At 40.6% G+C, this 57,671-nt stretch carries 44 protein-coding genes and 1 pseudogene (1 of these 45 running past the window's edge); 9 read left to right on the top strand and 36 right to left on the bottom strand.

Features of this window, described 5'->3' with window-relative positions:
* A protein-coding gene (locus H5158_RS11905; RefSeq protein WP_182740085.1) for an ABC transporter substrate-binding protein crosses the window boundary here: on the top strand, positions 1-671 show its 3' portion. Its footprint begins 382 nt before the window's first position; the window shows 671 of its 1,053 coding nt (coding positions 383-1,053); its start codon lies off the left edge, out of view; its stop codon occupies positions 669-671.
* A gap of 28 nt (positions 672-699) precedes the next feature.
* Here the strand turns inward: H5158_RS11905 and H5158_RS11900 are convergent, their stop codons facing one another.
* The 5 genes from H5158_RS11900 to upp form a co-directional block, all read right to left on the bottom strand.
* A complete protein-coding gene (locus H5158_RS11900) occupies positions 700-2,472 on the bottom strand; it encodes a sugar phosphorylase (RefSeq protein WP_182718727.1) in 1,773 nt (590 codons plus the stop codon).
* A gap of 68 nt (positions 2,473-2,540) precedes the next feature.
* Complete coding sequence (locus tag H5158_RS11895) at positions 2,541-3,761, bottom strand: glycosyl transferase (protein WP_149980138.1); 1,221 nt, start codon at positions 3,759-3,761, stop codon at positions 2,541-2,543.
* Positions 3,754-5,496, bottom strand: a complete 1,743-nt coding sequence (locus tag H5158_RS11890) for an HAD-IIB family hydrolase (protein ID WP_182740084.1) — start codon at positions 5,494-5,496, stop codon at positions 3,754-3,756. The genes H5158_RS11895 and H5158_RS11890 overlap by 8 nt, the downstream gene beginning before the upstream one ends.
* Before the next feature lie 149 nt (positions 5,497-5,645).
* A complete protein-coding gene (locus H5158_RS11885) occupies positions 5,646-6,878 on the bottom strand; it encodes a uracil-xanthine permease family protein (protein ID WP_182718725.1) in 1,233 nt (410 codons plus the stop codon).
* Positions 6,879-6,880: 2 nt separating this feature from the next.
* A complete protein-coding gene (upp, locus tag H5158_RS11880; RefSeq protein ID WP_145236059.1) occupies positions 6,881-7,510 on the bottom strand; it encodes a uracil phosphoribosyltransferase in 630 nt (209 codons plus the stop codon).
* Between the two features lie 201 nt (positions 7,511-7,711).
* On the opposite strand from upp, the gene H5158_RS11875 reads away from it, so the two are divergent.
* The gene (locus tag H5158_RS11875; protein ID WP_182718724.1) at positions 7,712-8,554 is read left to right on the top strand and encodes an ABC transporter substrate-binding protein; all 843 of its coding nucleotides are present in this window, start codon (positions 7,712-7,714) and stop codon (positions 8,552-8,554) included.
* A gap of 1 nt (position 8,555) precedes the next feature.
* On the opposite strand, the gene H5158_RS11870 is transcribed toward H5158_RS11875, so the two are convergent.
* Positions 8,556-9,527 carry a Gfo/Idh/MocA family protein gene (locus H5158_RS11870; RefSeq protein WP_182718723.1) on the bottom strand — a complete coding sequence of 324 codons (972 nt, stop codon included), beginning with the start codon at positions 9,525-9,527 and terminating at the stop codon, positions 8,556-8,558.
* A 1-nt stretch (position 9,528) separates the two neighbouring features.
* Positions 9,529-10,479, bottom strand: coding sequence for an oxidoreductase family protein (locus H5158_RS11865; protein ID WP_182740083.1), 951 nt, complete (start codon positions 10,477-10,479; stop codon positions 9,529-9,531).
* 193 nt (positions 10,480-10,672) lie between these two features.
* Between H5158_RS11865 and H5158_RS11860 the strand changes: the two genes are divergently transcribed.
* Positions 10,673-10,849: a DUF6435 family protein gene (locus H5158_RS11860; protein WP_182718721.1), complete on the top strand. Its 177-nt coding sequence runs from the start codon at positions 10,673-10,675 to the stop codon at positions 10,847-10,849.
* Positions 10,850-11,439: 590 nt separating this feature from the next.
* Here H5158_RS11860 and H5158_RS11855 read toward each other — a convergent pair.
* The 9 genes and pseudogenes from H5158_RS11855 to dnaK all read right to left on the bottom strand — a co-directional run bounded on the left by H5158_RS11855 (position 11,440) and on the right by dnaK (position 26,864).
* A complete protein-coding gene (locus tag H5158_RS11855; RefSeq protein ID WP_182740082.1) occupies positions 11,440-13,152 on the bottom strand; it encodes a thiamine pyrophosphate-dependent enzyme in 1,713 nt (570 codons plus the stop codon).
* Between the two features lie 302 nt (positions 13,153-13,454).
* Positions 13,455-14,420, bottom strand: a pseudogene (locus tag H5158_RS23125) (glutamate synthase-related protein).
* Between the two features lie 870 nt (positions 14,421-15,290).
* Positions 15,291-17,393 carry a TonB-dependent siderophore receptor gene (locus H5158_RS11845; protein ID WP_182740081.1) on the bottom strand — a complete coding sequence of 701 codons (2,103 nt, stop codon included), beginning with the start codon at positions 17,391-17,393 and terminating at the stop codon, positions 15,291-15,293.
* A 223-nt stretch (positions 17,394-17,616) separates the two neighbouring features.
* Positions 17,617-19,872, bottom strand: coding sequence for an acyl-CoA dehydrogenase (locus H5158_RS11840; RefSeq protein ID WP_182740080.1), 2,256 nt, complete (start codon positions 19,870-19,872; stop codon positions 17,617-17,619).
* 309 nt (positions 19,873-20,181) lie between these two features.
* Entirely contained in the window at positions 20,182-20,643 is a 462-nt protein-coding gene (gene ybaK, locus H5158_RS11835) for a Cys-tRNA(Pro) deacylase (protein ID WP_145236081.1), read from the bottom strand.
* A gap of 85 nt (positions 20,644-20,728) precedes the next feature.
* On the bottom strand, positions 20,729-23,050 hold the full coding sequence (feoB, locus tag H5158_RS11830) for a Fe(2+) transporter permease subunit FeoB (RefSeq protein WP_182740079.1): 2,322 nt from the start codon (positions 23,048-23,050) through the stop codon (positions 20,729-20,731).
* On the bottom strand, positions 23,047-23,280 hold the full coding sequence (locus H5158_RS11825) for a FeoA family protein (protein ID WP_149980124.1): 234 nt from the start codon (positions 23,278-23,280) through the stop codon (positions 23,047-23,049). Before H5158_RS11825 ends, feoB begins: the two co-directional genes overlap by 4 nt.
* 337 nt (positions 23,281-23,617) lie before the next feature.
* Positions 23,618-24,760, bottom strand: coding sequence for a molecular chaperone DnaJ (gene dnaJ, locus H5158_RS11820; RefSeq protein ID WP_145236090.1), 1,143 nt, complete (start codon positions 24,758-24,760; stop codon positions 23,618-23,620).
* Between the two features lie 187 nt (positions 24,761-24,947).
* Positions 24,948-26,864, bottom strand: a complete 1,917-nt coding sequence (gene dnaK / locus H5158_RS11815) for a molecular chaperone DnaK (RefSeq protein ID WP_149980123.1) — start codon at positions 26,862-26,864, stop codon at positions 24,948-24,950.
* A 244-nt stretch (positions 26,865-27,108) separates the two neighbouring features.
* Here dnaK and H5158_RS11810 point away from each other — a divergent pair, with 244 nt between their 5' ends.
* The gene (locus H5158_RS11810) at positions 27,109-27,924 is read left to right on the top strand and encodes an acyl-CoA thioesterase II (RefSeq protein WP_149980122.1); all 816 of its coding nucleotides are present in this window, start codon (positions 27,109-27,111) and stop codon (positions 27,922-27,924) included.
* On the opposite strand, the gene H5158_RS11805 is transcribed toward H5158_RS11810, so the two are convergent.
* A complete protein-coding gene (locus tag H5158_RS11805) occupies positions 27,913-28,674 on the bottom strand; it encodes a transporter substrate-binding domain-containing protein (RefSeq protein ID WP_310736702.1) in 762 nt (253 codons plus the stop codon). The genes H5158_RS11810 and H5158_RS11805 overlap by 12 nt on opposite strands.
* A gap of 164 nt (positions 28,675-28,838) precedes the next feature.
* Between H5158_RS11805 and H5158_RS11800 the strand changes: the two genes are divergently transcribed.
* Genes H5158_RS11800 through H5158_RS11790 form a run of 3 tightly spaced genes read left to right on the top strand, consistent with a single transcriptional unit; the run spans position 28,839 to position 32,353 of the window.
* Complete coding sequence (locus tag H5158_RS11800) at positions 28,839-30,065, top strand: paraquat-inducible protein A (protein WP_149980384.1); 1,227 nt, start codon at positions 28,839-28,841, stop codon at positions 30,063-30,065.
* 9 nt (positions 30,066-30,074) lie between these two features.
* Complete coding sequence (gene pqiB, locus H5158_RS11795) at positions 30,075-31,730, top strand: intermembrane transport protein PqiB (RefSeq protein ID WP_182740077.1); 1,656 nt, start codon at positions 30,075-30,077, stop codon at positions 31,728-31,730.
* The gene (locus H5158_RS11790; RefSeq protein WP_182740076.1) at positions 31,730-32,353 is read left to right on the top strand and encodes a membrane integrity-associated transporter subunit PqiC; all 624 of its coding nucleotides are present in this window, start codon (positions 31,730-31,732) and stop codon (positions 32,351-32,353) included. Before pqiB ends, H5158_RS11790 begins: the two co-directional genes overlap by 1 nt.
* Here H5158_RS11790 and H5158_RS11785 read toward each other — a convergent pair.
* The 6 genes from H5158_RS11785 to H5158_RS11760 all read right to left on the bottom strand — a co-directional run bounded on the left by H5158_RS11785 (position 32,331) and on the right by H5158_RS11760 (position 40,099).
* Positions 32,331-32,828 (bottom strand): GNAT family N-acetyltransferase, encoded by a 498-nt coding sequence (locus H5158_RS11785; RefSeq protein WP_182718713.1) that lies wholly within the window; start codon positions 32,826-32,828, stop codon positions 32,331-32,333. The two genes, H5158_RS11790 and H5158_RS11785, sit on opposite strands and share 23 nt — an antisense overlap.
* Positions 32,829-32,869: 41 nt before the next feature.
* Positions 32,870-33,274 carry an NUDIX hydrolase gene (locus H5158_RS11780; protein ID WP_182718712.1) on the bottom strand — a complete coding sequence of 135 codons (405 nt, stop codon included), beginning with the start codon at positions 33,272-33,274 and terminating at the stop codon, positions 32,870-32,872.
* An 82-nt stretch (positions 33,275-33,356) separates the two neighbouring features.
* On the bottom strand, positions 33,357-34,382 hold the full coding sequence (locus tag H5158_RS11775; protein ID WP_182740075.1) for a zinc-binding dehydrogenase: 1,026 nt from the start codon (positions 34,380-34,382) through the stop codon (positions 33,357-33,359).
* A 17-nt stretch (positions 34,383-34,399) separates the two neighbouring features.
* Positions 34,400-35,776 carry a TolC family protein gene (locus tag H5158_RS11770; protein ID WP_182740074.1) on the bottom strand — a complete coding sequence of 459 codons (1,377 nt, stop codon included), beginning with the start codon at positions 35,774-35,776 and terminating at the stop codon, positions 34,400-34,402.
* The gene (locus tag H5158_RS11765; RefSeq protein WP_145236125.1) at positions 35,769-38,924 is read right to left on the bottom strand and encodes an efflux RND transporter permease subunit; all 3,156 of its coding nucleotides are present in this window, start codon (positions 38,922-38,924) and stop codon (positions 35,769-35,771) included. The genes H5158_RS11770 and H5158_RS11765 overlap by 8 nt, the downstream gene beginning before the upstream one ends.
* Before the next feature lie 8 nt (positions 38,925-38,932).
* Positions 38,933-40,099, bottom strand: a complete 1,167-nt coding sequence (locus H5158_RS11760) for an efflux RND transporter periplasmic adaptor subunit (protein WP_149980115.1) — start codon at positions 40,097-40,099, stop codon at positions 38,933-38,935.
* Between the two features lie 118 nt (positions 40,100-40,217).
* Here H5158_RS11760 and H5158_RS11755 point away from each other — a divergent pair, with 118 nt between their 5' ends.
* Positions 40,218-41,162 carry a LysR family transcriptional regulator gene (locus H5158_RS11755; RefSeq protein ID WP_182718707.1) on the top strand — a complete coding sequence of 315 codons (945 nt, stop codon included), beginning with the start codon at positions 40,218-40,220 and terminating at the stop codon, positions 41,160-41,162.
* Here H5158_RS11755 and H5158_RS11750 read toward each other — a convergent pair.
* Complete coding sequence (locus H5158_RS11750; RefSeq protein ID WP_182740073.1) at positions 41,159-42,196, bottom strand: GGDEF domain-containing protein; 1,038 nt, start codon at positions 42,194-42,196, stop codon at positions 41,159-41,161. The genes H5158_RS11755 and H5158_RS11750 overlap by 4 nt on opposite strands.
* Before the next feature lie 129 nt (positions 42,197-42,325).
* The gene (locus tag H5158_RS11745) at positions 42,326-43,192 is read right to left on the bottom strand and encodes a DUF6279 family lipoprotein (protein WP_182718705.1); all 867 of its coding nucleotides are present in this window, start codon (positions 43,190-43,192) and stop codon (positions 42,326-42,328) included.
* A gap of 533 nt (positions 43,193-43,725) precedes the next feature.
* Here H5158_RS11745 and H5158_RS11740 point away from each other — a divergent pair.
* On the top strand, positions 43,726-44,451 hold the full coding sequence (locus H5158_RS11740; RefSeq protein WP_145236141.1) for a tetratricopeptide repeat protein: 726 nt from the start codon (positions 43,726-43,728) through the stop codon (positions 44,449-44,451).
* Positions 44,452-44,491: 40 nt separating this feature from the next.
* Here the strand turns inward: H5158_RS11740 and H5158_RS11735 are convergent, their stop codons facing one another.
* The 11 genes from H5158_RS11735 to H5158_RS11685 form a co-directional block, all read right to left on the bottom strand.
* Positions 44,492-45,922: a coniferyl aldehyde dehydrogenase gene (locus tag H5158_RS11735; protein ID WP_259399441.1), complete on the bottom strand. Its 1,431-nt coding sequence runs from the start codon at positions 45,920-45,922 to the stop codon at positions 44,492-44,494.
* Positions 45,923-46,032: 110 nt separating this feature from the next.
* Positions 46,033-47,508 carry a DASS family sodium-coupled anion symporter gene (locus H5158_RS11730; RefSeq protein WP_149980112.1) on the bottom strand — a complete coding sequence of 492 codons (1,476 nt, stop codon included), beginning with the start codon at positions 47,506-47,508 and terminating at the stop codon, positions 46,033-46,035.
* A gap of 11 nt (positions 47,509-47,519) precedes the next feature.
* The gene (locus H5158_RS11725; RefSeq protein WP_145236151.1) at positions 47,520-48,482 is read right to left on the bottom strand and encodes a porin; all 963 of its coding nucleotides are present in this window, start codon (positions 48,480-48,482) and stop codon (positions 47,520-47,522) included.
* 228 nt (positions 48,483-48,710) lie between these two features.
* Positions 48,711-50,078 (bottom strand): sigma-54 dependent transcriptional regulator, encoded by a 1,368-nt coding sequence (locus H5158_RS11720; RefSeq protein WP_145236154.1) that lies wholly within the window; start codon positions 50,076-50,078, stop codon positions 48,711-48,713.
* Positions 50,075-51,811 carry a cache domain-containing protein gene (locus H5158_RS11715; RefSeq protein WP_182718702.1) on the bottom strand — a complete coding sequence of 579 codons (1,737 nt, stop codon included), beginning with the start codon at positions 51,809-51,811 and terminating at the stop codon, positions 50,075-50,077. The genes H5158_RS11720 and H5158_RS11715 overlap by 4 nt, the downstream gene beginning before the upstream one ends.
* A gap of 36 nt (positions 51,812-51,847) precedes the next feature.
* Positions 51,848-53,824 carry a TonB-dependent receptor gene (locus H5158_RS11710; protein ID WP_182718701.1) on the bottom strand — a complete coding sequence of 659 codons (1,977 nt, stop codon included), beginning with the start codon at positions 53,822-53,824 and terminating at the stop codon, positions 51,848-51,850.
* Positions 53,825-53,942: 118 nt separating this feature from the next.
* On the bottom strand, positions 53,943-54,206 hold the full coding sequence (locus H5158_RS11705; protein WP_145236163.1) for a CBU_0592 family membrane protein: 264 nt from the start codon (positions 54,204-54,206) through the stop codon (positions 53,943-53,945).
* A 194-nt stretch (positions 54,207-54,400) separates the two neighbouring features.
* Entirely contained in the window at positions 54,401-54,637 is a 237-nt protein-coding gene (locus H5158_RS11700) for a hypothetical protein (RefSeq protein ID WP_182718700.1), read from the bottom strand.
* The gene (locus H5158_RS11695; RefSeq protein ID WP_182740071.1) at positions 54,624-55,595 is read right to left on the bottom strand and encodes a PoNe immunity protein domain-containing protein; all 972 of its coding nucleotides are present in this window, start codon (positions 55,593-55,595) and stop codon (positions 54,624-54,626) included. The genes H5158_RS11700 and H5158_RS11695 overlap by 14 nt, the downstream gene beginning before the upstream one ends.
* 203 nt (positions 55,596-55,798) lie before the next feature.
* A complete protein-coding gene (locus H5158_RS11690; protein WP_182740070.1) occupies positions 55,799-56,632 on the bottom strand; it encodes an ADP-ribosylglycohydrolase family protein in 834 nt (277 codons plus the stop codon).
* Positions 56,633-56,732: 100 nt separating this feature from the next.
* The gene (locus tag H5158_RS11685) at positions 56,733-57,479 is read right to left on the bottom strand and encodes a hypothetical protein (RefSeq protein ID WP_182718697.1); all 747 of its coding nucleotides are present in this window, start codon (positions 57,477-57,479) and stop codon (positions 56,733-56,735) included.
* Positions 57,480-57,671 lie beyond the last annotated feature (192 nt).

Genomic DNA, 57,671 nt, shown 5'->3' with positions numbered 1-57,671 from the left:
TTATATCATTAAAACGAGCTGGCGTTAATATTATTGGCAGCGTCATACCGGATAATTATGCTGCAGGGGAAGCTCTTGCACAACAGTTACTTATAAAACACACAACCACATCAACTCAACCTGCTAATATACTCGCTCTGATGGGTGATTATACAACGCCTGCATCGGTAGAACGTGTTGCAGGCCTAACTGAATTTGTTGAGCAACATGAAGATGTTAACTTTATTGGAAAAGAGGTTGCCAATTGGTCTGAACAGGAAAGCTATATAAAAACGTTAGCGTTTATGGAGTTTGCTCCTGAGATCAATATTATTTGGTGCGCAAATGATGCTATAGGATTTGGTGCAAAACGGGCATTACAAGCGCTCAATAGTGCACATAAGGTAGTTGTTGGTGGGATGAATTGGGATTCTGTGCCACAAGGTATCGAAGCATTAGACATAACATTGGGTGGTCATGTGCTATTAGGTGCCTATGCACTTATTAATATAGTTGATCATCATAATGAAAATACTCGAGTTCCCCTAAATCATTCATATTTATCCATATTCAGTAACCTTACTACTGAAACCATACCTCTTGTAAAGCACATAAATGAAACTGATTTAGCCGACATTGATTTTGCTCAATTTAGTAAAACTGTAAAGGGGATTTACAGCCCTTTACAGTAACTCTGCCGTTTTCCAGTAAAATAGCTAACTATTGTCGATTCGATAGCCATAGCGGCTGATAAGGCGCAAGTTCAATACTTTGTTGCCCCTGCTCTATTGCCTGAGCAGAAATAAGTTCAAACCACTGCTCAGTATCAATTAAGTTCAGATCAGCTAATAGCAGAGTCTGAGGCTCATCGCTAATGTTATAAACACAAAAAACACTTTGCCTACGGTCTATACTTTGACGCCAAAAACCAAATAAAGCACCGGTTAAATGTAAGGTAAATTGCGTCGCATTAGGGTGAAAAGCATCTTGCTGCTTACGAATAGCCAGTAAATTATTGATTTGAGTAAACACGTGATAATGATGACTTGATTGATCGGCAAGCTTTTCAAGTAGTGCCGACTCTTGCCAACGATGACGGTTAATACAGCGGTTATGCTGGCTATTTTCAAAGCGTTCATAATCATTGGTGGTACCAAGTAAACTATGAATATAAAGCCCAGGAATGCCTTCGAGGGCAAACATAATAGCATGAGCACAGGTAAAACGTTGTAAGCCCCACTTATCCACGCCTTTATGAGTGCCTTGTAAGGCATCAAATAACGCAATATTAAGTTCATAGGGTGAGCTGGTGCCATTATTCGCTGTGCGCATTGACACCTTTGCGCCAAAGCGACTAACCGTATTGACCATTTGCCCTAGTTCATCCTCGTCAAGCAACCCTTCGACAGGACGTAAGCCAATTCCATCGTGAGAAGCTATAAAATTAAAGTAGGCAGTACCATTTTGCGCTGGCGGCATGCTCATCATCCAATGTTTGAGCGCTTTACTGTCACCACTGAGCAAGGTATGTAATAACAAAGGCGGCAATGAAAAGTTATAAATACAATGTGCCTCATTGGCATTACCAAAGTAAGATAAATTTTCACGATTAGGAATGTTTGTTTCAGTGATTATAACTGCACTTGGCTCCACATGCTCTATTAGCGTTCGCAGTAATCTGATCACTTCATGTGTTTGCGGTAAATTAATGCAAGAAGTATTAAGTTCTTTCCATAAAAAAGCCACAGCATCAAGGCGAAATATCTTTATACCATTATCCAAGTAATGGCGAATAATACCTACAAATTCATTAAGCACTAATGGATTAGCAAAATCTAAGTCAACTTGATCTGGGCTAAATGTGCACCAAACATGGCGCTCCCCTAGTGCCGTTTGCACTGTATTAAGTAGCGGTGATGTTCTTGGTCGCACAACGTCAGATAGATCGTCATTTAAGCTAGCTGTTTTAAAGTAGCTTAACCCCGGCTCTTTGCCCTGAATAAAGTTTTCAAACCAACGACTGCGACTAGAGCAGTGGTTGATCACTAAATCAGCCATTAGCTTTACATCTTGAGCTATTCCTTGAATATCATCCCAACTACCAAGAGATTCATTCACTTGTACATAGTTCATTACCGAAAAGCCCTCATCAGAGCTATAAGGATAAAAAGGTAATATATGCAACGCGTTAATCGTTCCCGCACACTGGTTTTTCATAAACCGATGAAGGGTATGTAACGGTGGTTCACTCGGTACCGCAACTGCTTGATCTGCATCGCGATAACGCATAATTGAATCGCCATAAGCAATCAAAATTACATCTTGCTGATCCCAGCGGTTTTTATGCGGCGTAGGGTCTCGAACCGGGTCGTCTCTTAACATGGTAGTGATCAACATGCTTGCAAGCGCATCAATACTCATACATAAGTCAACACCCTCATATATACTCGTCAGGTGCTGTTCAACCCGTTGTTCAAATAACGCTTTACTCATTACCCTACCCCGTTGTTTATACTAATTTTTAATTATTTATCTGTAATTACTTCTCTGCTTAAGTATTATTATGAAAACTCTTTATTATCAAGCTCTACTGCTTCTTCTAAACGCGCAAACACATCTGGCATTGCTGAAGCAACTCGGTTCCAGCTTGGCACAAATGGCGCTTCCATTGGATACTGTAAAAAATGCTCACCTGCGTTCATAATGTTTTGCGCAAACATTTCTACTGCTTTTTCTTCTTGATGAATATCGAGTTTTAAGCCGTTCATCATGGCATCGTTATGATAAGTTTCAATAAAATCCAGTGCGATACGATAATAAGTTGCTTTAAGTGACCGAATGGTTTCCGTGGTAAATGTCACTCCTTGCGTGGCTAACTTACGAAACAGCGCTTTGGTGATATCTATCGACATTTTTGATAAGCCAGCCGCTTGATTATCCAGTGACAGCGCTTGGTGTTTATGATCATAGTTATCTGCAATATCTACTTGGCACAAGCGATTGTGTGAGTAGTTACGGTACATTTCAGACAGTACGCCAATCTCTAAGCCCCAATCGCTAGGAATACGAATATCGTTGAGCACATCACGGCGAAACGAAAATTCCCCCGCCAGCGGATAACGAAATGAATCCATATATTCAAGGTAGTCAGTGCTGCCTAAAATGGTTTTAAATGAACGCAATAAAGGAGTAACGAGTAAACGCGATACACGGCCATTGATCTTGCCATCAGCAGTACGAGGGTAAAAGCCTTTACAAAATTCATAGTTAAAGCGCGGGTGAGCAACTGGATAAATTAATCGCGCTAATAAACTACGGTCATAAGTTAAAATATCACAATCATGCAGTGCTATTGACTCAACTTTTGCCGTTGCCAATTTATAACCCATGCAGTACCACACATTACGGCCTTTGCCGAGTTCACGCGGCGCGACGCCTAACGCTTGCAACTCTTTATCGAGTGCTTGCAAACGTGGCCCTTCGTTCCAAAGCACGCGGTGATGTTGGTCAAGCTCTGCAAAAAATTGTAATGCATGACGATACTGACTCTCATCGGCCCTGTCTAAGCCAATCGTAATTTGCGACAAATAAGGAACATGTTTCAATTCTTGCACAATATTTTGTAATGCAGAGCCCTCAAGTTCACTGTACAAGGAGGGTAAAATCAAGCCCATTGGCCGTTGTTTTGAAAAGCTAACGAGTTCAGCTTCTAGATCAGCCAGCGGACGGTCGGCAATATTATGTAATGTTGTTATGATGCCATTTTGGTAAAAATCAGCCATGTGATTGCTCCTGATTAGACGCTAATTGCGCTTTGATAACACTTAGATCTGCTACTTCATCGAGCCAACCTTGTGGGGCTGGGTGTTCACTAACACGCCATGGTTTGTGGGATAATTTTGCCTTGGCTTTACTGGCAGGATTATTAATTAAAATCGCGATATCTGCGGCATCCAACATCGCCATATCATTTTGGCTATCACCCAGTGCAATAGTGGTGAAAGCATGACGACAATGTTTTTTAAATTGCTCTACTAACCAGTTTTGCGCTTTACCTTTATTGGTACTGCGATTTAAATGAATAAAACGCCCGCCTATTAACACTTCATAACCAAGCGGTTTTATTGCTTCTAAAAAGTCAAGTAGCTGTTGCTCTGTGCCTTGCCAAAAAAGCGGATCTGAATATTCACGAATACGGGCAAGTTCGCTTTGTGCTAGGCTCAAGTCTGTTATCTGACTGACTTCTTGCGCTGATAATTGACTGAACAAACGGTAATAAGCACTAAACTCGCTACCGTATTCAAGTAATTCACTGTACAACTGTTTATTGGTTGGCGACAGCGCATAACGCCAGTGTTCATCCAGCTCTTCGCAGCCAATTGGTTTTAATGAAAAATAATTTTTTGGAATATATACAGCCCCGCCATTTTCAATAATAAACGGCTGGTTTAACCCAAGTGATTTTTGCAGTGCGATTACCTCTGCAAACGTTTTGCTGGTATTGAATACTACAGCAATACCTGCGTGGCTCAATTGGCTTAAAAACGGAGCAATCTCAGTACATTGGTAATCGTTATGATCAAGTAACGTACCGTCTAAATCAGTGAAAATAAGTGGCATTGCAACATCATCAGCGCGAAGCTTCATGGCACTAATATCACGTACTTTATCTAGGCTCAGTAATGCATCGACTTGCTCTGGTAACTGAGTTAAATTTTCTCGCGTAATACGTTCAAAATGAGAAATAAATCGCACTAATTGTTGCTCATCGAACGTTCCTTGGCCTCGTCCTTTATGCGACAGTAATTTTTGCTCTTGCTCTAATCGCCACCCATATACGTCGGCAAATGACGGTGCTTTTAGCATCACGGTATAATCAATCATTGCAAAAATATCTTGGTATTCATTCGCTAAACAACTGTTTACACAGCGTCGCCAAATACCTTCAGGATCCTCGTATTGTTCTAATTGATTAACTGATTGATGTAATTGATAAGGTTGTTGCGCTATGCTACCAACACACCAACCTTCAAAAAAAATGATATCAACAGGCTGTTTATTAGTAGGCCATAACGCTTGCGTAACTGGATCATCGGTTTGTTTATCAAACTGTGGCAAAGGCACCCCTACTTCACCTGCAAGTAACGCGGTAAAAGTCTGCTGCATAAGTGCTGTATCATGGGTACCTGGCACACCACGCGTTGCAAATAACGGATGTACATCTTTACTTAATTGTTGACGATGCGCGTGGCTGTGATAAAAATCATCAATCGACATCGCAATACTATTAAACGCTGTATTACAGTTGATCCAAGTAACTAAAAAATCTGCTAATGTCGTTTTACCTGAGCCTTGGCAACCATTGATTGCCACCAGCATTGGACCATCAGTTGGTTTGCTGTGGAGAATATCTTCAGCGAGTGGGACGAAATACTGTTCACTCAAATACTGATATTTGAGTGGCAGCTGATGTTTTGCTAAAAATGGGGTGATATCCACAATATTTGTCTCTTGCATTAAACGCTCCTGATCAGTATGACACTGTTAATGAGGTAAATGCAGTTACTAGACCAGTTTTATAACTTTATATTTTTTAGTTAGTTAAAAAAATAGCGCATATTAAATGCGCTATTTTGGTGCAAATCATTAGCTGAATGTGCAAAATATTACGTTGGCTTATCAGCCTTTGGTAACACTAAATTAAGCACTATGCCTAAAATAGCGCATAGGCTCACGCCTTGTAAGCTAAATTCGTTGCCACCGATATGCATACCACCAATGCCACACACTAAAATGAGTGCCACAATACTGAGGTTACGTGGAGCCGTTAAGTCTTCTCCACTTTTCACTAACGAATTTAAACCCACCACAGCAATTGAGCCAAACAGCAAAATCATGATCCCCCCCATCACAGGTACTGGTATGGTTTGCAAACCAGCGCCCATTTTAGCCACAAACGCTAAAATAATGGCGATAATGGCAGTCCACATCATCACTTTAGGATTAAAGTTACGCGTAAGCATCACTGCACCGGTGACCTCTGAATAGGTGGTATTAGGTGGCCCGCCGAATATAGACGCTGCAGTAGTAGCTAATCCATCACCAAACAAGGTGCGATGTAAGCCCGGTTTTTTCAAATAGTCTTTATTGGTGACTTGGCTAATCGCCATCATATCGCCAATATGTTCAATAGCGGGGGCTATTGCCACCGGCACCATAAATAACACCGCTTGCCATTTAAACTCAGGCCAAGTAAAAGCTGGCATTGCAAACCACGGTGCATTAGTAACAGCATCAAATTGCACGATCCCTAAATATAGCGATAAACTGTAACCTGCGATGACTCCAGCTAAGATAGGGATCAGCTTAAATACACCTTTGCCCCATACCGCGAAAATTAGCGTCACTAACAACGAAAATGCCGCCACCCAAATGGCTTGCTCGTACGCAATCAACTGAATTGAACCATCGCCGCTTTTACCCATTGCCATATTAACTGCAACAGGTGCCAGTGCTAAACCAATTACCATGATCACCGGACCGACCACAACTGGTGGTAATATTTTATGCAGGGTAGCTACACCTTTTAATTTCACTAATAGACTTAACAACATATAAGCCCCGCCTGCAGCCATTAAGCCCCCCATTGTGGCAGGCACACCCCATAGCTGCACGCAGGCAATAATAGGGGCGATAAACGCAAATGATGAAGCTAAAAATATCGGCACCTGACCTTTAGTTACCAAATGGAACAGCAAGGTACCAATACCAGCCGTAAAAAGTGCCACATTTGGATCAAGCCCCGTTAATAAAGGAACTAACACCAAGGCACCAAAGGCGACAAATAACATTTGCGCCCCAGTTAAAATTGTTTTGATTGAAAAGGTAGAGTTATCCACTGTTAGACAGTACCAAAAATTTTATCGCCAGCATCACCAAGACCAGGAATTATATAGCCTTTCTCATTTAAGTGGCTGTCTAATGATGCGGTAAAAATCTCTACATCAGGATGAGCTGCAAGGGTTTTTTCAACCCCTTCAGGTGCGGCAACCAATACAATCACTTTAATTTCTTTACAACCCGCTTTTTTCAGCATATCGATAGTCGCAATCATCGAGCCCCCAGTTGCGAGCATTGGATCAATAACGAGGCTCAAGCGCTCATCAATTTTGCCTACTAACTTTTCAAAGTAAGGAATTGGTTCTAATGTTTCTTCATTACGTTGCAGGCCCACAACACTGACTTTTGCAGCAGGCAGTAACTGCATAACACCATCCATCATGCCAAGGCCAGCACGTAAAATTGGCACAACAGTAATTTTTTTACCTTTGATGTGTTCAACATCTAATTGATTACCATCCCAACTGGTAATTGTTACTTTTTCCAGTGGCAGGTTTTTAGTCGCTTCATAGGTTAATAATGTACCCACTTCAGACGAAAGCTCACGGAAACTCTTAGTACTAATGCCATATTCTCGCATAAGGCCAAGTTTATGTTGAACAAGTGGGTGGTTAATTACATGAATAGTCATAATAGCGCCTAAAAGAAAAATAAATTGCGCTTATTTTAGCTTAAAAAATTCCATCAGACTTTAAAAAAGCATGATCAGTGCAATAAAAAAATTATTTTATGTTCCTAATACAGCGCTTTATCTCATTTAATCCGATAATTGTCATTTTCAACGCAACTACACTATAATAATAGCTATGAATAATTTGCTCACATAGGTTTTATGTCAAAGTTTGTTATTGGGCTCTTGATTGGTATTTTAGCAATAATGCCTTCATTAGCGATGGCTAAAAAACCATTAAAGGTGCAAATGATGACCGACTTTGCATCACAGGAAAATGATGATCCATTTAACATAGCCACTCAATTTTTGCTCGATATTGAAAAGCAGCTCAATGGTGCAATCGCGTTAAACTTTATCACAGCGAGTAGATTAAGGGAGTGGCAACAATTGCATGCAATGAAAGATGTGTGTTTGTACAATAAAGTCAAAACACCTGATCGCCTTGAAAATGCATTATTTAGTACCTCCCCAATTATGGCTTTTCCGGCCAACCGCTTAGTGGTGTATAATCATCCAGAATTGCCTGAAAATATTAGTTTAAATGATGCGGTAAATAAATATAATCTCACCATCGGCATTGCTTCAGGGCGTTCATATGGTCACGAAATAGATAATTATATTACCAAGCATCCTAAATCATTTATGAGCTTAGGCGGCACAACAGGTGCTTATCGCCTTAGTCAAATGCTATTTCAAAATAAGTTCGATGCCGTTATTGAATACAGATCGGTGTTTACTTCTCGTCACGGTACAGATCCAAGCACAGAAAATATCCGCTATCTCAGCCTAGACGACACGAATCAAACAGTGTTTGGCTATATTGCATGCTCGCAGTCAGAACAAGGAAAGCAAGTGATTGCATTATTTGATCAAGCATTACAAACGCCTGAAATCCAGAAAATAATCATTAGTAGTCACACACAAATATTTGCACCGCCGGAGCAGGCGCTGATATTACACGCATTACAAGATGCTTTTAACGTAGCAATACCTGCACGCTGATTTAGTTGTTTAAAATTTGCTCCATCACCCAACTAGTATGTGCGGCCGAATGACCTGTTGACGGATGTGTAATATTTTCAAATAATGACGAGGCCATATTTTGCACATGATATTGTTGAACATGAGGCGGGTTTTCAATGCTCAGTTGTTGCTGACCACTTTCGTTAATAACCGTAATTGCTTGCTCATCAAATACGCTAAAGCTGATCTCGCCCTTTTCACCGTATAAAGTAACAACATCAAAACGAGAAAAACCACCAAAGTTCCAACTTCCTGAGCCGGTAATACCGTTTTTATGCTGCCAACACGCAGTGATTGCATCAAAAGCGCCATATAAGTTTTGCTGGTTTGTCGCCAGTCCTTTCACTTGTTCATAATCACCAAATAAGTAACCAAATAAATCGAGACCATGGCTGGCTAAATCATCAAAATAACCTCCTGGTGCGATAGTTTTATCGGTACGCCAATTGTAAACACCTGATCTATCTTGCTCGCTGGAGGCTTTACTTAAGTGCCAATTAATATGTCGCACCTGGCCGATTTCGCCCGTGTCAATCAGGCTTTTTACTTTATTAAAGCGCGGTAAAGAACGTCGATAATACGCGACGAACAAGGGAACATTTTTACTGCTGAAAGCTTCAAGAATAACTTCACTGTGAGCCAATGTAGGCGCCAGTGGTTTTTCAATACAACATGGTTTGCCCGCAGCAGCAACTTTTAGCGCAAGCTCCATATGGCTATCTGGAGGCGTTGCGATATACACGGCATCAATATCAGAACTTACGATCAATTCATCGGCCGTTTTAAATACCATAGGCACGTTATGGCGTTTTGCGTAATCTTCAGCGAGTGCGGTATCTCGTCGAGTAACGCCTTGCAACACAAAACCTTTCGTATTTTTATACGCAGGGCCACTTTTCACCTCGGTTACAGCGCCACAGCCAATCATTCCCCAACGGATCTGTTTCGTCATTCTACGTTACCCCAAAATTTGTTTTTGTAATTTGATATTGCATATAAGCATTAATTTTTACGTGTTCTGGACTCCAGCCCATTAAAAATCGGTAAAAGTCAGCCCATACAACTGGCCATAAGGTTTGCCATTCGTTAATAGCAGCATGGCTATATGCGCTTTTATCAAATATGTGCATGGCGTTGGCAAAATATTTAAAGTAATCGGCTAAGTAATCATCAGCTCTTTGTTGTAATTGCTGTTCATTTAAACAACTACCCAAAAAGTACATAACGTCAATAACACCTACTCCAGCGCCAACATATTGAAAGTCATATCCTAAAACTTCCATAGTCGAACTATTAACAGCGAAGTTCGCAAGTTTTGCATCACCATGAATAAGCGTTTGATACTGACATGCCCGAATAGTTTGATCGATGCTGTGTGCTTGTTGCTTGATAGCACAATCTGCCATTTTTTCATACTCGTCTGGCCGAGTGGCTAAATGCCAATAACTCCCCTGCGGCCATAAGCCATCAGCTTTGACTTGAAAATGAAAAGCATGAAAATACGCCAACCACTTAATAATGGCTGTAACATGTGTATGGATTGGTTTTGCGTTTACAAAGCCACACTCTGTAAAATCAGCAAACACTAAGACTTTGTGCTGCTCATGTTCTATGGCATTAAAACACCTTAAAGCACCTGCTCTAGATGGTAATCGCGTCGCATAATGCTGATACCAATAAAATTCGACTTCATAAGAGTGACGCTTTCGGTTAATTGCAAACTCAGTTTGCGAAATTCGCGGATGATTTATGTGATCGGGCACACTAATCGCTTTAATGACGCAGGCTTTACCGTCTAAACGACAACGCACTATTTCACCACAGCCACTCCATAAAGCAGTGATTGTTTCAGTGATTTTAATATTTTTATAATGAAGACCAATTAATGGCAGACAAAAAGACATACGCACCAATATTCATAAAACACCTAGTATGACATAAACATTTTAAGATTAAAGCGCTTACAGGCAACACAGCTCACTACTTAACTACATGTTAGCAATCATTATCTTTTGCCAGCTTACTATTTCAACATAATGTAAACCAATGCATTGATTGAAACGTATCAATCTGCACCAGTTATTAAACGAGTAATATATGTTTTCATTCTTTAAGAAAGACCCAACTAAAAAGTTACATAAGCAGCTTTCTATAAAACTAGAACAAGCAATGCATGCCCAACGTAATGGCGATATACGCAAATACTCAGAACTTTCCTTTGAAGCAGATCAAATAGACAAACAAATAATAGAGATAGAAAAACAAAACAAGTAAATATAATATTTAGCCTGCAGTCTAAAATTATTAAATGGGGCTTTTTATTGAGCCCCGTGAATCGTGGTTGAGTCAATTCATACAAATCAGCCCTTTACACAAACTCATCCACACTATTTCAACTACTTATCCTGACACCTAATGGTGCTGGGCTAGATTAAATGGAATGCACGCAAAGAAAATCCAAGCGCTTGGTAGTTATGGAATTTTATTTACATCGCGAGAAAAGTTGAGACACAGAGCAGCTCCTGCGTCATTATGACTTATTAACCATCTAAACAGCAGCGCATTATTTTACCTCAACCACTCCAAAGCGCCGTGACTTTTCCTATAATTTTGATATTTTGATAACGAAGACTAATTAAAAGTAGATAAAAAGACATACACACTAACGTTCATTTAACCAGCACCTAGTATGGCATAAACATTTTAAGATTAGAGCATCAAGAGCTTAGCTGACTCTATATATCAAAAATGTTAGCCATGATAGCGACGAATAGCCCAATATAAACGCTAGAAAGTATTTAAATTTCTACTGAGATGAGTAAAAACCGGAGGTATCGTAATACCTCCTATTTTAAAAGGTGTTGTTACTTAATAAAGTTATCTCGGATTAATGAAATCACTTCATCTGAGCGACCATTAAGAACGGCTTTTACTCCAAATAAGGCAGTAGAAGCAACTTGGTTAGCCTCTATTTTAGGAGGCATTACTAATTCCATGCGATTAACTTTAACTTCTAATAATGCAGGTCCTTTATGATCTAACCAAGCTTGCATCGTATCTGGGAGTCGCTCTGGAGTATCGACTTGCCACCCCTGCAGACCAATTTGTTCAGCTAATGAAGCAAAATTTGGGTTATGCAGACTCGTATAGTTATCTAGTAGACCTTCAACCCGTTGTTCCATTTCAACAAATCCAAGGGATTCGTTATTGAAAACCAATAATTTCACTGGGATTTGCTCTTGTACTAGTGTCAGCAAATCCCCCATTAACATTGTTAAACCACCATCACCACACATCGCAATCACTTGCCGATGTGGGTATGCATTTGCAATACCTAGCGCTTGGGGATACGCATTTGCCACTGTTCCATGCAGTAGGCTTGTTAAGAATCGACGCTCGCCTGTAGCCTCTAAATGGCGTAGTAACCAGACCATCGGACTCCCACCATCAGCGGTAAATATGGCATTTCTATCGGCTTTATCACTGAGTAATTGCGTTAGATACTGAGGGTGAATGAGCTCACTCTCATGCCTTGCTTTTCCTGCATACTCTTTTTTGTCCTTGTGCCACTGCTCTAGTGCATTATTTAGATGAGAATCATCAGAGCGCTGTTCAAGTAAAGGCAGTAATGCCTCAATTGTATTGGCTACATCACCCACCAACCCCAAATCGATAGGTGTACGTCTTCCTAAATGTTTCGCCTGTGTATCAACTTGAACAATTTGTGCATTTTTCGGATAAAACTGGGTATAGGCGAAGTCAGAGCCTAAACATAGCAATAGATCACAGTCATCCATTGCTTGCATGCCAGCCAAATTACCTAGTATACCTGTCATACCTACATTAAACGGATTATTAGGTTCAACAAACTCTTTTGAACGAGAGCTGTGTGCAATAGGTGCTTTTATTTTATCAGCAAGCGCAACTAGTTGGTCATGTGATTCACGTGCGCCAATCCCCGCATAAATCGTGATCCGCTTTGCACTATGGATCATACCCGCCAAGGTGTTTAAATCTGCGTCATTTGGACGAATTAACGGCTGTGGTTGGTGTACCGACCAAGCGATATCATCTTCAATTTTATTTTTAAATATATCGCCATTCACTACAACCACCGCGACACCTTGATGAGTTAACGCAGCTTGGGCCGCTTGGGCAACGATCCGTCTTGCTTGACTAGGATGATTAATACGCTGGCAAAAAACGGAGCACTGATCGTATATCTTAGTTTGGTCTAATTCCTGTGGAAACCCCATGCCTTCTTCAGAGCTATCTACATTTGAAGCAATGAGTACAACTGGCGATCCGTTACGATGGCTTTCAAAAATACCATTAACAAAATGCAAGCTTCCAGGACCACAGGTGCCGGCACACACAGCTAATTGCCTAGTCATATATGCTTCACCGCCAGCAGCGAATGCCCCCACTTCTTCATGTCGAACATTGATCCACTCTAGAGACGTTTTACTGATTGCATTAGTAAAGTGGTTAATTGTATCACCCACAATACCATAACAACGTTTTGCACCCGCTTTTATTAGCGTGTCAGCAATTACTTCGGAAACTGTAATACTCATTAATAATGCCCTCTATTATGTGCTGATAAAGTTTTTCCCATCGCTTGTGTTATGTCTTTAATGGGTTTGAATGTATCCGGTGAAGCCGCCTCCCACCAATCGCCATAGGCTGTATCTTTAGGTGCGTCAAGCAAGCTATTTGCAGGCAAAAGCGGGTGAATATCAATAATCGACTTAGATTGAGCAGCGTTAACACGGGTAATAATTTGATGCGGGTTAAGCTCGCTTGGGTGAATAACACCACTTGAGCCTACAATTTCAGCCAGTGCTGAGAGAGTTTTGGCATGAAAGCGAGCAGCCCGTTAAGATTGTATATCAATATCTAAGGAGCGTTGACGTTGCGGATCTTGTGTTGCAATGCCTGTAGGACAAGTTCCCTTGTCACAACGCCGCGCCTGAACGCAACCAATCGAAAACATAAATGCACGCGCCGCATTACACTAGTCAGCTCCTAAAGGAATGTGCTTTGCCATTCCCATACCATTATAAATTTTACCGCTGGCACCTAACTTAATATGTTTTCTGAGCCCTGTGCCCACTAACATATTTTGCATCATTACGAGACCATCTTCTAAAGGCATACCAACCCAATCAGACAGTTCACTAGGAGCTGCCCCGGTGCCGCCTTCGGCACCATCTACAACGATAAAATCAGGATAAATCCCTGTACTTAACATTGCTTTGCCTAATGCCATCACTTCATGAGGCATGCCAACACAGAGCTTCAGACCTACGGGTTTATTGCCTGATAACTGACGCATATTTTGCGCAAATTCCAGAAGCTCAATCGGGGTTGAAAATGCAGAATGCCCTGAGGGAGACAAGCAATCTTGATGAATAGGCACTTGTCGCGCGTTGGCTATTTCTTGGGTTACTTTAGAGCCTGGCAACATGCTACCATGACCCGGCTTTGCACCTTGGCTTAGCTTAATTTCAGTCATTTTTACTTGTTCGATTTGCGCTTGGTCAGCAAATTGCTTGGGATCAAAACGATCATGTTTATCACGACAACCAAAATAGCCAGTGCCGAGTTCCCATACAATATCGCCACCGTGTTTTTTATGATATTTGCTAAGCCCTCCTTCACCGGTGTCATGATAAAATCCACCAATTGAAGCGCCCTTATTTAAAGCCTCTATCGCTCGCCCAGATAAAGCACCGAAGCTCATGGCCGAAATATTTAATAAAGATGCATTATAGGGTTGGCTAGACTGCTCATTACCAATCGTGACACGTGGTTTTTTATCAGGCTCTGCGCTTGGTGCCATTGAGTGGCACACCCATGTATAACCATCTTCACGGACATTTCGCTCAGTGCCCAGCGGCTGTGTGTCACTTTTACCCTGAGCCCGATTATAAATAAGATTACGCGCAGCAAAACTATATGGCGTCCCTTCTAAATCATCTTCTACAATGTATTGACGCAAAAATGGACGCAAATCATAAAAAATATGGCGCACCCATGCAATTACAGGGTAATTTCTCAAAAGTGTATTACTCTTTTGAAAGCGGTCTCTAACGCCAAGAAAGGATAAAAGTGCAAGTATAATAATTAAACTGAGTGTCCAATAATTATATGAGTCAAAAATGATTAGAAACAAGGCTGTTATCGCCGCGCAAATAGGTAGAAAAGATCGTAGTACTAAATGAAAAAAAGACATGACTTGCTTCATGAGACTATAATCCTTTGTCTATTTTAATGAAAACAGCAAACACACTATTCCTAGGTGCGAGTGCAGCTTACTTAGTAAATAACTTATTTTTACCCTATCATTTACCTTCTGAACACCACCTTAAATAATCAACAAAAAATTTTATCTTACTCGTTTGGCGAGTTTACATATAAAGATTAATCAATAAATCTTATCGCAAAGCGACATGAATAAACTCTGTAGATAGATGTTGGCGATATTGTAAACATGTATGCTAGGATCTGAAGGTACTAAAAAATAGTCGGCTTTGATTTACTTTCATTCGCAAGTTTATGGCTTTTTGCATTACATTGGTGTTTGGCAACAATGACATTGCCCACTCACTTTAAGTACAAAAAGTGATTAGATCTAATCAAGTAAACTACCTAAGAAGGAATAGCTTACCCGCTTTAACTTGCGGGGTAAGCTATGATAAATAGAGAGTGGTTAAAACTGATACCTTACTGAAGCTTCAATATTACGTGGTGCGCCAAAGAAGCCTTGGTTATAAAAATCAATACTGGAGTAATATTTTTTATCAAACACGTTATTGATATTCATTTGGCCGCTAAACTGATCTGTAAACTTGTAACGCGCCATCATATTAACCAGCCAATAACTTGCTTGCTCTGCACGGTGAGCATTATTAGGACCTACATTTTCATTGTAGATTTCATTTTGCCAATGTGCATTAACACCAAATTTAAACGCTTCATTATAATCATACATTCCAGAGAGCTTAACTAAGTGTTCAGGGTTATGGGTTGCAAAATCATCACCATTTTCATCTTCAGATTTAGTGTGTGCATAACTGAAATTAGCGTTAAATGAATCAGTTACTTGCCCCGAAATTTCCACTTCAAAACCTTTACTCTGCGTACCTTTTTTTCCGATAGATGGAAAGCTACCATCAGGCAATGGTTCAGTGAATGAAGGGTCTAGTACTGCTACATTATCTTTTTCGACCTTAAATACGGCAGCGGTAACAAGTAATCGTTCATCAAGCCAAGTACTTTTTACGCCTGCCTCTAAGTTGCTACCCTCTACAGGATCAAGGCGTTGGTCATTTTTATCTTTTGCATTTTGTGGCTGGAATATTTCTGTATAGCTTGTATAAACTGATACGGCAGATACAGGTGAGAACACTAGCCCCGCATAAGGAGTGTTAATGCCCGTTTGTTTGTAATTATCAGCACTGTCTACCTCATTTTCATAATCATAGCGACTAAAGCGGTTACCTAGAACAAGGGTAAGTTTATCCGTTACACTCAGTTGTGTTGCAATATAAGCACCAACCTGCTGTTCGTTATTTTTTCCGGTAATAGCTGCATTTGCATAAGTAGGTTCAGATACACTGCCATCCCACTCTAAAAAGTTACCAACGGGATCACCACTAATAGCATAAAATGAATCAGAAGTGACATGCTGATCACTTAAGTTAGCCCCAACAATCAAGCGATGCTCTCGAGAAAACAACTCAAAAGGACCATCTGCGTATATGCGCGCACTATCCAAAGTACGATCACTTTGATAAATCATTGACGAACCACTCATACCAAGCCCAGTGTCTCGATCAGGATGCCCGCTTAAGTATAATAGTTTGCCATCCATTTTATCATCTCGGCGCTCATATTCAGCTCTCAACTGCCACCCATTTGTAAAGCTATGCGCTAAATTAACAAAGGCACTGGTATTATCGCGATCCCAATAGGTCCAGTTTGCTGCCGTTGTACTTGATATAGCTAAATCATCAGCAGAGGAGCCATCAGCATAAAATAAAGGCAATGCTCCCCATGTAGAGCCTTTAGGCCTACGTTTCGCATGCTCTATTCCGATGTTCATCTCAGTATTCGCGCCTAAATCAAAACCCACGGTTGTATAAAGTTGAAGATTATCTTTTTCAGCTAAATCAACATGGCTTTCACCTTGATCAATACTCGCAGCTACACGGCCACGAATACTGCCATCGCTATTGAGTGGCGTGTTAAAATCACCTTCAAGTCTAACATTTTGCCATGAACCAACTTTCGCAGTAACGTAACCTTGTTGTTCAAAACCTGCTTTTTTACGGATCAAATTGATTGCCGCTGAAGGTTCACCTGCTCCAGAGAGTAAGCCAGTGGCGCCTCTAACTACTTCCACACGCTCAAAAAGAATGGAATCTGATACTGCTTCTGAAAAAAAGCTATTGTAAAAAACCGGTAAGCCATCATACTGAAAATTGGTAACGGGATTACCACGTGCGCTAAAGAAAAAACGGCTGGTTTCTGCTTTTTGAACATTGATCCCCGCAGCCATTCCCACGACATCTGCAACATTATCTAGTGCAAAGTCTTGAATTGCTTGCGCATCAATTACAGAGATAGACTGAGGAGTTTGTTGCACTGAAAGCATTAAGCCTGTAGCGCTGGTATTATATTCTAACCGTTGCCCTAGCACAGAGATTTTTTCGATATTTGCTTCTTCTGTGCCTTGCTCATTTGCAAAAGCTACACTCGACATTGCTAATGTAACTGCCATAGAGATGTAAGAAATAGTTGGATTAAACATGGACCCTCAAGTCAAATAAAAACAATTTGCACTTAGATTAACGTTTTTTAACAACAAATACAATCATAAAGTTTTACAACCTATAGACTTACAATTGAATAACATATTACTGTGCCGGCGGAATAACACTTGTCTTATTAACGAATAAATATGGATTCTAAGTTTTTTTAGCACAAAAAAAGCGCCTATACTGCAGGCGCTTACATTGTTGAATTAAAAAATATTACTGATTAACAACACTTTTCAGTGGGTTTATCGGTTTTGCATTTTCGTCTAATAAGTTCATATCAAAATCAAACTCATCAACACGAATTGCGCGTTCACGTTTTTTGTTGTAATCAATCAGTTTAGCGTATTCTTCTTCAGTGATTACATTTGCTACAAGTGCATTATCAAGAGTAAGTGCAAAACGAATACCTGGTTTGATTGTTTTAGCACGCAAGGCTTTTTTCACTTTTGCGAGTAAATCTAAACAGCCCATTTTCGCTTTATACGCTTGCTCGTTAATGTAATGTCCATCACCTTCAATAGGTTTAACTAAGTGTGTGATTTGCTTTTTAAATGCCGTGTCAAGTTGCGCTTGTGTAGCTAATTCGCGAATTAAGTCATCGCTAATTTTTGGCATTTTAGTCGAATAGTTCATGGTAATAAAACGCATAAACTTACGTGTGCCACTTGCAGGGAAGTTGTCTAAAAACTTATGCAATGCTTGTTCGGCGCTTTGTAATGCAAAACGTGTTGCGTAGTGGAAATATGGCGCTGCTTGCTCGCGTTCACTGCTTGCCACTTTTTGCTCATAATATTTAATTGATGCCATTGCCGCATATAAGAAGCTCATTACATCGCCTAAACGGGCTGATAGCATTTCCGCTTGTTTAAGTTTTCCGCCGAGTACCAGTAACGAAAAATCTGCATATACTGCTAATTTAGCTGATAATTTATGAGCTGCTTTTTCATATTCACGTACTTCTGGAAGTGGTGAATTAGCACCGGCAGTAAACGGTAATACGCCTAAACGAAATGCACGTAAACTGTTTGCTACGCTATAACCGACTGTTTTGCGTAGAATGCTGTTAAATTCTTTATCTGCGTTTTTATCTTCGCTGTGGATTGATTCAACCATCGATTGTAAATATGGGTGACAACGCATTACACCTTGACCAAAGATCATCAAGTTACGGGTAAGAATATTAGCGCCTTCAACCGTGATGGCAATTGGCTGCGCAACATAGCCGCTTGCTAACGTATTTTGCGGGCCGTTCTGAATTGCTTTACCAGCTTGAATATCCATTGCTGAGTCAAGCACGTCGCGACCAATTTCAGTCATGTGATATTTTGCAATTGCAGTCACAACCGATGGCTTTAAGCCCATGCCTAAACCTTCGGTTGTAAGTACACGCATTGCTTCTTGTAGGTATGTTTTACCAGCAATATCAGCGAGTTTTTCTTGAATACCTTCAAACTGACCGATTGCTAAGCCAAATTGCTCACGTACCGCAGCATATTCAGACGCACCTTTAAATGCTACCTGAGATGAACTAACACCTAATGCAGGTAATGAAATACCACGGCCAGCACCTAAACAGCTAACCAACATTTGCCAGCCTCGGCCGATGTTCTTTTGCCCACCAATAATGAAGTCCATTGGTACAAATACTTTGTTGCCACGCGTAGTACCGTTGTAAAAACGAATCCCCATTGGATCATGGCGATTACCAAGTTCAACACCTGGGTGCTCTTTTGGAATAAGTGCACACGTAATACCGAGGTTTTCTTTACCACCTAGCAAGCCATTTGGATCAACCACTTTAAATGCTAAACCAAGTACGGTGGCAATTGGCGCAAGGGTGATATAACGCTTGTCCCAAGTGATCTCAAGACCAAGTACTTCTTCGCCGTTATACATGCCTTTAGTCACAGTACCTAAATCTGGAATGCCACCGGCATCAGAACCAGCCTCTGGGCTTGTGAGTGCAAAACATGGAATGTCACGGCCATTGGCTAGGCGTGGTAAATAATGTGCTTGCTGCTCTTTAGTACCAAAGTGCAGTAGTAACTCACCAGGGCCTAACGAGTTAGGAACCATAACGGTTACTGCAACAGCAGAACTTTTAGTGGCGATTGTGCCAACGATAGTTGAGTTTGCGTAAGGGCTAAACTCTAAACCACCGAATGATTTAGGAATGATCAGTGAAAAGAAACGTTCCTTTTTCAGAAAATCTAAAATGTATTCAGGTAAATGAATGCCATTTTGAATTTCTGTATCGTCGATCATACCCAATAGCTCTTGTAATGGGCCGTCGATAAATGCTTGTTCATCTGCGCTCAATACAGCAGCAGGGACTGCGCGAAGTGCGTTGAAGTCAGGCTTACCTTGGTAAATAGAGCCTTCTAACCACACATCACCCGCATCAAGGGCTTCTTGTTCAGTGATAGAAATACTTGGTAATACTTTTTTTAATTTTGTACGTAAACTCATAATCAACTCATCCGACCAGACAATAATACCTACATTACGTCATAAAAAATGGTTTAGATCAATTACTCTAAGCAATTTTTTAACAGTTTTTTCAATTTATTTATTTTTAGGCTATCTAAGCCATTGAATAAAAAGAGCTAACACTTGTACGCTGAAAAGTATTTAGTTGATTTTTTTTTACTAAAAAACGCTAAAATAATTAAACCTCAATAACAATAGAAAAAAATGAGGGAAAATAAACATATGTTAAAGTTTGTGCAAGGTATTACTGTTAGCTTATCGACTGTTAACTAACACTGTAAATCACCACTAAAAGTCAGCTAATTTGCCATTACACAGTTTTATTAATGTATTGGGATCAAGTGCAATTTCAAGGCCGCGTTTACCAGCGCTTACATAAATAATATCAAACTGCTTTGCGCTACTATGAAGGTAAGTTGCTAAGCGTTTTTTTTGCCCTAATGGACTTACGCCACCAAGAATATATCCGGTGCTATTTTCTACCTTTTGTGCAGCGGCCATATGTACTTTTTTAACACCACATGCTTTTGCTAAGAGCTTTAAGTTAACTTGTTGACTCACAGGCGTAATTGCCACTACTAACTGCAATTCATTGGTTTCAAATACTAAGGTTTTGAAAACCTGCTCAGCGGCTAGATTTAACTTTTCAACAGCTTCTAAACCAAAGCTATGTGTACTTGAGTTATGCTCATAACTGAGCAGCTCAAAAGTGGCCTTGTGTTTTTTTAATAATTGTGTGGCTGGCGTCATGACTAACTCCATTGAATTGTTAACTGCTTTAAAATTAACAAAAAAAAGAGTACCAAGGTACTCTTTTTTAAACTATATATACTGGCTAAATAATATTAACAACAGGGATTAAACGACTCTTTGCAGCCATTTTATTACCATAAATACGCATAGAGCTTATTGCCAATGCAATAACGACAGCGCACCCGAGTAACCAAAATGCCGAAAACATCGGAGATTGCTTAAAGTTACCCACTTGATACACCACAGAGGCTGTGATGTAAGCAAGCCCTGTTGACCAAATTGCAACAAATAGCATCCATTTCATTCCAGCTTCTCGGTACATAGCGCCCATCACCGCCACACACGGTGTATAAAGCAATACAAAAACTAAGTAACTGAATGCAGCAAGTTGACTGCTAAATAGGTTTTCCATGGTTGCGAAGGTCGATACATTCACTTCTTGATCAATGGCCGCACTACTTTGATCGCTCACATTAGTGACATTTAAACCCAGTGGATCGAGTAAATTACCAAATACGTCTATTAGGTTTGCAGGAATACTCGCGAATGCTTCAGCCACTTTATCGATGACATTAACTGGCTCTTCATTCACAGCCGCTACGCCATCTAAATTTGAATATAAACTATCTAAAGTGCCAACTACTGCCTCTTTAGCAAATACGCCAGTAAAAATACCGACAGTTGCAGGCCAATTATCTTGCTCTACCCCGATAGGAGCAAACACCGGTGTTGCAATTTTTGAAATTTCACTGAGCATCGATTTATCTGTGTTGTCATTGCCAAAAGTAAAATCAGTACCTATGGAGCTTAATATTTTTAAAATAACAAACACCACAATTATAGTTTTACCGGCGCGCATACAAAAGCTTTTTAAGCGCTCCCATGCTTTGTAAAGTACGCCTTTTGCCGTTGGCATATGATACGCAGGTAATTCGAGAATAAACGGGGTAAGCGTTGGACTAAACAAGGTATTTTTAAGTACCAAACCGGTTAATACCGCCATAACAATACCTAAAATATACAGTGCAAATACTAAGTTTTGGCCATTAGTGGTAAAAAAGGCAGCGACAAACAAGGCATACACACTTAAGCGCGCGCCACATGACATAAATGGTGACATGGCAATAGTCAGTAAGCGATCTTTATGGGTTTCTAAAGTACGAGTTGCCATTACTGATGGCACGTTACAGCCAAAGCCAACAATTAAAGGCACAAACGCTTTACCCGGTAAACCAATGGCGCGCATTAATCTATCCATGATAAAAGCAGCACGCGCCATATAACCTGAATCTTCAATAAAGGCTAAACAAAAGTATAAAAAGCCAATCACCGGGATAAAGGTGGCAACAAGCTGAATACCACCACCTATACCGTCCGCAAGCAATGCGCGTAGCCAATCAGGTGCGCCTAATGAAGTTAATATTTCACCAAAGCCATCGACTAAAATCGCACCTACAGCAATATCGAAAAAGTCTATAAATGCGCCGCCTACATTTACCGCAACAGTAAACATTAAATACATGATCCCTAAAAATATTGGGATCCCTAAAAAACGATTGATCACTACCGCATCTATTTTATCACTAATGGTTTCAGAGGCGATGCCTTTAGTATTTTGAGCAAGTTCAGCCAGTTGATGGGCAAACTCATAACGACCATTGGCAAAAAGCACATCAAGTTCATGGTGATCGGCAAACTGTTCAAATTCAGCTTTTGCCACTGCCAGTGTTTGTTTATCAGCATAGCCAAAACAGCTTTCATCTTGCTCTAATAACCGCAATGACAACCAATCAGTGTCGATGTTTTCTATCGGTTTATTATTGGCAGTAAAACTGGCTGCAATGTTGTTGGCCGCTTGCGTTATTTTTTGCTCATAACTAGGGATATGCATTGATACTTTTTTAAGTTTAAGCCCTTGTGCAATAAACTCTTTTAAACCAGTAATGTCTGTTTTATTATTTGCACTTAAGGCAATCACAGGGCATCCAAGTCGCTTTTCTAGCGCCTTTGGATCCGTTACTAAACCATTTCGTTTTGCCACATCGACCATATTTAGCACGACGAGTAAAGGTACTTTCATCTCAAGCAGCTGAGCGGTGAGGTATAAATTGCGTTCAAGATTTGATGCATCAAGAATATTGATGATCAGTTGTGATTCACCACTGAGTGCATAATCACGCGCAATTTTTTCATCTAAAGGGGTTTGTGCATTTACATCTAAAGAATAAGTGCCGGGCAAATCAACCAAGTCGACAGTCTGATCAGCCACTTTAAATTGACCAATTTTCTTATCGATGGTCACCCCTGACCAGTTACCTACTTTCTGTTTGCTACCGGTTAAAGCGTTGAATAGTGTAGTTTTACCACAGTTTGGGTTACCTATTACGGCAATGTTTGGATTCATACTGCGAGTTCCAAATTAATTGATTTTGCCTCGGATTTACGAAGACTAAGAACGGTACCGCGAACTTTGACAATCATCGGATCGCCAAATGGAGAAAAGCGTAATACGTGGACAGGAGCGCCTGGCGTTAAACCCATTGCAAGTAATTTCTGGCGCAACAAACTCGCATTAGGATCGATGCTTACAACAGAGCCATGTTGGCCAATTACTAATTCGTCTAACGTTAACATGCCATCTCATTTCATTTAATACATCAATGGCGCTGATTTTACGCCGATTATTCAATCATGCAAGTGAGACTAATTATCATATCGATAAGTAATGCAAAATAAAGCAGCAATGGCATTTAATTACCCATATAGGTAGGGGCCGAAATTTCATTTGATAAGATAAAATAGCCGTTAAGTGACAGGTGATTAACGAGCCTAATCGCTCTGTAAAGGTAGCATTATGAATATGTATTACTGCGTGGTTGTCAACAAAGCGCTTATTTTTGTCAGATTAATAAGCTTTTGTTAGCCAATAAAAAATGGCGCTAATTAGCGCCATTTTGTAAGTAATGAGTGATTACTTAGTTAAATCATCAAAGAACTTTTTTACACCATCAAAAAAGCCTTTTTCTTTTGGACGGTTTTTAGAACCATCCTTACCCATGCTTTGCTCAAGCTCTTGCAATAACTCGCGTTGGCGTTCATTTAACTTAACGGGTGTTTCTATTACCACTTTACAGATCAAGTCACCAACTGCGCCACTACGGACAGACTTAACACCTTTACCGCGCATACGGAACATTTTGCCCGTTTGACTCTCAGCTGGGATCTTCAATTTAGCACGACCATCTAAAGTCGGTACTTCAATTTCGCCACCAAGAGCAGCCGTTGTAAACCCAATCGGCACTTCACAATATAGGTTATTACCATCACGCTCAAAGATACGGTGTTCACGTACCGATACCTGCACATACAAGTCACCAGCGGGTGCACCATGTACCCCTGCTTCACCTTCGCCAGATAAACGAATGCGGTCGCCAGTATCAACTCCGGCTGGGATTTTAACCGATAATGTTTTGGTTTTTTCCACACGGCCTTGACCATGACAGCTATTACATGGATCAGAAATTATCTGACCAGTGCCCTGACAGGTTGGACAGGTTTGTTGCACAGCAAAAAAACCTTGGCGCATTTGCACTTGGCCTGCACCATGACAAGTCGTACATGTTTTCGGTTTAGAACCCGCTTTTGCACCGCTGCCGTCACACGGCTCACAGCTCACCCACGTAGGTACTTTAATTTCTACTTCTTTACCACGAACCGCTTCTTCTAAGCTTAAGTCCATGTTGTAACGTAGGTCTGAACCTCGTTGCTGACGCGATTGACGACGGCCACCACCGCCTCCAAAAATATCACCGAACACGTCACCAAATACATCACCAAAGTCACCATGGCCGCCACCAAAGCCGCCATGACCACCACCGCCACCGCCTTGTTCAAACGCAGCATGGCCGTATTGATCATACATTTGACGTTTTTGACTGTCAGTGAGGATCTCGTAAGCTTCTTTTACTTCCTTGAATTTAGTTTCAAGTTCTTTATCGCCTGCGGTACGATCTGGATGATATTTCATCGCTAAGCGTTTATACGCTTTTTTTACGTCTCTTTCGCTGGCGTCTTTTGCCACTCCAAGGACTTCATAATAATCGCGTTTTGACATATCTATCACACTACTCTTTTCTTACTGCAGCATTGCTGCGGATAAATCGATAAATCGTATCGATTTATCATCTAATTTACATGCAAAAGGCGCGTCAAGCTTTAGCCCGCGCGCCTTAGTTGTTCATCCTAACTTAAATTGCGATATCAGTCATCGTGTTTTCAGTTAGGCGAAGCGCTAACAACAATTACTTGTCGTCTTTAACTTCTTCGAACTCAGCATCCACTACGTCGTCATCTTTCTTCGCAGATTGTTGCTGCTCGGCACCGGCGTCACCACCTTGTTGTGCTTTAGCTTGTGCAATTTCCATTAACTTTTGTGACTTTTCAGCAAGCGCTTGAGTTTTTGCTTCAATCTCGTCTTTTTTGTCACTCTTAATCGCAGCTTCAAGGTCAACAACAGCCGCTTCAATTGCGTCTTTGTCTTCGCTTGGCAGTGCATCACCCGCTTCTTCAATTTGCTTACGTGTACCGTGAACAAGTGCATCAGCTTGGTTACGTGCAGCTACTAACTCTTCAAACTTTTTATCGTCTTCTGCGTGTGCTTCGGCATCACGAACCATTTTTTCAACTTCTTCATCGCTTAAGCCTGAAGATGCTTGAATGGTGATTTTTTGCTCTTTACCTGTGTCTTTATCTTTTGCAGATACATGTAAGATACCATCAGCGTCCACATCAAAAGTAACTTCGATTTGTGGTGTACCACGTTGTGCTGGACGAATACCTTCTAGGTTAAATTGACCTAGTGATTTGTTGTCGCTAGCACGTTTACGCTCACCTTGTAAGACATGGATAGTTACTGCGGCTTGATTATCTTCAGCAGTTGAGAATGTTTGCGATTTCTTCGTTGGAATAGTCGTATTTTTCTCAATTAACGCAGTCATTACAGAGCCCATAGTCTCAATACCTAGAGATAATGGCGAAACGTCTAGTAATAGTACATCTTTCACATCACCAGCAAGTACACCACCTTGAATCGCTGCGCCCACGGCTACTGCTTCATCAGGGTTAACGTCTTTACGTGGCTCTTTTCCGAAGAAATCAGCAACTGTTTTTTGTACTAAAGGCATACGTGTTTGACCACCAACAAGGATGATGTCGTCAATGTCGCTTACTGATAAATCAGCATCAGCAAGGGCACGTTTTAATGGCTCTAGTGACTTCATTACTAAATCTTCAACTAGTGACTCAAGCTTAGCGCGTGTTAGTTTCACGTTCATGTGCTTAGGACCAGTTGCATCAGCAGTTACGTACGGAAGATTTACTTCTGTAGATTGTGCAGATGATAATTCAATTTTTGCTTTTTCAGCCGCTTCTTTAACACGTTGCATTGCAAGTGGATCAGTTTTTAAGTCTAAACCTTGATCTTTTTTGAATTCAGCAACTAAATAGTTGATTACGCGGTTATCGAAATCTTCACCACCTAAGTGAGTGTCGCCATTTGTAGCTAGTACTTCAAATGTGTGCTCACCTTCAACTTCATCAATTTCAATGATTGATAAATCGAAAGTACCACCACCTAAGTCATATACTGCAACAACGTTTTCGCCTTTGTTTTTGTCCATGCCATAAGCAAGGGCAGCAGCAGTTGGCTCATTGATGATACGTTTAACTTCAAGACCTGCAATACGCCCAGCATCTTTAGTAGCTTGACGTTGTGAATCATTAAAGTAAGCAGGTACTGTAATAACCGCTTCAGTTACTGCTTCACCTAAGAAGTCTTCAGCTGTTTTTTTCATTTTTTTCAAAACTTCAGCTGAAATTTGTGGTGCAGCGCGTTTTTCGCCGCCCGCTTCAACCCATGCATCACCATTATCTGCTTTGATAATTTTAAAAGGCATGATGCCGATATCACGTTGTACTTCTTCGTCTTCAAAGCGACGACCAATTAAACGCTTAATTGCAAATAATGTGTTTGTCGGGTTAGTAACCGCTTGACGTTTAGCAGATTGACCTACTAAAGTTTCACCGTCTTGCGTATAAGCTATAATAGACGGAGTGGTACGATCGCCTTCCGCGTTTTCAATAACACGTGCTTTGCCACCATCAAGTACTGCAACACAAGAGTTAGTAGTACCTAAGTCGATTCCGATAATTTTACCCATGAAATATCTCCAACTTCAAAATTCATTAATACGTTCGATGACTAGTAGATAGGGATGCCACAAACTTAATTCAACTGTAAAAATGAAAAAAAAGTGCTTTTTTGTAATTTATTTTGCAAATAACCCTAATTAATGTGTGGATTGACGTTTTTTGCATCATTAGGAGCCATTTCACAATCTGGTCTGATGAGTTTTTCTGTGTTATAAAATCACTAATAAATAAAAAATGTCTCAAAGGATCACTATGCATTTTGACCAACTACTACAGCAAGCGGCACTTATAGGTCAGCTTCCCCCTTCAGAGCAAACTTACGCAACAATGCAATTTCCTGCTAACTGGTGCCAAGGTCGAACTGCTTTTGGCGGTTTATCAGCCTCATTACTGTATCAGGCAATGCGTCAACAAATAGAACCAAGTCGTCGTTTGTTATCTATTAGTACAAATTTTGTAGGTCCTTTATTAGCAGATGCTGATTTTTCTCTTTCCGTCGAAATTTTACGGGAAGGAAAAAGTAGCACACAAGTACTGGCTAAAGCGCTGCAGAACGGCCAAGTAAGCGTGGTCGTACAAGCGTGTTTTGCAAAATCGCGAGATTCAGCTATTAAGGTACCAGTGACAAAAACAATGAGCCTAAAACCGGTTAATGAACGTTACACTTTACCATTTCAGTCAGGTGCCATGCCGGAATTCTTCCAACATGTCGCGCTTTGTCCTCAGCAAGGTGCAATGCCGTTTACAGCAGCCCAAACGTCGCATTTAGGCGGCTGGATGAAATTAAAACAGTCGCCAGCAGAACTAAGTGAGGCACATATTATTGCCTTAACGGATGCATGGCCGCCTACTTTATTACAAATGTTTAACCAACCAGCGCCCGCCAGTAGCATGTCGTGGTATTTAGAGTTTGTGAAAACACCGCAGTTGGCAGCCGACGAGTGGCTTGGATTTGAAGCAGTAACTCACCACTGTAAAGATGGTTATGGTTTAGAAGATGGCTGTATTTGGTCACAATCCGGTGAGTTGCTTGCGCTTACCCGCCAAACAGTAGCATTATTTGATTGAGTTTGGTTCTACAGCCTGAGCATAATCGCTGCCATCAAAGGCCATAATTTTACTGTACTGCCCATTTGCAATGATATGGGCAAGTCCCGTATCAAAAATCTCTTGTAGCACTTTACTATTAAAGTAGGCAGGGCGAGGTGCCTCAGGAAATATAGGGTGTATAGTAATAGGCTTAATTGGGTGCGATTCTTTATACTGCTGTAAATAATGTAAAAACACCCGTTTCTCTAGTACCACCACATCAACCCACTCTTTCATTAAATGATCCACCTGCGCCGCTTGGTATACAACTTCTTCATAGGAACTCAGTTTAGTTGTTAATGTTTTAAATGGTGGCGGCAAAAATTCGGTGGCATTTTGAAAGGCGACAACACTCTTACCCGATAAATCATACACAGTGTTAATTTTAAAATGATTTTTCTGCAGGCTCACCGCTACATTTTGATAAGCCAATAGACTTTGACTGGAAAAAATAGCAGGGCTCGTCACGCCCGCATAATTCATCGCAATATCGACCTGCATTTGTTCTAAGGACTGCCCTGCACGCTTATTAGACATGTAAACGATATCTAGGTTGGTTATACCTTGATCTTTAAACGCAGATTTTAAAATCTGCAACTGCAAGCCGGTATCATCCTCACTAAAGACGTAAGGAGGCAAAGAAGGGCTTACCGCAACGGTAATAATGTCGCTAGATTTTGGCGCAGCTAAACTCAATGCAAAAGTGCTATATAAAACAAAAAAAAACACTATAAAATACTTCATTCACCACCCACAGATAGATGCTTTTTAGCAACTGTAAAATTACATGACAACTTTCTTATTAGGCTAGCCTAGTTAAACCAATTTCGCATTTGTATTTAGCATATAATTGATGCAAACTTGATCTAAGATACTTCTAAGTGGTTATTAATTTGCAAACTGCCTGCCCTAATTGTGACTTGATTATTGATATCCCGCACATAGTTGCAAAACAAATGGCTGTCTGTCCACATTGTCACAGTAAACTATGCGCAGCAAATATAAATTATGACAGCCGTATTGTAGCACTCAGTATTAGTGCTTTACTCATGCTGCTAAGCAGTATGTTTTATCCCTTTATCTCATTTAGTAGTAATGGCATTACACAGACGATTACCTTGCCCGATGCCGCTCGTATTTTGTTTAATTACGACAGCGATTTATTAGGCATTTTTATTGATGTTAGTATTATTGGTTTACCAATGGCATTACTCACTATTTTGATCCCACTGCATTTAGGCTTGCTTAAAGTACTTCCACAAACGATTGCCAGACGCTTACTCAAATTCACCTTAGCGCTGGAACCATGGATCATGTCAGAAATATTTTTAATCGGCGTATTGGTCAGCATGGTAAAAATAATGTCGCTAGCGGAAGTCAGCTTTGGCGTTAGTTTTTGGGCCTATGCCGCGTTTGTACTCTTCTATATTGGCTCATTAGCACACTTAAATCGTGCTCGATTATGGGATCAAGTACAGCCTCAGGCTGAAATTGCAGCCGCAAAACTTTCTTATCGTGCCATAGATAGTAACATTCGAGCCTGTCATGTCTGCCATCAACTAAGCGATAGCGAATACTGTTCTCGCTGTAATAGCAAAACCCATATCAGAAACCCCCACAGCGTACAAAAAGCAACGGCATGGTTAATAACTTCAATTGCCTGTTATATTCCGGCAAATTTATTGCCAATAATGTACACCACTAGTTTGGGGGATGAATCCCCCTCAACATTAATTGGTGGGGTAATAACACTGTGGCAAGCTGGCTCATACCCTATTGCATTAATCATTTTTTTAGCGAGTGTAGTAGTACCATTAGCTAAAGCGCTCATTTTAACATTTTTATGCTTTTTGGTTAGCAAACCCGCTAACGGCCAAACAAAGGGCTATACTAAAGTTTATCAATTAACTGAGTTTATTGGTAAATGGTCCATGATCGATGTATTTGTTGTCGCAATTCTAGTAGCCTTAGTGCAACTTGGGAATTTAATGTCGGTAACACCAGGTTTAGGCACTGTATTTTTTACTATCATGGTGATTTGCCAAATGTTGGCAGCACACGCGTTTGATCCTCGGCTATTATGGGATTCGCCAAACAATGATAAAAAGACCATAAATTAGAGAAACAGCATGAGTGAAACGGCTAATATAAAAAAAGAACCTATTATTTCTGCGATTTGGATCATACCGGTTATAGCTTTGCTCGTTGGTGTGTGGATGCTTTACCAATACCAAGCTAATAAAGGCGCAACCATTTATATTTCAATGCCTCATGCTGAGGGTATCGTGGCAGGCAAGACTGAAATAAAAGTACGTAGTGTGAAAATCGGCCAAATTGATCACGTTCGCCTCTCTGATACTAAAAACAGTGTGATTGCTCGAGCTCAAATTGATAAACATTATGATGGCTTACTCACGGAAGACGCCAACATCTGGGTAGTAAAACCACGTATTGATGAAACGGGTATCAGCGGTATGAGCACGTTACTATCGGGTGTATATTTAGAATTTTCACCAGGTGAAAGTAGTAAAACAAAAGAGCATTTTAAATTACAAGAAGAGCCAGCGCTGATTGATAAAGATGTCAAAGGAGGTCGCTTTTCATTACTCAGCTATGATGCTGAGGTTATGGATGTCGGCACCGGTATATTTTTTAAGAATTATAAAATTGGTCAAGTTGAAACAGCGACATTTGATTGGAAGAATCAAGCGATGAAGTATGGTATTTTCATCAACGAACCTTATCAAAACCTGATCACCTTAAATTCTATTTTCTGGGTCAATACGGGTGTTGAAATTGATTTATCTGCCGATGGCATTAATGTAAAAACAGGTTCATTAAGCAGGTTATTAAAAGGAGGGATCTCGGTTGGTTTGCCTAAACAACAGTCACCGGGTAATTTAGCCCAAGAAGGCCATAGCTTTTCGCTTAGTAACAGCTACAAAGATGCTCTTGAGGAGCGTTTTTATAATTTTGACTATTACCTAATTGAGTTTGAACAGTCTATTCGAGGTTTACGTGCCGGAGCCCCGGTTGAATATCGTGGCATGCGCGTCGGTACTGTTGTTAAAGCACCTGCAAATGTGATGATCGATGGCAAACCCGCTCACTTTAGAACTGATAATACCGCTGTGCCAGTACTGATAAAAATAGAGTATGGCCGCATTTACCACGATAATGCCTCAGCCAAACAATTTTGGCAAAACAGTGTTGATGGTTGGATCAAAAATGGCATGCGCGCTTCTTTAAAACCAGGCAACTTACTCACCGGTGCTGTGTATGTCGATTTTGATATCTACCACGATGCCCCAGCTGCGAAGTTAGAAACACTGTCTCAATATCAAGTATTTCCAAGTGTTTCCAGTGGCATTACCGTATTAGCAGATCAAGTGTCTGACGTATTAAATAAGGTAAAAAACTTAAAAATTGAAGACAGCTTAGCGCAAATTGATTCCGCGTTTGCTGATTACCAAGCGCTGGCGAATGAAATGCGCACATTGTTAAGTAAACAAGATACCCAAGATTTACCCGGTGATATTAATCGTAATTTTGCTGAAATGACCAAGAGCATGCAGCAATTTGATGTCACCATGAAACAGTTTGAAAAAACCATGGCAAGTTACCAACAAGGTTCTTCATTTCATCAGCAGCTACAACAAACGCTATCAGAATTTAAGCGCTTGAGTGAAGAGTTGCAACCGCTTACTCGTGGTTTAAATGAGCAACCGAATATGTTTATTTTTGATAAATCATTGCCTAGTGATCCAACACCGAGGAAACAATAATGCGCACGCTTTTACGACCACAATTTCTTGCTGTAATCGGGGTGCTATTTTTATCTGGGTGTAGCCAATCGCTTAATGCACCGGTTGAATATTATCAGTTCGAACAAACCATAAAACCAATGCAGCGCAGTTCAACTGACACAATAGCTCAATTGCGCGTCACGACTGTCAGCCTGCGTGGAGCCTTGAATAACCGAGGTATCGCCATGAAACTAGACAACAACCAAGTTAATGCTGCAAATTATCATCTTTGGAGTGAAGCCCCAGATCAAATGCTCACCGCCAGCGCGCATCAAGCACTCTTTACCGCCCTTGATAACTGGATGGTAGTAAAAGGCTTACCGGTTATCACCGACAAAGATCAGCAAAGTTATTATGAATTAGAATATGAACTGCATCATTTTAATGGGGATAGTCATGGAAATGCCGATATTTCTGGATTATGGCGCCTGTATTATACGTCATTTGAAAAGGGCCGTTCATTAAAAGAAATTCATTACTTTAGTGAGGTGAGTCCGTTAATTGATGATGACTATGAAGGCCTTGTCGAAAGTTTAGAATTAAACTGGCACAACATTAATAAACAAGTCGCGACGACTCTCAGTTCGTTGAGTCACGAATAAACACCACCAAAGCAGTGCCATCATTATTGAGCACTGCTTTGCCTATATGCCCAAAACCCAATTTTTTTAATAACCCATGCGAAGCGGTGTTCTCTGCATCGGCAATTGCTGCAATTTGGTTAAACTTATCTTGGTAAACACTTAATAATTTTGCAGCCGCTTCATAGGCGTAGCCTTTACCGGTGTATTGCTCTAAAAATGCAAAACCTATATCTGGCACTGCTAATGCATCGCGTTGGAATAGCCCCAACATGCCCATAGCTGCACCGTGTTTATTTGCCACAATATATGGCCCAAAGCCCTGTTGTTGGTGACCATCAATAAATGTTTGCTGTATATATTGCTCAGCTTGTTGCTCAGTGTAAATGCCTTTATCAGCAATATAACGATAAAAGCTGGGCTGATTTAATAAGCTTAGGATAAATGGCACATCACTTAGCTGGCCATGGCGAAGAACTAAACGTTGTGTATGCATATTTCGTTTTCCAGTGAATGACAGCGAGCGTTCAGGGCAAATTAAAATGCGGCGCTATCAACCGTACCGCTATAATTTAAACAGGCTGCGACTCTATGTTGTTGAACCTTGGAAAGCTCTGACAATTTAAAATAACCCTGCGCTAAATGCTCATCACTTAGGGTGATCACAGCATCTTTTAATAAACTGACTCTAAAAATAAAAGCATGGGAATTAAACGCCTTGTGGTAATAAATACCCGTTAAGTGTTCAATTTTCACCTCACAACCGAGTTCTTCTTGGCATTCGCGTATAAGTGCTTGGTGTACTGTTTCACCCATATCTAACGCGCCACCAGGTAATCCCCACCCTTGTTCACCATAGCTTGCCTTCAGCTGCAAAATCTCCCCGCTTGCATTGGTGATCACCGCATGGGCGCTGAGTCGATAAAAGTCTGTAAATGTCATATTTACTCCCTAAGTTGATACTCTTAAACAATAACAAAAAACCCCGCAATTGCGAGGCTTAATGTTGTTTGGCTATAAATCACTAAATATGGCTAACTTTCACCACCTGCTTACCAGTAAAGCCACCTGCAACTTGCTTATTAAGCGCCTGTGAAATACTGCTGGCGTTAAATTCAACGTCAGTGATCTGCGGAATTTTAATATTGCCACTGGCTAAATTATCGAGTAACAAATTGCCCATAAAACTCATTCTTTGCTGGGCGCATAAACTATTGGCAAGCCAAGCTCCACCTAATGACACAATACCTATATTAGGTGCACGTCTAAACATGAGTTCTTGCTCAAACATAGGCAATGGGTTTAAGCAGGCAATACGACCACAAAAACGCATTAATTCAACATTGCGCACCGTGGTTTCCCCGCCAATAGAATCAAGTACGGCATCAAAACCTTGCGGTCCAAGTTCTTTACGGATTTTGTCGCTGAGTTTTTTATCGTTGTAATCAAATACCACGTCAGCGCCCAATTGCTTAACTAGCTTGTGGTTACGTTTACTCGCAGTGGTAAATACTGTCGCGCCGCGTTGTTTGGCAAATTGGATGGCAAGTTGCCCTACCGCGCCAGCACCCGCTTCGATAAAAATAGAATCACATTCAGTTAATTGTAGTTTATCGAGCGCTATTAACGCCGTCATTCCGGCACACGGTAACGTAGATGCATCCTTTAAGCTCACGTCATCAGGCACCTGCGACACTGCAAAATTAGGCACTTTAGCGTATTGTGATAACACGCCTTGTTCACCAATATTGCCATGCCACATTACCCGCGCACCGACATTTGGAAATACACCTTTGCTTGCTTTTACAACCACACCCACAGCATCAAGGCCTAAGATATGAGGGTATTGCCATTTACAAAAACCGTGTTTTGCAAAACATGCATCAACCGGGTTTAACGCAACATACTCAACTTTGATCAGCAGCTCGTTGTCAACGACATCGGGCACCGCAAGTTCAAGCTCAGATAAATGTATCTGTTCATTTGGTTCAAGTAACGCAATCGCACGCATTGTGGCGGGGATTGTTGATAAAAGATCAGTATGTGGCATTAAAAACTCAACTTAGCTTAATTAACTAACGCATAACTCCAACGTCCATTAAATACTTGATAAGTGTTTACTTTAGCAAGTAATGATGAAATCGTTGAGTCAATTGCATTTTCCTGCGCTATTAAAACATCCTGTCGCGCATCTAACAACTCTAAGTAGGGTATTTGCCCTTCTTGATACATTGCCTGCGCTTGTAAAAAGGCATTATTTGCAAATTTATAACGCTGTTCGGCATAGCTTTGTTGTTGACTTTGTTTGACTAATAGCTGCAATGAAAGTTCACTCTGTGCCATTGCATTCAACACTACTTGTTGATATTGGCTGTAAGCGGCTTCACTGAGATATTGCTGAGCATCACGTTGCGCCAATAACGCAGGGTAGCTCAATAATGACCACTGAATGCGTGGGGCAACTTGCCATTGCTGCGTAGTGTCAGAAAGCTGGTTGTTATCTAAGCTCAGTACACCTGCAAACGCCGTTAAACTGATATCAGGTAATAATGCTTTACTCGCAGCCACGCTTAATGAATTAGCTTGGCTAAATTCAAATAATGCTTGGCTAATATCAGGACGCAGTGCAATGGCATCACTTGGAGTGGCTAAACTTACAGTAAATGCATGCTCAAACAGCGCTTGCTCATCAACTAAGGTTAGATCAGCAGGTAACTGCCCTGTTAATGTCGCAAGCGTTGCTAGATCACGAAATTGCGCGTATTCAATATCTGGCAACAAAGCTTGCTGCTGCTTCAATTGTGCTAAGGTTCGATTTAAATCAAGCTCATTAGCGACCCCTTCCTCAACGCGAGCCCGCAGAACCGCAATACTTTGCTCTAATGCTTCAATTTGTAGGTTAATGATCTGCTGTTTTTGCTTATTACCTTGAAAACTGACAAACCCTTTTACCACAGAGGTAACAACTTCAATATGCAAAGCACGTAATTGTTCCGCTTGACTCATTGCCCCTGCATTCGCAGCATCAACAAGCGCAGTTATTTTACCAAATAAATCAAGTTGCCAATCAAGGTTAACATTGGCTTCCGATTGACGCGTGTTAACGTTACCAGTACTTGAGCGAGTGGCATCAACTGCCACTGCACCTTGGGGAAGATACTGTGCTTTTTGCCCACCTAAACGAGCAAGCGCGCTTTGTAACTGCAACTGACTAGTGTGCAAATCATGATTATTAGCGCGCGCACTGAGCACTAGATTATTTAACTGGGTTGAATTTAATTGCTGCCACCAGTTAAGTTCGTCTTGACCTTGTAACTGTGCAGCGATCTGTGTTTTTGCAACAAATTCTTGTAGCTGATTTTGCTGTTGCTGCTCATCAATTTTACTGGCGCAGCCACTTAATAAACCCGCCATAACAAGAGCGGTTAACTTATACTTACTCATTAATTTGCTCCTGCGTAGTCACTTTACGGGTTTTAGTTACCAAAATATAAAATACAGGGGTAAATAATAAACCAAACACGGTTACACCAATCATACCCGAGAACACTGCGTTGCCCATTGCATGGCGCATTTCTGCTCCAGCTCCCGTTGCTAATACTAAGGGAATAACACCCGCAGTAAAGGCAATTGACGTCATTAAGATAGGTCGTAAACGCATCCGACAAGCTTCTAAAATAGCGTCGAAATGACTCAACCCATGATTATTTTTATCGCGTGCAAACTCCACCATTAAAATGGCATTTTTAGAAGCCAAGGCAACCAATACAATCAATGCTATTTGCGTGAAAATATTATTATCAGCGCCAACCAACCATACACCCATTAATGCTGAGAATATTGTCATTGGTACAATAAGAATAATAGCCAGTGGTAGACGTAAGCTTTCATACTGCGCAGCCAATACCATGAACACTAATAACACCACTAATGGGAATACATAGACCATGGTATTACCCGCTAGAATTTGCTGAAAAGTAACTTCGGTCCATTCGTACTCAATACCCGTAGGTAAATTATCAGCCAAGATCAGTTCAATTGCCTGCTGTGCTTGATCTGAACTGTAACCAGGCGCTGGACTACCATTAAGCTCTGCACTTGGGTAACCATTGTAATGCATCACTCGATCAGGGCCTGTTGTAGGCGTTACCGTTAATACCGAGCCCAATGGCACCATATTCCCTTGGTTATTGCGCACTTTTAGATTCAATATTTGTTCTGGATCAAGGCGGAAATCAGCATCAGCTTGGGCATTAACTTGGTACGTACGGCCAAATAAATTAAAGTCATTAACGTACATTGAGCCCAAATACACTTGCAACGCATTAAATACTTCATCCAATGGAATACCTTGAATAAGCGCTTGCTCTCGGTCGATATCAATATCCATTTGTGGTACTTGAATTCTAAAACTTGAATAGAGCCCCATTAACGCAGGATCTTGCTGAGCTTTAGTAATCACCGTTTGCAAACTGTTAAATAGTGTTTCAAAGCCTTTATTACCGCGATCTTCAATTTGCAGTTTAAACCCACCCGTGGTGCCTAAACCTTGGATTGGCGGCGGTGGAAATACAGCCACAAATGCTTCATCAATGGCACTAAAACGCTGGTTTAACTGTGCCGCAATAGCCATCGCCGATTTACTCGGATCGCTTCGCTCACTAAAGGCTTCTAGCGGTGTAAATACAATGGCACTATTAGGGCTGTTAGTAAAACCATTTACCGACAAGCCAGGAAAGGCAACTGTGTTTGCAACACCAGGTACTTGCAGTGCAATTTCTTGCATTTGCCTAACCACATCTTGAGTACGGTCTAAACTCGCTGCATCAGGTAATTGTGCTATCGCAACTAAATACTGCTTATCTTGTGCAGGAATAAAACCACCCGGCACGGCATCAAATAGCTTAATTGTTCCGCCTAATAAAACCACGTATGCAATCACCACTACCACGCTCATGCGCATTAGTTTTTGTACCAGCTTTTGATAGCCTTTGGCGCCACGGTCAAATACTCGATTAAAGGGTGCAAATAACCAGCGACCAAATAAACGATTTAATAAACGCGTCAGCGCATCCGGTTTAGCATCATGGCTTTTAAGTAATAGTGCCGCCAACGCCGGTGATAAAGTTAATGAGTTAAATGCTGAGATAACCGTTGAAATAGTAATAGTTAACGCAAACTGTTTATAAAATTGACCTGATAAACCACTAATAAACGCGGTAGGAATAAACACTGCACACAACACTAACGCAATCGCGATTATAGGCCCTGTCACTTCAGTCATCGCCACGCGCGTTGCTTCCAGAGGTGATAAACCTTGTTCAATGTTACGTTCAACGTTTTCGACCACCACGATAGCATCATCGACCACAATACCTATGGCAAGTACTAAACCAAATAACGACAGCGTATTGATCGAGACCCCTAACCACTGCATCACCGCAAAAGTACCAATCAGTGAAACTGGCACAGCTATAAGTGGAATAATCGAAGCACGCCAGGTTTGTAAAAATAACACCACTACAATTACCACTAACGCGATAGCCTCAAGTAACGTTTTGATCACCGCATCAATCGAGCCGCGAACAAATACCGTAGGGTCGTAGACAATGTCGTACTCAACACCAGCTGGAAAATCTTTCGATAAACGCGCCATGGTTTCGCGTACTTGATCTGAAAGCTCAATCGCATTAGAGCCAGGACGTTGAAATATCGGCATCGCCAGCGCTGGTTGATTATCAAGTTCAGCTCTAAGTGAGTAAGTATTTTGGCCTAAATCGACACGTGCAACATCGCTTAGACGTGTTAATTGACCTTGTTCACCCACTTTAATGATCACTTGCTGAAACTCTTCAATACTGTTTAAGCGTCCTTTTACATTTAACAATATTTGAAATTGACTGTCTGTTGAAGCAGGTTGTGCACCTAAGCTACCCGCTGCAACTTGTTGGTTTTGCGCACGCAATGCGTTGACGACGTCCATTGCGGTTAATTCTCGTGCCGCTAATGCATCGGGGTTAAGCCACACTCGCATTGAATATTGACCACCACCAAATAATTTTACATCGCCTACGCCACTCAAACGTGCAATTTGGTCTTTCACATATAAGTCAGCGTAGTTAGATAGATACGCCGTATCATGTGTTTTTTCCGGTGAGAATAAGTGTACCACCATGGTTAGATCCGGTGATGATTTTTCAGCGACGACGCCTAAGCGCTGCACTTCTTGTGGTAGCCGCGGCAAAGCACTGTTAACCCGATTTTGTACTTGTACTTGCGCACGATCTAAATCCGTTCCCAATGAAAACGTTACCGTCAGTGTCATACGCCCATCACTGGTCGCCTGGGAAAACATATACAACATGTTTTCAGTACCATTGATCTCTTGCTCCAATGGAGTAGCCACAGTTTGTGCTATTACGGTTGGATTTGCTCCAGGGTAGTTCGCAGTTACCACAACTGTCGGCGGAACAACTTCAGGATACTCACTGACCGGCAGTTGAAACAACGAAATACCACCGGCGATTAAAATCACCAATGACAGCATGGCTGCAAATATCGGTCGTTGAATAAAAAAGTGAGAAAATTTCATTATTCGTCCTACTTCTTAGCCATAAGCGTGTGCTGCGCCGTTGGCGATAACGTAAAAGCAACACCAGTTGTGTCTAGGGTCACTGTATTAGGTGAAATCGGCATGCCAGGTCCAACACGCGCAGGACCATTAACCGCAATCACATCGCCAGCTTTTAAGCCCGAGGTAATAGCGCGAAAACTGCCATAGCGCTCACCGGTTGTAACCAGTTTATATTCGAGAATATTGCCTTCACCTACAGTGAGCACAAAGCGATTTTTCAAATCGGTGCCAATTGCTCTATCAGGCACAATAACTTGCTCTGTAACGTCATTGGCCGCTAACTTAATACGTGCAAATGAACCGGCGCGTAAGGCGGTATTTTCATCAAATCGTGCACGCACTCGCAAAGTACCTGTTGCTGCATTGATTTGATTATCAATAAAGTCGATATAACCGGTGTGTGCAAAGCCATTTTGACCCACTTTTTGCATGACTACTTGCTGATGAGCAGCGGCGGTTACTTCATCAAATGAACTATTCCAAGTGCGTTCATCAACATCAAAGTAAGCATACATAGTTTGATTTGATACGATTGAAGTCAGTACACTTTGCCCTGCAAGCACATTATTACCTTTGGTAATATTTGCACGCGAGATCACACCATCAATGGGTGAACGTATATCTGTAAATTCTAAATCTAAATTAGCTGCAATTAGCTGGGCTTTTAAGGCAGCAAGTTGTGCTTCACGTTGGCGTAACGTTGAGGTACGTGATTCCGCTTGCTCTGTTGAAATCGCTTTTCGCTCGGTTAATCGCACCGCTCTTTTAGCTTCACTTTGCGCTTGCGATAAAGCGGCTTCAGCACTGACTACTTGTGCCTCTAAACTTGCTACAACCGCAGCATATGGGCGAGCGTCAAGTTTAAACAGTAAGTCACCCTGTTTAACCTCGTCGCCCTCATTAAACGCAATATGCTCAATAACTCCGGCAACACGTGGCATAAGTGATACTTCTTCCGGCGCTTCTAAACGCGTAGTGTAGGTGTGCCAGTTTTGCACTGGCTTAATGATCACCGAGGCAACATCTATTGGTTGAAGATGTGGTTGATTGCTCTGTTGAGCAGGCTCTTCTGCACAACCGGTGAGGGCAAGTGATGCCCCTAAAACTGCAATAGCTATTAAGTGTTTGTTCATGACGACGCTCCATTTAGTGTATTTTTCTATGTTACGGAACATTGTTGTGGACAAAAACCATAGATTTTTAAATTCATTAATGCCAATATGGCATCAATTAAATATTGGTGAGTAATTAATGGATACCACAAGTCGCTTATTGATGTTGTTAGAAGTCGTTGAGCGAGGCTCATTCGCTAAAGCAGCAGAAACCCGTAATATTGATCGTTCAGTGATCTCAAAACAAATAAGTCGTCTCGAAGATGATTTAGGAGTACGTTTACTGAACCGCACCACCCGCTCATTTTCACTGACAGCTGCAGGGGCCGAAATGATTAAAAAGGCCAGTGAGTTGAGGCAACTACTAGGTGAAACTGTACGTTTAGCCGAGAATTATCACCAAGAGCCACGCGGTGTATTAAAAATCACTTCATCGACTATTATCGGCAGGCGTTATCTACAACCTGTGATTAATGATTTTCAAAAACGCTTCCCGCAAGTAGAAGTTGAACTAAGACTCGATGATAAGTTAGTTGATCTGGTATCTGAAGGCTTTGATCTTGCTTTTCGGGTCGGTGAGCCAAAAGACTCATCACTGATCGCACGTAAAATTGCGCGCAATAGATTACTAATATTAGCCGCACCTGAGTTTATTCAAACGTATGGATTGCCAAGTAAAATAGAGGACTTAATTGATTTACCCGCAGCCAGTTATTCCAGCACTTCGTTGCGCGTTGAGGGTATTCGTTATGTAGATCAATATGGTCTACCGCAAGAGCAAAAAATTAAGAGTGTGTTTAGAGCCAATGATGCCGAGGTACTGCTCGATAAAACGCTTTCTGGAACAACCTATGTGCTCGCGCCAGCATTTATTATTAATGATGAAATAAAACAAGGACGTTTAGTGCCCTTATTAACAGACATCAAATTACAAGAATACAGTGCGATGTACGCGGTATATCCACACCGTGATTTACCTGTAAGAACACGGTTATTTTTTGATGCGATACGTGATCACTTAGGTAAAGAAACACCACTTTGGGAAAGTAACATTCCCGGTTTCGAGCACATGTATCAAGGTTAAGAAACCTGTTCTAGTTTTGCTGAGTATTGCTGCGAGTCAGAATAAACGTTATTTCGACCATGTTTTTTTGCATAATAAAGTTGCTCATCTGCTGCTTTAACCGCTTGTTTTAGGCTATCGCCATCACGATAAGCAGCTAAACCGATACTTGCTGTTAAACTTATTTCACGCTCACCAACATTGATAGCCGTACTTTGCAAACCGACTCTGATATTTTCAGCAATTTGATAAGACTCCTGTTGATTCGAATCAGGAATGAACAGCGCAAACTCTTCGCCACCAGTACGAAAAACTCGCCCCTTGTTAAGTGTTTCTCTTAATATAGTGGCAATTTCGACCAGAACTTGATCGCCCACATCATGACCAAATTCATCATTTACTTTTTTAAAGTAATCGAGATCTAGCACCATAATAAATAAATTAATTTTGTCTACCAGCTCAACTTCAAAGTAATGGTTCATTGCTAAACGGTTGCCGGTGTTTGTCAGCGGATCTAACAAGGCAAGGTTTTCTAATCGTTCTGCAAATTGTGCTCGACTCGCTTCAAAAGTATGTGCAATGACCCAAATGCTCAAATAGCTAAAGCTCATATTTAGGTACAGGTTAAGGTCTAAAAATGGTGCTAAAGAGGTTTTACTAGTAAACACAGCGGTTTGTATACACACCAATAATAGCGATAGATAATAGCCGCGTTTACATCCTAATAATAAATAAAATAATACGGGTAAGGTAAAGGTCCAAATGAACAAACCGCTCCTCATCGCAGCTAGGTAAGTTCCCAAGGTTACTAATAGCATAATACAAAGGCACAATAATAACGGCTGCCAAGTCTGAAATTTTCGTGTCCGAGCATAGTTAAAAGTATAAAAACAATAAATAGCAAACACCCCTTCTAAAATCCCTAATGAGTAAAAGTCATTAATAAAAAGATTAAAATAGGTAAAAACACTCGCTAAAATTCCGAAACAGAAACAAATCCATTTCAGTAAATTTTCACGTAATACTTGAGCGCTATCTAAGGCTGCGATATCCATTGATTAACTTTAATTCGAACGAAAAAAAGTCAGTCTAACGGTTAATTGAAAGAGTACAAGCTCTATTTGTTTTTGATATATTCATTTTTATAAAAAATTTTTAAAATTAAGATCTTAGTAACTAACAGCCTATTCATCATTAATTAATTGTTCTATATCTTCTAACATATCGGAGAACTCAGCATTAGCATGTTGGCGCTGTTTTGCTGTCAACGTGGCTCTTAAACTCACAAGTAAACGCGCATAGCGCTTTGAATTTTCAGCATCTAAGCGAATTAATTGGTCACTCATAAACACCTCTCGCTCAGTAATGACAGCTGATAATTGGCTAATAAATTGATCGCGGCTAAGTTGGCTATCAAAAAATACCTGTTTGAGTTTATCCAGCCGAGTTTGCTTGTAAGCTTGCCTTAATAAAAATGTTGCTTGAAATTCGCTGTTCGCTTGGGTGATCAAAGACACTTGTTGTTCACTCAGTTTACCAAGCCACTGTTTATAAGTATCTAACTGACGTTCAAGGCGATCTTGCTCACGCTGTGTTGGGGTTTGCTCATTATACTCGTCACTTTCTGTGGTTATATCCTCTGCAATGGCAGCAACAAATTCTTCTCTTTGCTCCGTGGATAAACCAATAGCAAGTTCAATAAGATCGTCTCTTACATACATAACTAACGATTGCCAATGTGTTTTAAAACCTTGAAAATACGTTAATAATGCTTGCTCTGAAGGGTCTTCATCAAGTAGCTTTTGTAATGCCAACAGATCCTGTCGATATAAAGGTAATTGCGTCTTACGATGCCAATCCCGACTTTGCTTAATTAAGTCTTTAGCTTGTTTGCTTTGCTGCTTCGATAAATCAACGTAGTCATCAATCCAAAACGCCGATAACCAGCCTATATTATTGTAGGTAAATGTAGCTGAGCACCCAGTCAGAGCTAATAGCAACACACCAACTACTGCGAACTTATAATTCAAGCACATGTTTTTTATCGACATTTTTTATTTTTCTTACGATTATTTATAGCACTACGTTAATCAACTTAGCGCATTATGTAAATGAGGGAATTAAAATAAAACCGAACAAATAGAAATAATTATCATTTAGCTATTGACGCACATTCAAATACAAGTAATAATCGATCGCATCAACACCAAGCAGCCCAACACGACAGGTTTGCGCTTCTTGTAAGAATTGAACGTACCGACCTCAGTGCCCTAGGGAAGATCGACCAGTAAGGATGCTGGGCCCCTTTAGTACAAAGTTGTTGATGAAGATGGTGACGCTTCGAGCATATTACTTACTCGACCCAAGTAATATAATTAAAAGATCACACTCACTTGCTACATTGCTCATATCGGTGACGGTTGATATGACCCAAAAAGCCCCATCAGGGGCTTTTTTTATTCCTTTAAATTTTCTGTAATATCTGTATCTTATGTCTAAGTTTTATCATTTATAGTGCGAAGCTGGGCAATTGTGGTTGTTGAGACTAAAATTAAACAGTAACACGCTAATTGGAGGTATTGTCATGTGGCAGCCGAAGTTTAAGATATTGTTGATGGTCGGTGCACTTAGCATCTGTGGTGTTGCTCATGCGGGACTTGAAGAAGGGATCCGCGCAGCCAATGAAGGTCAATTTGAAGATGCACTTAGAGAGTTTAACTACCTTGCAGAAAAAGGCTTTGCACCAGGAATTTACGAGCTAGGGCAGCTATATGAAGGTGGCCACGGCGTAACGCGCGACTATCACAAAGCTGCTGAACTTTACCAGCAAGGCGTTAAAAAGAACCACGTCGACTCAATGTTTGCATTAGCTGTACTTTATCAAGAAGGTAAAGGCGTTAAACTTGATAAACAAATGTCAGTTTCACTCTTTAAGCAAGCCGCGGCAAAAAACTTACCTGCTGCTCAGTTTAACTTGGGTGTGATGTACGCCAACGGCGATGGCGTTGCGCAAGATTATAAAGAAGCTATTAAATGGTATGAAAAAGCCGCTGGTAATAATTATACGCTAGCACAGTTTAATATGGCGCTGATGTATTTCGAAGGCCATGGAGTCGAAAAAAACATCGAAAAATCATACATCTGGAACACTGTTGCTGAGTATAATGGTAATTTAGATGCCAGTCACAGTCGCAAGCTAGATGAGCGCAAGCTGATGCCTGCGCAAATTGCAGAAGCCAAAGAAAAAGCTGATGCATTGTATGAAAAAATCCAAGCTGGGCTGTATGCGGGCGAAGATCGGATGTTTTAACTGCCAGTTAAAACGCTATTGGATTGTACTTAACGCCAATTTATGGCCGCAAGTACAACCATTTAAGTATTTTAATCAATATCTTATTTTGCGCCAACAACAATCCTAATTTAGGATTAAAACCACTCGTTTTCAATGTATTACGTGCATGGCTAAAGGTTAAAAAGCCTTCTATACCGTGATAGTTTCCCATCCCAGAAGGACCTAAGCCACCAAATGGCGCATCATCAGCAGTCACCTGCATTAAGGTGTCATTTATTGCGAAGGTACCACTTTGTGTTTGCTGTTGAATACCTTCATTGATTTGTTTATCTTGCCCCATTATGTACAAAGCTAACGGCTGAGGACGTTGATTTATGTATGCAATCGCCTGAGGTAAAGCTTGATAACTGACAATCGCAAGAATTGGTCCAAACAGTTCTTCTTGCATCAACTTCATATTGTCATTCACATCAGTCACAATGTGCAAACCAAGACGATGCTTATGTTCGTCGCTTTGGTTTTCATCTAACGGCTTAATTATCTGTGCGCCCTGTTGCTGTGCATCTGCCAATAAATCGGTTAAACGCTGAAAATGGTGGTGATTAATAACCGAGGTTAAATTTTTCCCCTCGACACCTAAGTTATAATGTTTTTTATATAAGCTACAGAGACTTCTGACTAACTGATGCTGTAAGTTTTCCGGCACTAAAACATAATCGGGGGCAACACAAATTTGCCCTGCATTGGTCATTTTACCAAATAAAATAGCTTTAGCCGCCTTATCTATATCCGCTTGCGCGGTAATGATAACGGGCGATTTGCCACCTAACTCAAGAGTTACTGGGGTAAGGTTTTTACTCGCAGCGGCCATAACATGGCGCCCTACAGCTGTAGAGCCGGTAAAAAATAAGTGTGCGAATGGCAAACAGCTAAACTGTTGACTTAATTGCGCTTTACCTTCGATCACTGCGCAATGTTCGCTAAGCTCGCCGATAAATAGTTTTTTGATTACTTGATTGGTGTGCGGAGTAAATTCACTGACCTTTAATAATACCCGATTACCTGCGGCAATTGCGGTTATCACCGGCACGATTGATAATTGAATTGGGTAATTCCATGGAGAAATTATTCCCACCACTCCTTTGGGTTGATAGCTCACAGCAACTTTTGATGGCGCTAGGCTCAAACCCGCTTTTCGTGGTGAATTTTTTGCCCATTTAGGTAAATGCTTGATGGTGTGGCTGATCGTTTTGACCGTAGGCAGTATATCACCCAAAATCGTATCAAAAGCAGTGCGAAAGCCAAAGTCTTTCGAGCTTGCAGCTACCAATTCAGCCTCTAATGCCAACAGTTCACGTTTTAAAGATTTTAATAAACGGATCCGCTGTGATAATGCTAAATATGGCTGGGCATCAAAATGCAGCAGCATTTCATCAAATTGCGCTTTTAGCTCAGGGTTACATACAGTGCCAGTGTCAGACAAAAGCATACTCATAAACAAAATAAAGATTTAACCACTATAACTTTGTTTCTTAGCAGGGGCAATATAGAGCGCTATCAACAAACGAATAGCGCTCCGGTTGGGTAACTTTGAATTACTTAAAAATTAAATACCGATGCAGCAAGGGTCATAGTGACAAATGTGATCAGCGCAATTGCAACAATATTTAATGCAAAGCCGGCTTTGATCATATCCCGCATTTGAATTTGCCCAGAACCAAACACAATGGCATTAGGCGGGGTCGCTACAGGCATCATAAACGCACAACTACAGGCTATAGCCGCAGGAATAACCCAGACCAATGGCGAACCTGTGACTGACTCAGCGACAGGGCCAAGAAGTGGTAAAAATCCAGCTGCGGTTGCTGTATTACTGGTGATCTCAGTTAAGAAAGTGATTAAGGTTGCAATTGCTAATACACTCAATACTAATGGAATGGCGCTGACGCCTTCAATCATATGAGCTATGTATTCAGCCAAACCTGATGACTTTATTTGTGCCGCTAGGGTTAAGCCACCACCAAACAACAATAACACTCCCCAAGGAACTCCTGCCGCACTTTGCCAGTCAAGAATACGTTCATCACTGCCTTTATTAGCAGGCAAAACAAATAATAATAATGCAGCAGCAATGGCAATACCGGTATCCGATATTTTTAAACCAGAAAAATCAGCGATCAGAGGTCTAAATATCCAGCACACAGCTGCAAATAAAAACACACATAACACCCCTTTCTCAGCGCGTTGCATGGTGCCAAGACCTTTTAACTGCGAGCTAAATAGTGACTTGGTGTCGACTTTTTTAGATTTTTCATCCGTTTTATCAACTTTGTAAGCAAACTTGGTCAGCCACAACCAACAGATGATCAACATAGTCAGTGACAATGGCACACCCACCATCATCCATTGCGCAAAACCAATTTCAATTTTATAACTATCTGATAAATAAGCGGCCATCAATGCATTCGGTGGCGTACCAATTAATGTTGCAATGCCGCCAATGCTGGCACCATAAGCAATAGAAAGTAACAGTGCTTTACCAAAACCATTATTATTTGGATTAGATTTTTGCACTAAATGGGTGATAGACATAGCAATAGGTAACATCATCACTGCTGTTGCAGTATTTGACATCCACATTGATAAGAATGCCGTTACTAACATCATCGCTAATATCTGCAAACTCGGTTTTGAGCCCGCGTAGAGCATAGTACGTAAAGCAATGCGCTTGTGTAAGCCCCAACGTTCCATCGCAATGGAAATTAAAAAGCCACCTAAAAACAAAAATATTAAGGGGTGCGCATACGGTGCAGCGACACTTTTTATCGCAGCAATGTCAGCCAACGGAGAAAATACCAACGGCAATAGCGCCGTAGCTGGGATAGGAACTACTTCACTCACCCACCATGATGCCATCCAAAATGCTAATCCTGAAGTACGAAGAGCAGCGGTACTCATGCCAGCAGGAGGATCGATCAAACACGTAAGTAGCATGACCGCAGGGCCCAATAACAGCAGCAACATCTGTATCATTGGATTTTTTTCAGGTTTATCGTCTAAAGTTTGTGTGCTCATATTCAACCCCTTTAAAATTTATACTTTAAGCCAAGGGCTAAGCTACTATCCGTTTGCTGTTGCAAATCTAAGTCAGTATAGAATAAGTACGCGGTAGTTTGTTTATCAAATAAATAATCCACACCTGCAGTCCACTGGCTGCCCTTAGTACTTTGGCGAATAGTTGAGTCATCACTGGCAAATTGTAGTTTTGGCTGCCATTTGTCAATTGTATAACTGGCACTCAACACATAGCCGTTTCCTGATTTAGTACCATCTACTGACTCACTGTGCTGGTAAATAGCACCTAGTTGTAAATCATTTTTCTGCCACGCGCCAACGATGCGACTGGCGTTGATATTATTGAGTGAATCAATATGGCTGATCGCCACATAATAATTTTTATTTTTTAAACCACGGTCACCATAAATTAACGTAGCGGCATAGCCGGCTTCATTATTGGCACTGTCATCCTTCAAAGCATAGGTAAGTGATAGCTGAGCACCCGCATATGATTTTGAACTATACGTTATGGTATCACCAAGGCGATCTTGACCCGGTAGTAATTGAGCAATATCGGCTTGAGTTTCATTGAAGTTATCAACTTTACCTTCTGAATACTTAAAGCGTGTATCGTTTCGACCAACTACAACTTCACCAAAATTTCCCGCTAAACCTAAATATGTATTACGGGCACTAAATGGCTCATCTGTATCATCGTGCTCAAAGCCCTTTACTTGCACTTCGTATTTAAATACCGCTTTTAACGAGTCAGTGAGTACATGTTGCCCTTTCACACCAATGCGTGAAAAAGGCGCATCGATTTGCGTTCCTTTTTTAGCATAGCGCATTACACCGTTGTCAGTATTAGCAATTTGCACTTCTGCTTTACCATAAATGTCATACTCTGCGGCATGAACACTTTGTCCAAAGCAAGCTGCTGCAAAACTCGTTGCTACAAAAACAGGGGTTAGCTTTTTGTCTATTATTATCATTGTGTGCCCTTATTGTTAGGATCATTTGTTGTTCCCGCTAATAAAGGCAAGTTTACTGCCAACTGCTTATAAAAAAGTAAAATTTAATATATTCAAATAGTTAAGTTTAAAATTAAATTATACTTACAATAAAGTGTGCGGGATCCCACACACTATCAAAACGTCTGTGTCACTGTTTCCACCCATCAAATTAAGCTGAGCAGGTAAATCACTTAAGCAAAGCTCTGGTTAATCAATAAACATGTCACGATTGAGGCCATATTTACTCATTTTGTCATACAAGGTTTTACGGGCAATCTGTAAGGTATTCATAGTTTCTTTAATACTACCTTGGTGGCGCTCAAGGGCTTCTTCGATTAAAGATTGCTCATAAAAGCACACTTTTTCCGCCAAACTCAGATCGGGCGATAACTCACTGCCATTATTATTTTCGGTATTGGCGAACGCTAATTCAGCACCCAGCAGCACCGCTCGTTCAGCTTGGTTTCTAAGCTCTCTGACATTACCTGGCCACTGGTAACTAAGTAAACGCTGTAATATATCGCTACTTAGAGGAGCCGGAGGTTTATGAAAACGAGTCGCGGCAATAGAGCTAAAATGTTTGAATAATAAAGGAATATCAGCTTTCCTATCACGCAATGCCGGAATACTTACCCTCACTAAATTGAGTCGATAATATAAGTCAGCTCTGAAGTCCCCTTTTTCGACCAAGGATAATAAATCAACTTTGGTTGCCGCAACGATACGTATGTCTAAGTCAACGGCGGTATTAGCGCCGACGGGGGTCACTTTTCGCTCTTCTAAAACGCGAAGTAACTTTACTTGTAATGATGCCGGTGTGCTTTCTATCTCATCTAAAAACACCGTACCACCTTGAGCAAACTCAAACTTACCTTGGCGACTGTGTGTTGCCCCTGTAAACGCGCCACTGGCCGCACCAAATAGTTCACTTTCAATCAGTTGCTCTGGTATGGCACCACAGTTAATTGCCACAAAATTACAGTTTGAACGGCTGCTTTGGTCGTGTAAAAAGCGTGCAACTAACTCTTTACCGGTGCCAGTTTCACCTTCAATCATTACATCTGCGGGAGTGTCGATCACCGCATTGAGCAAATGCATCATTTGCTGCATTTGCACGGTTTCCCCTAAGATCCGCACACCTGGGGCTGACGTTTTTTCTACCGCTAATTTTAAAGCACGGTTTTCCATTACCAAGGCACGCTTATCGCACGCTCTGGCAATGCAATCTAATAACTGCTCAGTGAGAGGTTTTTCAAATAAGTCGTAAGCTCCTAATTGCATTGCTTTAACAGCCACTGATACATCAGCAAATCCAGTCAGAAAGATCACCGGTAATTCGCTATCAAATGCTTGAACTTGTTCTAAAAAAGCCAGTCCATCCATTTTCGGCATATTAATATCACTGAGCACCACCCCGTTAAAACGACGATTAAGTTTTGATAAAGCACTCATTGGATCGCTAAAACACTGTACTTGATAGCCTTCGAGTGTCAGCAATTGGTCAAGTGAATCGCGGATCATCGCTTCGTCATCAATAACAATGACCTGTTTACAATCAGTTGCTAACGTATTCATAACGCTCCTTTAGTACTTGCTAAGGTAATAATGAATTGAGCACCACCGCCAGGGCGATTATGCGCACTTAAACAGCCATTAAATGAATTAATAATTTGCTTAGAAATAGATAGCCCTAAGCCAAGGCCATTAGTCGATTTAGTGCTATAAAAAGGCTCAAAAATAGTCCCAAGCGCATGTAACTCGATACCAGGCCCAGTATCCAAAATAGACAGCTTAACGCGGTCGTCAAACTGCTCTATCTCAAAACTCAGCTCTCGCACAGTACTGTCAGCCATTGCTTGGCTGGCATTGGTGATCACATTCACTAATACTTGCTCAAATTTAATGCCATCAACCCATACTTTTACAGTGTCAGCGATATCAGCGGTGTTAACGTTGACATCATCCTGCTTTAATTGCGCGGAGGCGATCACCATGGCATTTTTAAGTAACTGGTTTAAGCTTTGCTCTCTTAACTGTGTTTGTGCCGGTTTACTAAAGTGCTTTAATTGTCCAACAATTTTATGTACTCGTTCGATCAACGATTGCACAATAACAATATTTTCAGCTGCCTTTGCAATATCACCTTTGGCAATCAAGCGTTTAGCACTAACCAAATACGTACTCATTGCACTCAAGGGTTGGTTAATCTCATGATTAATACCCGCGCTGAGTTGACCTATGGTGGCCAATTTGGCTGTTTGCACCAGCGCTGTTTGTGCTTTTTCGAGTGCATGGGTGCGCTCTATAACTTCTTGCTCAAGGCTATGACGAGAAAAAAGTAATTTTTTATAGCCGGCAAAACGTGCCATTAAACTGTAAAAAAGCATTAACCCCCCAGCATAAATCACACTCAACCAAAACAATCGCCCTAGTTGATTAATATTCACCGACGATATATCAACAAGCACAGTTATTTTTGCATTAAGTCGCTCAATCGGCGCACTTGCAGGCATATATTTACTGCGTTTATTCGCATCATTAACGTATAACAGGGGCATCCCTTGGCTAATAATGTGCTCAGCAGTGATAACTTTTGGTACATACTCTAGGTAGCGTCGGCTTGTCGTAAAGTGTTGATAGTCTGCTGCTGTGAGGCTATGCAACGAATTGAGTCGCCATGAGGGGCTATCGGACATAGCAATAATATTATCGTCTAAGCTTAAATAAAAATGGCTAGCGTGGGACGCATTCAGTAATTGTCGATCAGTTTCAAACTTAGATACATTCACTTTTAAGGTGACCACACCTATTACTTGGCCATCGCGATAAATCGGTTCAGAAAAATAAATACCCCGTTCTTTAGATCGTAAACCAAGAGCAAAATAGGCAATTTTGTTACCCGCCAATGCCTGAGAAAAATACGGACGAAATGCAAAGTTATTACCGATATAACTGTAATCAAGTTGCCAATTGCTCGATGCAATAACATCCCCTTCACGATTAAGGACATAGACGTCTGATGCACCACTGGCTTGTTGGATATCAGCCAAGTAATTATTAATAGGCTGCACGGGCTGATCAGTATCACTGAGAAATGCAGTGAGTAACTGGTTATCAGTAACTAAATGAGGAATAGTTGCAAAACGAGAGAGTTCGGTATCAAGATAATTACGCAATTGACCCACTTGGAGTTCAGCTTGCTGCTTTGCTTGACTTAAATCATAGTGTCGGCCAAATAAAAAACTAAGCAACAATACACTAATTAAAATGGCAACAGCGATTAATATTTTTCGGGGAAAACGCAGCATGATCAACCAAAGGGCACACCTGAGCGTCCCTAAAACTTAAAATTTGATTTGATAGTGTAACGAGTATTCACTGCCGACACCAGCAACAGTGCCATCTGTAACTCTTGGATCGTACACACGGTAGTGCTTATCTAAGAGATTATGGGCTTTAAAACTAATTTCACCGCGTGCAGAAAATTGCCAACTCACAGCCCCGCCGAGCAAAAAGTAAGCCGGTTGAGTAAAGTCGCTTGTCATTGTCGGGCCACTGACGGCATCGCGCCAAACACTATTGAGGCTCAGCACCCATTGCTGATGATGATAATTAGCAATCACACTAGCAAAGCGCTTAAACGTTGGCTTAATTGGCGTATCAAAATACTCGCTGTAAGTCGCTTCCACTGATAAATCACTAGTAATGTGGATCATGCTATCTAATTCAACACCACGATTAATGTCATCTAATTGGTTTTCAAAGGTAAACTGATTATTGGCAGCTGAATTCGGCACTAGATTAATAAAATCAACAAGTTGATTATAAAAAAGCACCGAATTAATATGCCAATCTTGTCCCTCGTAGCGCCAAACAAGCTCTGTGGTTTTAACATATTCAGACTTTAAGTTTGGATTGCCCTTAGTCACATCATCATCTGAATACAATTCATTCGTCACAGGAGTGCGAAACGATTCACCGTATTGTAATTTAAAAGTATGCGCGCGAGTTGGTGAGTAGATTGCGGAAATGCGCGGCGATAATTTACTGTCTATCGCTTTAACATCATCATAACGTGCCCCTAAAAATAAGGTCAATTGCTCAGCAAAAGGCACTTTGATTTGCCCATAAATACTTCGGGTTTCAAAAGTCGATTGCAAACTCTGAAATGGCGCATAATTACTGATTGTAACAATCCCCCCTTGATAAAACGGATCTTCAACAATAATTTCACCGCTGTTAATATCAAAATAATTAACACGTAAGTCCGCTTTATGTTGCTCTGCGCGGCTATATTGCAAGCCTGAGTTGATTGACCAACCATTATTAAATTGCTGACTGGCCTCTACACTGACTGTTAAATCCGTTGTATGCCAATCAGGACCAACAAAAAAATCATAACTAGCGTTAGGTAAAGTTGCTGCAGGTGCGATTAATCCTGCACTTTGTATTTGATGATGTGCATACGCTATTTTTGTAGCCAAAGTACGTGTATCAGTTTCAAGCCAATCATAACCTACAGATAGGAAAGTATTCTCACTACGATGTTGATTACTGTCAGAATAACCACCAAGGTTTAAAAACTCTTTCAGTTCAACATGATTATAACGCGCTCTCACAGCCAGTTTATTGATATCGACACCCGCTTCAAAGTAAACTGATTGCAGTGGATCGTTTACCCCTTGTGGATAACGCTTACCACTTTTTTGGTTATACGCGCCATTAGCAAATAGATGTGTTTGCTGATTAACTTGATGACTAACCGAGAATGCAGCGCTGGTTTGACCTACATTACCCACAGCCAGCGACATTTCATTATTTTGGCTTTTAGTCACTATATTCATCACCCCTAAGAATGCATTACTGCCATATAAAGCAGAGCCAGGGCCACGTATAAATTCAACTTTATCAATAACTTCTACAGGTATATAAGGCATATAAACTGACGCTTTGCCAAATGATGACTCATTTAAACGTTCACCATTGATCATCACTAAGATATTGCCGCTATCAAGGTAAACACCTCTTGCGTGATCTTTTGGTACAGCGCCTACCCAATCACCACGAGTAGATTGCATACCAGGAACAAAATTCATCAATTCAAACGCATTATTCACCCCAAGTAAGGCTATTTTTTTGCGATTAAAAACAGTGATAGTTGAGGGGGCAGAAGCGAGAGTTTCTAAGGTTTTTGAGGCAATATCGACATGAACGTCAAGCAAATCTTCAAAGCTAAGCGCAAATAAATCATCAGCGTCGCTCGCCAGTAAGGGGGCTGTGTTAACACATAAAAAAAGACATGCTGTTAGCTTTAAAATCATTACGCCGCTTTACACCTATATTTTTCATTGGAGTTAGCACATCATAAGTAACGTGCTATTTACAATATTAATACAAATACGCGACGGCGTGAGAGTTTTTCTCTATTAATTTATAAATTTAGGCTACAGCTGAAATCTGCTTAGCTTTTAGGTATTTATATAAACCAATTAATGAGGCTGCGATCCAAAATATTTCAATCACAAAACTTGCTAAATTAAAGTTATAACAAAGACTTATAAGCAACAAAATAGCGCCAGATAAATTCATCATGTTATATAAAAGCCCTGTTGGCGTGGCTTTACCCAGTTGTAGCATAAAAAACGCGCCAACCACTAAAAACGTACCTGTCATACCAACAATATCAAATAAAAGTGCAATCACGGGTGTCCCCTATCCTTTTTAATCATACCCAACAAACTGGCCCATTCCATGGGGAGGGTTGTTTTCAATCATTGAAACAGCAAACCGGGTAAGTTTAGCAGCCTCGCCAAAAGCGCACAGGATAAATGTCCGTATTTGAACTGAATAACCCCATATTTATCAGAGACTCTTGAACTTTAATTCAAATAATTGTGCTATTCATAACGAATCGACTCTAGCAAACGCTCTATTATAGGTAAGCAGTGTGTTTTATCTTTTTCCATAAAGGTAAACGTTAAAACCATAAAATATTTGTCAAATTTTAAAGCGTATACCATGTAAGAAGTGACTTCAGTTTCGCCTTTCCAAACGCCTTGCATCAATTGTTCTTTAACAGTGCCAATGGGGAGGTTTCGTTCATTTTCAACTCCAACCCGTTTATACCATGGCATATGCTTCATACCTCCCTGACGCAAATGAGTCTAATGTATTTTCGTCACTTAGATACACAGTACCGGCACACTCCAAACCTTCATCATGGGTGATTAATGATAAACGTTGTTCACTCTCATTTAGCCAAGCACCATCAAGCGATAGACTTAGTCGAGTTAAGCCAGGGTAAGTGATTGTATTTAATGCCTGCTCTTTTTGTTGAAGCTCTTTTTTAACGCCCTTTTCTTTCGGTAACTGTTCTGGTAGATCAAAAAAACCATAAGGAAAATATTTACCAAAATGAGTGTTTTTTAGGCTTATACCACGCATTTTTGCGACAGCAGCGGCTTCTACTGCCCAGTACCCAAAATAACCTATATGATAATCATCATTGTGGCTATTGTACCAATGTAAGCCTTTATAACGAATGTACCATTTTTTAGAATACTTTTTCAGTTCTTCTAAAAATTCACAATCGTCACTAATATTTGAGATAGTCAAAATTTGACCGATTTTTTTAAGGCGAACATCTTGACCTAGCTGTACATTGTTTGAACGATAACTCAACAGTTTTGCCAATATATAGCCATTACTGCCGCTACTTTGCCATTTTTCAGCCAATAATGCCCACGCTTTATCACTAACATCAACCAAAATAGCCAATGAAATAAGTTTGACTAATGTATATACACTATGTGGATAGCTACTCCACTCATTGTCTGTTTTAAGATAGTAAGTGATAGTCCGCTCGACTGTTTCTCTTATTGTGTCAATACTATGACCGAGTGAAAACTGACAGATTGATAATTCTATCCCAACGTTTATTAAACTATCTGATATTCTTTCCAATTGTTCATATTCAAGCTTTTGCGATCCAAGCATTTTCGATTCAATAACATTTTCACCATGCGCTAACATGCCCATTCTATTCGCATAGAATTGTTTTAATTTTCCTTCACGATTTGGGTAATCCCGCATTACATTAGCCACCATTAATTTGAGTCACTCTGGCAGCCTTACCACGAGGTATTTTTGGTATGCCACCACTAACATGAACAATTTTTGAATAAGTAATTGTTCCATTATCAGTTGTCCTAGCCAACACAGGATATAGTTGGATTTCATTGTTTTTCGGGGGATTACTATTTTTTTAAAGTGTTTATGTAAATACGTTAGGTTAATCACAAAAACTTATTCTTAAGTTGAATGTCTAAATCTCTGAGATAATCTAATCCAAAGTTGTCCTTAGAAAAATTAGTAACGAGCTTATTTGGAAGAGTTTTATCAACACCATCATAACAACTTGCTATTCCGCAGCAAATTGACGCGACACTGTCTGTGTCTCCTCCAAAATCAACAGCTGACTTTATCAAAGCTTCATAGCTAAAATGCTGCATTAGGTTAGACATTACTGCGGCCAAAGTATCTTCTGACACTGCACGAACTCTTCCTTGCCAATTAGCATTAAACTTGTAACCTCGAGATGCAAGATACTCCGGCAATGTTTTAAGAGTCGCTTTGCTGTACAAGCCTGCATGTGCAGCAAGAGCAATGCAAACAGCAGCATCGACTGCAATTTGATGGTCATGAGTAACACGTGCTTGTATTGTGGCGTTGCGTATTACTACATCTTCATCTTTAAAAAAACCAATTGGTACAGCTCGCATCATTGCCCCATTGCCAAAGCTATCCGTTTTAACTAACCTTGCAAAATGGTCTGCATTTCTCGCCTCAGAAAATGCCGTTTGTAGTCGCTTTGCGTAGCCATGCACAGGATCACGTATATAGCATTGAAAAAATGCCTCGGCTATATGGGCTTCAGTCCAGTCAACGTCGTTTAGCATTAACTCAGACAGCGCTAATGACATTTGAGTGTCATCAGTATAACACCCAGCAATGTTAGACAATTGATGCGCACGAAAGGTCTCGAGGTTATTTTCGGCTGATATAATTTCCTGATCTACAAACTCAAAACCCGCACCATATGCATCGGCAATTGCTATTTCTACCAACATAATATTTAACTCATTCTAAATTCGGAAAAAGTGATTATATAATACCCTTTTGGTTGAAAGTAAAAAGAATACTGTTATCCAATCACTTGTTTCTATAAAACTACTTGTTAATGTTTTTAAACATGGCATTAAAAACTTGCTCTGCTGATTGGTTATCTTCACGATGTATGTCATTTGCCGCAATCTTCTTTAAAATTGATATAAAGTCTTCATCAACTCTTAGCTTATTGTACATATCTTGGCTTAAAAACGCATACATAATACCATAGCCGCTTTCACCTACACTTCTGTTATATCGACGAAAACTTCTGGTAAGTATCCCTGTCTTCGTTTCAAAATTTGCAGCAAAATAACGCTCAAAAAAAAGTTTTGAATTAAGCGCCTCATCGATACCAGTTTGTAATAATTCTTTTGCCCTTTTTTGTACTAATTCATATGAAGTATCAAAATTAAAATTGAAGTGATAACCGGGCAGAAGAAACGTGCCTATTTTATCACCTTTTACATCTTTAAGTGCGTATTTTAAAAATTCACAGCCTGTTTCTTTATCAATACTAACTGTCGCTTCTACCACACACCCACAATCAAGCTCATACTTATAAATTTTATTCTTAAGTGAAAGTATTCGCTGTTCAATTGAGACACGTTTTCCGGTAGCACTATCAAAAACATAGAAATTTTTACTTGATGAACCATCTTCGAAATTAACACTTTCTTCCACTACAAAATGAGAGTCATTTTCAATGTAATATACATTAGTTATTTCACCGTACTCTAAGTCAGACCGAAAATCGGCCCGACTTAGAGGGTGAATCAAACTCTGAATATTTGAGTTACCTGTTACCATATCAATCTACCTGTTTCATATATAGCACTATCGGGGTCAGACCTCAGGGAAAGAGCATGAAAAAAGTCTATGATTTCAATACCTTTTCAAGGTAATCTGTACTGCGCATAGCTTTTTTCTGTTTTGCGGGCATGCCTTTATTAAAGCTTGTTTCTGCTTTTAGCTGATTAAATGCGATGTGTCTCAGCCCCG

This window comes from Pseudoalteromonas sp. SR45-6 (assembly GCF_014163545.1).
Lineage (GTDB): Bacteria > Pseudomonadota > Gammaproteobacteria > Enterobacterales > Alteromonadaceae > Pseudoalteromonas > Pseudoalteromonas rhizosphaerae.
This window is presented reverse-complemented; position numbering and strand designations above follow the sequence as displayed.

What these genes read in the sequence shown, in the direction of transcription:
- H5158_RS11865 (WP_182740083.1), bottom strand. Translation starts at nt 10,479, where the DNA reads ATGTCTTTTTGTCTGCCATTAATTGGTCTTCATTATAAAAATATTAAA.
- H5158_RS11740 (WP_145236141.1), top strand. Translation starts at nt 43,726, where the DNA reads ATGTGGCAGCCGAAGTTTAAGATATTGTTGATGGTCGGTGCACTTAGC.
- dnaJ (WP_145236090.1), bottom strand. Translation starts at nt 24,760, where the DNA reads ATGTCAAAACGCGATTATTATGAAGTCCTTGGAGTGGCAAAAGACGCC.
- H5158_RS11725 (WP_145236151.1), bottom strand. Translation starts at nt 48,482, where the DNA reads ATGATAATAATAGACAAAAAGCTAACCCCTGTTTTTGTAGCAACGAGT.
- H5158_RS11710 (WP_182718701.1), bottom strand. Translation starts at nt 53,824, where the DNA reads ATGATTTTAAAGCTAACAGCATGTCTTTTTTTATGTGTTAACACAGCC.
- H5158_RS11840 (WP_182740080.1), bottom strand. Translation starts at nt 19,872, where the DNA reads ATGAGTTTACGTACAAAATTAAAAAAAGTATTACCAAGTATTTCTATC.
- H5158_RS11825 (WP_149980124.1), bottom strand. Translation starts at nt 23,280, where the DNA reads ATGTTAACGTTAGACGAATTAGTAATTGGCCAACATGGCTCTGTTGTA.
- H5158_RS11760 (WP_149980115.1), bottom strand. Translation starts at nt 40,099, where the DNA reads ATGAACAAACACTTAATAGCTATTGCAGTTTTAGGGGCATCACTTGCC.
- dnaK (WP_149980123.1), bottom strand. Translation starts at nt 26,864, where the DNA reads ATGGGTAAAATTATCGGAATCGACTTAGGTACTACTAACTCTTGTGTT.
- H5158_RS11855 (WP_182740082.1), bottom strand. Translation starts at nt 13,152, where the DNA reads ATGAGTATTACAGTTTCCGAAGTAATTGCTGACACGCTAATAAAAGCG.
- H5158_RS11715 (WP_182718702.1), bottom strand. Translation starts at nt 51,811, where the DNA reads ATGCTGCGTTTTCCCCGAAAAATATTAATCGCTGTTGCCATTTTAATT.
- H5158_RS11755 (WP_182718707.1), top strand. Translation starts at nt 40,218, where the DNA reads ATGGATACCACAAGTCGCTTATTGATGTTGTTAGAAGTCGTTGAGCGA.
- H5158_RS11765 (WP_145236125.1), bottom strand. Translation starts at nt 38,924, where the DNA reads ATGAAATTTTCTCACTTTTTTATTCAACGACCGATATTTGCAGCCATG.
- H5158_RS11770 (WP_182740074.1), bottom strand. Translation starts at nt 35,776, where the DNA reads ATGAGTAAGTATAAGTTAACCGCTCTTGTTATGGCGGGTTTATTAAGT.
- H5158_RS11685 (WP_182718697.1), bottom strand. Translation starts at nt 57,479, where the DNA reads ATGGTAACAGGTAACTCAAATATTCAGAGTTTGATTCACCCTCTAAGT.
- H5158_RS11810 (WP_149980122.1), top strand. Translation starts at nt 27,109, where the DNA reads ATGCATTTTGACCAACTACTACAGCAAGCGGCACTTATAGGTCAGCTT.
- H5158_RS11690 (WP_182740070.1), bottom strand. Translation starts at nt 56,632, where the DNA reads ATGTTGGTAGAAATAGCAATTGCCGATGCATATGGTGCGGGTTTTGAG.
- H5158_RS11860 (WP_182718721.1), top strand. Translation starts at nt 10,673, where the DNA reads ATGTTTTCATTCTTTAAGAAAGACCCAACTAAAAAGTTACATAAGCAG.
- H5158_RS11735 (WP_259399441.1), bottom strand. Translation starts at nt 45,922, where the DNA reads ATGCTTTTGTCTGACACTGGCACTGTATGTAACCCTGAGCTAAAAGCG.
- upp (WP_145236059.1), bottom strand. Translation starts at nt 7,510, where the DNA reads ATGACTATTCATGTAATTAACCACCCACTTGTTCAACATAAACTTGGC.
- pqiB (WP_182740077.1), top strand. Translation starts at nt 30,075, where the DNA reads ATGAGTGAAACGGCTAATATAAAAAAAGAACCTATTATTTCTGCGATT.
- H5158_RS11745 (WP_182718705.1), bottom strand. Translation starts at nt 43,192, where the DNA reads ATGTCGATAAAAAACATGTGCTTGAATTATAAGTTCGCAGTAGTTGGT.
- H5158_RS11700 (WP_182718700.1), bottom strand. Translation starts at nt 54,637, where the DNA reads ATGCCATGGTATAAACGGGTTGGAGTTGAAAATGAACGAAACCTCCCC.
- H5158_RS11790 (WP_182740076.1), top strand. Translation starts at nt 31,730, where the DNA reads ATGCGCACGCTTTTACGACCACAATTTCTTGCTGTAATCGGGGTGCTA.
- H5158_RS11775 (WP_182740075.1), bottom strand. Translation starts at nt 34,382, where the DNA reads ATGCCACATACTGATCTTTTATCAACAATCCCCGCCACAATGCGTGCG.
- H5158_RS11720 (WP_145236154.1), bottom strand. Translation starts at nt 50,078, where the DNA reads ATGAATACGTTAGCAACTGATTGTAAACAGGTCATTGTTATTGATGAC.
- H5158_RS11780 (WP_182718712.1), bottom strand. Translation starts at nt 33,274, where the DNA reads ATGACATTTACAGACTTTTATCGACTCAGCGCCCATGCGGTGATCACC.
- H5158_RS11785 (WP_182718713.1), bottom strand. Translation starts at nt 32,828, where the DNA reads ATGCATACACAACGTTTAGTTCTTCGCCATGGCCAGCTAAGTGATGTG.
- H5158_RS11845 (WP_182740081.1), bottom strand. Translation starts at nt 17,393, where the DNA reads ATGTTTAATCCAACTATTTCTTACATCTCTATGGCAGTTACATTAGCA.
- H5158_RS11875 (WP_182718724.1), top strand. Translation starts at nt 7,712, where the DNA reads ATGTCAAAGTTTGTTATTGGGCTCTTGATTGGTATTTTAGCAATAATG.
- H5158_RS11890 (WP_182740084.1), bottom strand. Translation starts at nt 5,496, where the DNA reads ATGCAAGAGACAAATATTGTGGATATCACCCCATTTTTAGCAAAACAT.
- H5158_RS11750 (WP_182740073.1), bottom strand. Translation starts at nt 42,196, where the DNA reads ATGGATATCGCAGCCTTAGATAGCGCTCAAGTATTACGTGAAAATTTA.
- H5158_RS11730 (WP_149980112.1), bottom strand. Translation starts at nt 47,508, where the DNA reads ATGAGCACACAAACTTTAGACGATAAACCTGAAAAAAATCCAATGATA.
- H5158_RS11900 (WP_182718727.1), bottom strand. Translation starts at nt 2,472, where the DNA reads ATGAGTAAAGCGTTATTTGAACAACGGGTTGAACAGCACCTGACGAGT.
- H5158_RS11895 (WP_149980138.1), bottom strand. Translation starts at nt 3,761, where the DNA reads ATGGCTGATTTTTACCAAAATGGCATCATAACAACATTACATAATATT.
- feoB (WP_182740079.1), bottom strand. Translation starts at nt 23,050, where the DNA reads ATGAATCCAAACATTGCCGTAATAGGTAACCCAAACTGTGGTAAAACT.
- H5158_RS11870 (WP_182718723.1), bottom strand. Translation starts at nt 9,527, where the DNA reads ATGACGAAACAGATCCGTTGGGGAATGATTGGCTGTGGCGCTGTAACC.
- ybaK (WP_145236081.1), bottom strand. Translation starts at nt 20,643, where the DNA reads ATGACGCCAGCCACACAATTATTAAAAAAACACAAGGCCACTTTTGAG.
- H5158_RS11695 (WP_182740071.1), bottom strand. Translation starts at nt 55,595, where the DNA reads ATGCGGGATTACCCAAATCGTGAAGGAAAATTAAAACAATTCTATGCG.